The organism is Streptomyces sp. NPDC059003, from assembly GCF_042740445.1.
In the GTDB taxonomy this organism is placed as follows: Bacteria; Actinomycetota; Actinomycetes; order Streptomycetales; family Streptomycetaceae; genus Streptomyces.
The window spans coordinates 1-56,995 of record NZ_JBHYJH010000032.1 but is presented as its reverse complement, the minus strand read 5'-3'; the positions used below and the strand labels follow the sequence as shown (position 1 = coordinate 56,995).

The following is a 56,995-nucleotide window of genomic DNA, read 5'->3' as shown; positions in this document are numbered from 1 at the left end:
CGTTGAACTCGCGCAGGAAGTCGGCGGAGCTGCGGACGGCGGCCGCGGATCCGTCCGCGTGGACCTGGTAGAGGTCACCGGTGGCGGGCGGGTTGGCGAAGGCCGCGAAGGAGAAGCGGTCCGCCGCACCCGGTGCCGGGGTGCACTGTCTGACCCGGTGCAGGATCGCCTTCACGGGGTGGGGCAGGGCGGCGGTGAGCAGCTCGAAGGCGCCGCCGAAGTTCACGACGAAGTGGCCGGGCAGGGGGTCGACGGGCACCCAGGCGCCGTCGACAAAGGCCTCAAGGCCGGGTTCCTCGTTGTAGAGGACGGTGACGAACCCGGTGTCCTTGTGCGGGGCGCAGCCCAGTTGGGCGCGCTCGGACCGGTAGTGGTTGGCCGCGAACCAGTGGGTGCCGTGGCCGTCGACAGCGCCGCCGGTGATCTCGCTCCACCGCTCCGGCGCGATGCCGAGCTCGGTCATGGCGCAGCGCAGCACCAGGAGCGTCAGGGCGCTCATCTTCTCGCTCATGGTGAGCAGTTCGGGCGGGAAGTGGCGGGCGCGGCCGGGGCCGTCGATGAGCAGGTGCTCGGTCTGGAAGTGCTCGCGGTCGAAGTAGATGCCGTCGAGCGCGCTGAATCCGCGGTAGGCGCGGGTCACCCCGGGGCCGTCATCGGGTGCGCGGTAGAACTCGCGGCACAGGGTGATGCCGGGGCCCGGGTCGAATCCGGCGGGGATGCCGAGCAGGAAGCAGCCGTCACGGAGCGCGCGGGGCAGACCGTCGGGGGCGTCGAAGGCCAGCCGGTCGTCGTCGACGACCGCGCGCTGGAGGGTCAGGGGCGGGGCGGTCATCGGCGGTCGCCTTCCGGCGGGGCGGACGGTCCGGGGGTGCCTCGCGAGGGGGCGGAGGCCTCGGGCTGGCCGCCGGGTTGGGACGCGTCGGATTCAGGCGCGTCAGGCTCGGGCACATGGGGTTCGGGCGTGCCGGGTTCGGGCGCGTCGGTGCCCGCGTAGATCTCGTAGTCGTTCTCGTCGATGAGCTCACGCGAGCCGCAGACCCGCTCGAGGCCGCTGCCGTGTACGTAGCGGTAGATGCCCTCGTCCTCGCCGGGCAGGCAGCCGCTGGAGCTGAAGTGCCCGAAGCTGGAGCGGTCGTCCTGCTGGCGCGCGACCCGGTGCATGATCGCGGCGACGGGCATGCGGCTGCTCGCGGTGAGGATCTCCATGGACAGGCCGAAGTTGACGATGAAGCAGCCGGGATCGGCCGGGACGGTCTCCCAGTGGTCCTCGCGGCTGACTTCGAGCCCGGGGGCGGTCGTCCGCAGGATGGTGAGGAAACCGTCGTCCTTGTGGGAGCTGAGCCCGATCTCCTCACGCGCGGGCCGGTAGTGATTGAACGTCAGGTGGTACGAGCCCTCGGCCCGCGAGCAGCCTCCGGTCGCCCGGCGCCAGTCGCGCTCGGGGATGCCCACGTGAGTGAGCACGGAGCACAGCACGGCCCGGGCGAGCCGGGTGAGCGCCTCGCCGAGCGCGGCGATCTCCGCCGGATAGCCGGCGCTCCAGAAGCGCCGCTCCAGGAGGAACTGCTCGATCTGGTTGACGCGTTGGTGGAAGCCGAGGAGCGGGTCGCCGAACTGGTCGCTGCCGATGTCACGGAACCGGCCGTAGGGCGTGGCGGCCGGACCCTCGTAGAACTGCCGGGCGAAGGCGTCGCCCGCGGCCACGTCGATCCCGCCGGGGATCTCCAGGAGAAAAACGCCGTCACGGAATGCGCGATTACGGGTCGCGGAATCACCGAAGTCAAGGACTCCGTCGACGACGCGGGCCCTTTCGAGTTGCGCAGCGCCGAGTGCGGGCCGACCTGGTGAGCGCTTCGCGTAGACGTCTTTGTATATCTTGCCGCGTCGTATCTCGGGGACGAGGCCATGGGCTCGGGGTGCCGCGCTCACCATTCACCGGCCTTTCAGATGGAGGGAAACCACGATGAGTTCACGCAGCTCATCGAGCGCACCGGGATGCGCTCCCTGCGCTATCTCGGACAGCGTGCTGAACGAGCCCGGGTAGACCATGACGGGAAGCCCCCGCCCGGTGAGGCAGGCGAAGACGGCGAACTCCTCCAGGAAGTAGTCACTGGACATGCGGATGCGCCTGTCCCACTCGGCCTCGCTGATCCCGCAGGCCCGCTTCCGGTGATAGGCGTGCCCGAACGACTCCACCGACGTGCGAAACGTGTCGTTCTCCTCGAAGAACGCCCGCAGTTTGTTGTGGAAGTCGCCGTACTCCGCCCAGGTCTGCACCTCACCGCAGGTCAGCAGGGTGAAGTCGGTGCTCTCCCGGTACTCGTCGAAGATCTCCCCCGAGGTCTGCTCGAAACAGCGACCGAGTTCCAGCGCCCTGCTCCGGGCCGCGTCGGGGGCCATGCCCTGGGTCGATTCCAGGGTGAGCCGGTGAATGCTGTCACCGACGAGCACGGTGCAGCGGTCGAACCTCCGCGATATCCACTTGACCATGCTCGCGAGTTTCGGTGTGGTGAAGTTGCTGTTCTCAAGGCTGACTCCGAGAAAACAGGTGTCGTGCTGCTCGAAGGTACCCCTGCTCGATTCCGGGGAGACGGCTGCTATTTCGGCCTTGTAGCGCGTCCTGCGGGTCCGCGCCACCTGCCTCACCGGCGTAACGATCTCCTGCGCGTCTAACGACATCACATCCGCCTGAGTCCGTGGGGAGAAGTGCAGGAATTGCTTGCGTCGAGACTCACCACAGCATTTTCGGGCAGCCCGGAACGCCCTGGGGAGGCGTGGAGACAAACATCCCGCGACTGCCGTTCATTGCCGCATGAAAGTACTAACAGGAGGTTGAAGCGGCAGCCAACACCCCGGGGTCGGATTCAGGCCGCGCTGTCAAGGATCCGCACGTTTCCGGCTTTTCGCGGCAGCGCCCCAGGCCGCGCATGCGCAGACGAGGTGAAGGTCATCGCGAAGGCGGCCGGGTGCCACGTTTGGTGACACACCTGTCGCGCGGCGTACCGCCCGTGGTCGGAGTGAGGGCGCGCGGCGAGCCGTTCGCGCGCCACTGACCTGGTGCTTCGCCCATGCCACGACGGGCCGAACAGCTGCGCGCCGACGGGCTGTCGCCCGCCGCGCACCACCGCACCGAACGGACGTCCACGTTCCCGCCCTTGATGGCTGAATACGGCCCTCGCGGCGCCGAATTGCGGAGCTTCCTCCCTCTCTACGGCACATAGGCAATGGCAGAACCAGGCCCGCCGGGACGGCGCGACCGGGCGCGCCGGACGGGGTTGGCAAGCGCATCGGCCTCAGTTACGGTGATGTTGCTTCAGCCGCTCGTCGGGCTGTCGAGCCGTGGACCTGAGCAGGGGCGACCCGCTCGCACGGCCCCAACGACGAGGCGCCTCAAGCCCTTTCGCGGACAGCCCGCCCCCCCCTTCCGGCTTCCGCTTCTTCCCTCCCTCCACGCTTTCGAGCAGCGACGCCCCCTGCCCCGGGGCCTTCTCCGGCTGCGCCAATCCCCCACCGCCAGCACCTCAACCGCCGTACGGCCGTGCGGCGACGACCATGACGCGCGCTGCCCGGACGCCACGGAAGACAGCACCGACAGCAGCGCGCCAGCGGAGTCCAAAGCCGTGAGCACCAGGACCAAGAGGAGGCCAGGGCCGTGATGACGAGGAACACAAGAGCGTGGAGGAACACAAGAGCGTGGAGGAGCGCACGAGCGTGGAGCACACGAGCGTGGAGCACGCGAGCATGGAGGGGCGCACGAGCGTGAAGACCACGCACGCGAAGGCCGACAGTGCCGTTTCCCCACCGCACGCCACCCGCCGATGGGCGCTGTTCGCCATGTCCATCGGGGTGTTCTGCATCCAGCTCGACTCGTTCGGGCTGAACCTCGCACTCCCGCAGATCGGCCGCGACCTCCACGCCGGCGGGGACGGTCTGCAGTGGGTGATCAGCGCATATCTGCTGTCCACCGGCACCCTGATGCTGGGCGCGGGCCGCCTGGGCGATCTCTTCGGCCGCCGACGGCTGCTCGTCGCCGGGCTCGCCCTGTTCGGTCTGTCGTCGCTCGTCTGTGCGCTCGCCTCGACGCTGCCCGTCCTCGTCGGCGCCCGGGTGGCGCAGGGCGCGGGCGCCGCCATGATCATGCCGGTGGGTCTGTCGCTGCTGACCAACGTCTACCCGGCCGAGCTGCGCGGCCGCGCCACCGGCCTGGCCCTCGGCATCGGCGGCATCGCCACGGCCTGCGGACCCTTCATCGGCGGCCTCCTCACCGAGGCGGTGTCCTGGCGGGCGATCTTCTGGATCAACGTGCCCCTCGCCGCCCTCGGCGCGCTCTGCGCCGCCCGCACGGCCGAGAGCTACGACACCAGCGCACCCCGCACCGTCGACTGGAGCGGCCTGCTCACCGCCACCGCCGCGCTCGCGGCACTGAGCGTCCTCATCGACCGCGGCCGCGACTGGCGGTGGCCCCTCGTCCTGTGCGGCACGGTGGTCCTCCTGGTCCTGCTCGCCCTGTTCGTGCGCCGTGAACGCGCCGTCGCCCACCCACTCGTGGAACTGAGCCTCTTCCGCAACGGCCCCTTCATGGCGCTCACCCTCACCGGCGCGGCGGCCAACACCGCGACCGTGATGTTCCTGTTCGTCGTCCCCCTGACCCTCCAGGGGCAGTGGGACCTGTCCGTTGCCGTGGCGGGTGCCGCGTTCCTCGCGCCGGCGCTGGCGATGGCGCTCGCGGGGCCGCTCGCCGGTCGGGTGCCGTCGCGGGCGGCGGCGCGGCTGATGCTGGGGTGCCTGAGCGCGGGGGCGCTCGTCCTCGGGTGTCTGTCCTGGGCGTCCTCCCTCGCGGTGTACCTGGCCGTCGCCGTCGCGGGCGGCGCGGTCCTCGGCGTGGCCAACTCGCTGACCCTGATCGCCACGCAGGCGGTGATCCGCCCCGAGCGGGCCGGCGAGGCGTCCGGGGTCACCAAGACCGTCATCACTGTGGCGGCCGGTCTCGGGGTGGGCCTTGCCGGGGCCGTCACGAGTCAGGACGGCGGCGTGGGCTCCGAGGCGGCCGCCGACACGGCCCTGCGGATCACCGCACTCGGGTGCCTCACCGCGTGCCTGGTCCTGGCGGTGTGGATCAGGACGAGAGAGCGGGCGAGCCGACGGGCCGGGGACCCGGCGAGCGAGCGCTCCCCTGACTACCGGTGAGCCGTGGTACGCCGCTCGCGGCGATGACGGCCGACTGGCACCAGGGCGCTCACCGCGCCGGCAGAGACGGCACACCCCCGCCACCTCACCGCCCCATCGGAGACGGCACGGCCCCAGCACCAGGAGCAGCCCCAGAAGCAAGGACAGACACAGGAGCAGAGTCAGGGACTGGGACAGGGACCGAGACGGCGACGGCGACGGCGACGGCCTCAGATGAAGCGACGGCCTCAGATGAAGTTGAGCGCGGCCGCGCCGCCCACTCCCCCGAGCAGCATGAACACCGGCATCAGCACCTTCAGCTCGACCCAGCTCCCGGCCCGGAACCGCAGCGCCCGCGGCGGCCCCACCGGATACCAGCGCTTCCGCCCGATCGGGATGGGCCAGAGGATCGGGCAGCCGGACACGGTCAGCGCGTCCCCGATGTCGTGCACCAGCGCCCCCAGGACGACCGGCAGACCCAGCCACAGGTACTCCTGGCCCGACCCCGTGAACAGCCAGTCCGAACCGTTGCCCGGTTTGTCCAGCACACCGGCCATGATCCACGCGCTGGTCGCCGCGAGCAGCCACACCAGCACGTCGCTGCTCGACCCGCGGGCCGCCCGCCACAGCAGACCTTCGATGGCGAGCACCATATGCACGAAGAGCAGCGCGAGCACCGCCCAGCGTCCACCGACGACCGCGAGCACCGACGAGCCCGCGCCGATCAGCACCGCCCACACCCACGTGTGCGTGAGCGTGCGGTGCCCACCGGAGCGCCGCGGGTCGCCGGCCTTGCGGGTCGACCGGTAGACGGCGTACGAGAGCTTGTCGACGATCTCGCACAGGCCCCGGGAGACCGGGCCGAAGGCGCGCGAGATGGTCGCCGACCTGTGGTCGAGGTCGGGTGCGAGTGCCGCCCCGGCGCAGATCAAGGCGCCGACGAGCAGCACCGGCCAGGGCATCGCATGCCCGGCGGCCGCCGTGGCCGCGCCCACCCCCAACCAGGCCGCCGCCCCCGACAGAGAGTGTGCCGGTCCCATCATCGCTGCTGCCCGCCCCATTTCTGTAGTTCTGACGCCCCGTTGGCGAGACAGCGTAGCGTTCGTGATCTTCGTACGGGCGTCCGGTTCCCGGATCGGGTCGAAAGGGAGGCAAGATGGGGGTGTGACCCTTATCGATCAGCTGCCGCCGGACGCCGACCCCGATGCCCTTTACGAAGCCTTCGAAGGCTGGGCTCAGGAGCGCGGCATCACCCTCTATCCGCACCAGGAGGAGGCGCTGATCGAGGTGGTCTCCGGCGCGAACGTGATCGTGTCGACACCCACCGGCTCCGGCAAGAGCATGATCGCCGCGGGCGCGCACTTCGCGGCGCTCGCCCGTGACGAGGTCACCTTCTACACCGCTCCGATCAAGGCGCTGGTGTCGGAGAAGTTCTTCGAGCTGTGCAAGGTCTTCGGCACGGAGAACGTCGGCATGCTCACCGGCGACGCCTCCGTCAACGCCGACGCCCCGGTGATCTGCTGCACCGCCGAGGTGCTCGCCTCGATCGCGCTGCGCGACGGCAAGGACGCCGACATCGGCCAGGTCGTGATGGACGAGTTCCACTTCTACGCGGAGGCGGACCGCGGCTGGGCCTGGCAGATCCCGCTGCTCGAACTTCCGCAGGCGCAGTTCATCCTCATGTCGGCCACGCTCGGCGACGTCTCGATGTTCGAGAAGGACCTCACCCGTCGCACGGGCCGCCCCACCTCGGTCGTCCGCTCCGCGACCCGCCCGGTCCCGCTGTCGTACGAGTACCGCCTGACGCCCATCACCGAGACGCTCACCGAGCTCCTCGACACCAAGCAGGCCCCGGTCTACATCGTGCACTTCACACAGGCGCAGGCCGTGGAGCGGGCGCAGTCGCTGATGAGCATCAACATGTGCACGCGCGCGGAGAAGGACCAGATCGCCGAGCTGATCGGCAATTTCCGCTTCACCACCAAGTTCGGCCGCAACCTCTCGCGGTACGTACGGCACGGCATCGGCGTCCACCACGCCGGCATGCTGCCCAAGTACCGGCGGCTCGTGGAGAAGCTCGCCCAGGCCGGGCTCCTCAAGGTCATCTGCGGTACGGACACCCTCGGCGTCGGGGTGAACGTCCCGATCCGCACCGTCCTGTTCACCGCGCTCACCAAGTACGACGGCAACCGCGTGCGCACGCTCCGGGCGCGCGAGTTCCACCAGATCGCGGGCCGTGCCGGGCGCGCGGGCTTCGACACGGCCGGCTTCGTCGTGGCGCAGGCGCCCGAGCACGTCATCGAGAACGAGAAGGCCCTGGCCAAGGCGGGCGACGACGCGAAGAAGCGCCGCAAGGTGGTGCGCAAGAAGGCGCCCGAGGGCTTCGTGGGGTGGACCGAGAGCACCTTCGAGAAGCTCATCGCCTCCGAGCCTGAGCCGCTGACCTCGCGCTTCCGTGTGACCCACACCATGCTCCTCTCGGTGATCGCTCGTCCCGGCAACGCCTTCGAGGCGATGCGTCGTCTTCTGGAGGACAACCACGAGCCGCGCAAGCAGCAGCTGCGCCACATCCGCCGCGCCATCGCCATCTACCGCTCGCTGCTCGACGGCGGCGTGGTCGAGAAGCTGGACGAGCCGGACGCCACCGGCCGCATCGTGCGTCTGACCGTCGATCTGCAGCAGGACTTCGCGCTCAACCAGCCGCTGTCGACCTTCGCCCTCGCCGCGTTCGAACTGCTCGACCCCGAGTCGCCCTCGTACGCCCTCGACATGGTCTCCGTCGTGGAGTCCACCCTCGACGACCCCCGTCAGATCCTCGCCGCCCAGCAGAACAAGGCGCGCGGGGAAGCCGTGGCACAGATGAAGGCCGACGGCGTCGAGTACGAGGAGCGGATGGAGCGACTGCAGGACATCTCCTACCCCAAGCCGCAGGAGGAGCTCCTCTTCCACGCGTACAACACGTACCGCACCAGCCACCCCTGGGTCGGCGACCATCCCCTGTCCCCGAAGTCCGTCATCCGGGACATGTACGAGCGGGCGCTGTCCTTCACCGAGTTCACCTCGTTCTACGAGCTCGCCCGCACCGAGGGCATCGTGCTTCGCTACCTCGCGAGCGCGTACAAGACCCTGGAGCACACCATCCCGGACGATCTGAAGTCCGAGGACCTGGAGGACCTGATCGCCTGGCTCGGCGAGATGGTCCGCCAGGTCGACTCCAGCCTCCTCGACGAGTGGGAGCAGCTCGCCAATCCGGAGGAGATGACGGCCGAGGAGGCCCAGGAGAAAGCCGACCAGGTCAAGCCGGTCACAGCCAACGCCCGCGCCTTCCGCGTCCTCGTGCGCAACGCGCTCTTCCGCCGGGTCGAGCTCGCCGCCCTCGACCATGTGGAGGAGCTGGGCGAGCTGGACGAGGAGTCCGGCTGGGACGCGGACGCCTGGGGCGAGGCCATGGACAAGTACTGGGACGAGTACGACGACCTCGGCACCGGCCCCGACGCGCGCGGCCCCAAGCTGCTGCGCATCGAGGAGGACTCCGAGCACGGTCTCTGGCGCGTCCGCCAGACGTTCGCCGACCCCAACGGCGACCATGACTGGGGCATCAGCGCGGAAGTCGATCTCGCGGCTTCCGACGCGGAGGGCCGCGCCGTCGTCCGGATCACGGACGTCGGCCAGCTCTGACCGCACCCCGTTCCCGGACAGGAGTCGAGGACCCGCCATGAACAATCCCGCCGACCGCCTGGTCGATCTGCTGGACCTGGAGCAGATCGAGCTCAACATCTTCCGCGGCCGAAGCCCGCAGGAGTCGCTGCAGCGCGTGTTCGGCGGGCAGGTCGCCGGGCAGGCGCTGGTCGCCGCGGGCCGCACCACCGAGGGCGACCGCCCGGTGCACTCGCTGCACGCGTACTTCCTGCGGCCCGGCCGCCCGGGCGTGCCGATCGTGTACCAGGTGGAGCGGGTGCGGGACGGCCGTTCCTTCACCACGCGCCGCGTCACGGCGGTCCAGCAGGGTCGCACCATCTTCAATCTCACCGCCTCCTTCCATCAGCCCGAGCAGGGCGCCTTCGAACACCAGCTCCCGCCGCGTCTCACCGCTCCCGACCCGGAGTCGCTCCCGACGGTCGCCGAGGAGATCAAGGAGCACCTGGGCGCGCTCCCCGAACAGCTGGAGCGCATGGCCCGGCGGCAGCCCTTCGACATCCGCTATGTGGACCGGCTGCGCTGGACCGCAGAGGAGGTCAAGGACGCCGAGCCGCGCAGCGCGGTGTGGATGCGTGCCGTCGGCCCGCTGGGCGACGACCCGCTCGTGCACACCTGCGCGCTCACCTACGCCAGCGACATGACCCTCCTCGACGCCGTCCGCATCCCGGTCGAGCCGCTGTGGGGCCCGCGTGGATTCGACATGGCGTCGCTCGACCACGCCATGTGGTTCCACCGTCCCTTCCGCGCCGACGAGTGGTTCCTGTACGACCAGGAGTCGCCGATCGCGACGGGGGGCCGCGGACTGGCCCGCGGCCGCATCTACGACCGCGAGGGGAAGCTTCTCGTCTCGGTCGTCCAGGAGGGTCTTTTCCGCCCGCACACTCCCCGCCACATGGGCACCTCATCGGGCTCGGAGGCCTGATCCATAGACTGGGCCCGGACCTCGGTGGGACGGATGGGGAAGCTCGGTTGACGGAACATGGTTCCTCCTGACGTGGGGGGCCAGGGCTCTGCCTCAACAGGCGGGCCCACCGAGGGGCAGGGACAGGGAGGTCGGCTCCCCCATACCGAGGGGGCCGACGTGGGGACAGGAGCAGCGCGTGAACGACAGCACCACCGTGGGCGAAGGCACCGGCGCGGAGGGTCAGTCGGGCGACAGCCGTGACCAGGTTCTGGCGCAGGCCGTTCGACTCCGCGAGAGCGGCCGCCGCGAGGAGGCCCGCGACCTCCTGCTCGCCCTGAGCGAGCGTCACCCCGACGACGCGGACGTGGCGTACCAGACGGCTTGGGTGCACGACACGCTCGGCCTCGAAGCCGAAGCGCTGCCGCACTACCTCCGCGCGATCCAGCAACCGGGTCTCTCGGACGCCGACCGCCGAGGGGCGCTGGTTGGCCTCGGCAGCACGTACCGGATCCTCGGCAAGTATCCGGAGGCCGTCGCCACGCTTCGTGACGCGTCCGCGGAGTTCCCCGACGACGGAGCGCTCAAGACCTTCCTGGCCATGGCGCTGTACAACACCGGCGACAGCCACGACGCGGTGGCGATCCTGCTGAAGCTGCTCGCCGCCACAAGCCAGGACCCGGAGATCATCGGATACCGCCCGGCGATCGAGCACTACGCCGAGGACCTCGACGCGACGGTCTAGCTCCTACCGCCCGGCTCTCTCCGCCCAGGTCACCGTGAACAGCTCGCCGTTCCCGGTGCTCCTCGCCGCTCCCCGCGCTCTGCGCTACGCCATCTGACCACCACGGTTAAACGCGCCTGCGTCGAAGCCACTTGAGCAACCCTCGCGGCTCCACGCTCGGCTCGGTGCCTGCGGGTCGGCTCACTCGCGGGTCCACTGCCTCCGATCCGTCACGCAGGGGGACGGGGCTCAGCGGCGGCAGCGGAGGCGCCGGGTGCGGTACGAGGTGCGGGTGCGGGTGCGGTACAGGATGCAGGTTCGACACTGGGTGTGTGTGAGAGCTGGTGGACCCGGTGGGTGGCCGATCAGGCCGCGGAGCGGGGCGCTGCCGCCGGGCCTCCATCAGGCCCAGGGTCAGGCTTGCCCGCAGCCAGCTGATCTCGTCCGGGTCGTCCCCTGTCGTGATCCGCTCGACGACGCGTGCCGTCGGCGAGTCGGGGGCGGCCCTGGTGAGCGGATCCGGCCTGAGGCGGTTCAGGTAGGAGCGTTCGTACGGGTCCCTGGCCACTCCCGCGAGCCGCATCGGGTCGAGGAACGAGGCGGTGACGGCGGCGCGCTCCCATGGGTCTTCCAACTGCCGGAGCAGGAGGCCGACCTGGCGGCGTCGCCAGGTGCGGCCCCGCAGGTCCGCCCCGCTCGCCACACGGGCGCGCACCGTGTCCGGCGCGCGACCGCTGAGCAGCGGGGCATTGATCTCGGCGGCGGCGAACTGCCGTAGCTCTTCGGCGAGATAGAGCCAGACGACGGCACGGTAGCGATTGACGTAGAATTTTACCGGCGTGAGCACGCCCGCACGGGCGAGGCGGGTGAATCGGTCCCGCGTGATATCCATCAGAGCCGCGCCGTCCGCGGTCCCGACGGTCTCGATCTGCTCCCGCAAGGACTCCGGGAAACCAGGAGTGGCGCGCACCCGGCCGATCTCCTCGCGTGACACGCGGCGGCGTCCGCCCGCCGGGTCGGCTACCGTGCGGATATGGCCGAGCAGGACGGCCAGTTCGAACTCTCCGCGTTTCAGCTCCAGTTCGCGTGCCGCGCTGCTGCGCGCGAGCGAGGATGGCTGCGCGTCCGGGGTGGTCGGCTCCGCAACGGTGTCGGCGGGTGCAGCGAAGGAGCCGGGCGCGGTGGATGTGCCGAGCTCGGTTGGTGGGGCGGGCGCGCCTGGTGGAGCGGGCGCGGCGGATGCAGCGGATCGAGGCTGTGGAATGGTGTGCGTGTCGCCAGTCATGGCGGTTCTCCCCCGTGCTTGGTCATTGCTCGTGAAAAAACCGTAGCTCGCGAGGCACACATCCCGCTCGGCCTGTGGATAACTCTGAAATCGCTAATGTCTTTGCAGGTCAGAGATCTACGACTGGTGTCCGCTCCGGATGGCGCGCGCCTACGCCGAGATGCTCCCCGACGCGGTTCACCAGCAGTGTCATCTCATACGCGACCTGACCGATGTCGGCCTGCGCCGAGCTGAGGACACACAGACAGCTACCCTCGCCCGCGGCGGTCACGAACAGCACCGCGTCGTCGAACTCGATCATCGTCTGGCGTACGTTGCCCGCGTGGAAGTGGCGACCCGAGCCCTTGGCCAGGCTGTGCAGGCCGGACGAGACGGCCGCCAGATGTTCGGCGTCCTCGCGCTGCAGGTCCGAACTCGCCCCGGTCACGAGCCCGTCGTTGGACAGCACCAGCGCGTGCCGGACATGTTCCACTCGCTTCGTCAGGTCGTCGAGGAGCCAGCCGAGCCCCGTGTTCTGCGCCATGATCCCTTCTCCCCCTGCGTCCCTCCCCCTGGCTGGAGGATCTGACCTGTCAGCCTTCCCCACCTCCGGCATCCCGGCAAGCATGAAGGGGACATGGCACAGAAGATGACCGATGGCCGGTGGCGGGCCCTCGTCCCGCACGGCGTCCCGCACCGGCAAGTTGTCGATCACCAGGACCGGCGGCAGCCCTGGCTTCGCACCGGTCCGGCTCCTTCGCGAAGGGGATGACCTGGTGTTCAACACCGTGTAGGGCAGTGTCAAGGGGCGTCATCTCGCACGTGACGGGCGTGTGGCGTCGTGCGTGGACGGCATTCAGCCTCGATGCGCCTTCAAGGTGCTCGCGCACGCCGACGTGTCCGCCTCACCACGGGCACAGCCGCCCGGTTGTCCCGCCCCCGCGTCACCCCACCGAGTCGAGCAGCCGGGCGGCATGCTGGCGCCCGGCGTACTCGACCAGTCGGATCAGCACCTCCTTTCCTGAGTCGCGGTCCCGTGCGTCGCACAGCACCACGGGGGTGCCACGGTCGAGGTCGAGGGCTCGTGACACTTCGCGTGCGCCGTACGTCCGTGCGTCGGCGAAGCAGTTGACGGCCACCACGAACGGGATGTGCCGGTGCTCGAAAACGGGATGTGCCGGTGCTCGAAGAAGTCCACGGCGGGGAAGCAGTCCTCGAGGCGTCGGGTGTCCGCGAGGACGACGGCGCCGAGGGCTCCTTGTGACAGCTCGTCCCAGAGGAACCAGAAGCGGTCCTGGCCGGGTGTTCCGAAGAGGTACAGCGACAGGCCGGATCTGATGGTGATGCGGCCGAAGTCCATCGCGACCGTCGTCGTGACCTTCCGGTCCACTCCTTCCGTGTCGTCCACGGACTGGCCCGCCTCGCTGAGGAGTTCCTCGGTGCGCAGCGGTCGGATCTCGCTGACCGCGCCGACCAGCGTGGTCTTGCCCACGCCGAAGCCGCCGGCGACCAGGATCTTCAACGCCAGGGCGGTGCTCTCGCCGGTTTCGCCTGCCGTGGCGTCAGAGTGCTCGGAGCCCATCGATCACCTCTCGAAGGATCTTCTCGTCGGGTAGTTGGGCGGGCGGCACGGGCCGGTGCACCTGGACGAGGCCCGCCTCCAGGAGGTCGCCGAGCAGTACGCGGACCACGCCCACGGGCAGGTCCGCCCCGGCGGCGAGTTCCGCGACGGACTGGGTCTCGGCGCGGCACAGTTCGATCAGCGCCCGGTGTTCGGGACCAAGTGCCGTGTCGGCCGGTCCGGGTGCGTTCTCGTCGAGGGTGACGAGTGCGATCAGGTCGAAGCGCACCCCGCTGGGCGCCGGTCTGGTCCGTCCGCCCGTCATCGCGTAGGGGCGGACGAGGGGCCCGGCCTCGTTGTCGTACCACTGGCTGCCGTGCTCGCGTGCGCTGCCGGTCCTGTCGTCGGTCATGGCTGGCTGCCGCCTCGGTCATCCGGAGCTCGGCGGCGTCTCGGGGAAGCGCGCCGGGGTGTGCAGGTGCTCGCCGACGCGCTTGACCATCCGTGCCATCTCGTACGCGACCAGGCCGATGTCGGCTGTGACCGTGCTCAGGACGGCGAGACAGGAACCGTCTCCGGCCGCGGCCACGAACAGGAAGGCGTCGTCCATCTCGACCATCGTCTGACGCACGCCGCCCGCTCCGAAGTGGCGCCCCGCGCCCTTGGCGAGGCTGTGGAACCCCGAGGCGACGGCGGCCAGGTGCTCGGCGTCCTCGCGGGTGAGGCGTGTCGAAGCACCCACCGCGAGCCCGTCGTTGGACAGCACCACTGCGTGCCGCACATCGCCGACGCGCACCACCAAGTCGTCGAGCAGCCAGTCGAGTTCGCCGGTTCCCCCGGCGGTGAGGCTCGATTCCTGGATCATGCGGGGTCTCCTTCACTGCTGTCACTTCCCATGGCCGACCCATGGGCGTCCGGGACGGCGCCGATGACGCCGGGCAGGTGCCCGCCGCCACGGGCCCACCCCTCCCGGTAGGCGGCCATCCGGTCGCGTACGTGCTCCGGAGTGCGCTCGTCGTCCTCGTGGACGTCCGCCGTCGCGGGTTCCGGGGCGATCGGGCGCTCGCGCAGTTGCGGGGCCAGGCTCGCCTGGCGCACCCGGCGCGGGAGTTCGTCCGAGGGGGCTTCGGTCCGGGCTCCGGTGTCCGGGGGCTTGCGCAGGCGGAGTGCGGTGACCCCTGGGGGTGCGGAGTCCGGTGGGTCGTTGGTGGAGCCGAGCGCGGGGCGACCGGCTGACGCCGCCAGGGAGGTGCCGTGTGCGGCGACTTCCGGTACACGCGCGTACGTGGCCTTCTCATGCTCCCGGGAGCCCTCTGGGACGTGTTCCGCTGGTGCGGTGAGGGTGGCGGTGCTGTGCAGGAGTGCGGTGGGCAGCAGGACGACGGCGGTGGTGCCGCCGTAGGGCGAGGTCCGCAGGTGCACCTTGATTGCGTGCCGAGCGGCGAGCCTGCTCACTACGAAGAGGCCCAGTCGGTCGCTGTCGAACAGGTCGAGCGCCTCGGACTGCTCGATCCGTCGGTTGGCCGCGGTGAGCGCGTCCGCTCCCATGCCGAGGCCGCGGTCCTCGATCTCCAGGGCGTAGCCGTTGCCCACGGGTTCCCCGGTCACCCGCACCTTGGTGTGGGGTGGCGAGAACTGGGCGGCGTTCTCGACGAGTTCGGCCAGGAGGTGGGTGACATCCGCGACCGCGGCGCCGACGACCGCGGCGGCGGGCAGTTGGCGCACTTCCACGCGCGCGTAGTCCTCGACTTCGGAGACGGCGGCGCGGACGACGTTGGTGAGCGGGACCGGAATCCGCCAGGCTCGGCCCGGTGCGGCTCCGGAGAGGATGATCAGGCTCTCCGCGTGTCGCCGCATGCGGGTCGTGAGGTGGTCGAGCCGGAACAGGTCGCTGAGCTCGTTCGGATCCTCGACCCTTCGCTCCATGGTGTCCAGGAGGGTGAGCTGCCGGTGCACGAGGACCTGGCTGCGGCGGGCGAGGTTGACGAAGACCCCGGAGATGCCGCTGGCGAGCTCGGCTCGTTCGACGGCGGCGCGCAGGGCGGCCCGGTGCACGGTGCCGAGAGCTTCGGCGACCTGGCCCGTCTCGTCCTCGGCAGGTGGTCCTTGCGGCGCTTCCGCAGGGATGTCGACCTCCTCCCCCGCACGTAGTTTCCGCATGGCTCCGGGGAGTTGGCGGCGCGCGATCTCCAGGGCACGGTTGCGCAGGCCGACGAGTTCGACGACCAGGCCGCGTCCGATGCTCACGGAGATCACGAGCGAGGCCACGACTGCGGCGAGCCCCAGCAGCACCGCCGCCCCGGCCGCGGTGAACACGCCGCGCTTCCATGGGTCGGCGCGGTCGGCGGCGTCGCGTGCGGCCCGCTCCGCGAGGGCGCGCTGGCCGTCGCGCACGGTCGCGTGGGCGGTGTCCCAGGTGCGGGCGGGAGCCGCTTCCAGGGCTTGCTTGCCCGGCTGCGCGACGAGCACCTTGTCCTCGACCGCGCGTACGTCGGCGTGCGCGCTCCCCTGGGCGAGGCGCTGCCACGCGTCGCGTTCGGGTCCGCGCAGGTCCGTCACGGCCGCTTCGACAAGGGTCTGCCGGGTGTCCGCGGCGCCGGTGAAACGGCGCAGCCGCTCTCCGTCGAGCGTGCCCATCAGGCGCGCGCTGGTCAGCAGCACGTCCTCCCGCGCGAGCATTTCACCCGCCCGGGAGAATTCCAGCAGCACGCGCGCGTGGGTGCCCTGTTCGGCACTCTGGAGGCCCGACAGCGCTCCTCCGACTCCGAAGGCCGCGGAGATGGTTTTCGTGTACTGCCCGTAGGCGTTGTCCCATCCGGTGCGGCGGTCGAGCAGGGCGGCACGCACCGTGCGCAGCCGTTCGGCGCCGCTGACAAACTGTTCAAGGCGGCGTCCCACGGGTGCGGGCAGGCCTGTGCCGTCGGCGACGGTGTCGTCCTTGCCGAGGCGGAGCTTCGCCACGGCCCGGTCGGTGCGGGCGGCCTGGCGTGTCAGGGCTGTCTCCCGGTCCGCGGTGGGCTTGGTGGCGTATCGCACGGCTGCGGCGCGTTCGGCCTGGAGCTCGGTGACGGCTGCGGCGACCGGGGCCCGCACGGTGGCGTCGGCGCGCTGGGTCTGCCGCAGCGCGGCGACGTCCTGGGCGGTGCTCACGGTCGCGTACGCCCACAGGGCGAGCAGCGAGACGACCGGCACCATCAACAGGCATACGACCTTCGCGCGTATGGTGCGCGGGCGCAGCCGCCAGTGTCCCGCGCGTGGGTGCGTGTTCGGCGGTGTGGTCCCGGTGTGCTCCTTTGTTGCGGGGGGTTCCTCGGCGGGCGGACCCGCGTGTGCTCTGCGGCCGCGGGTCGGCGGCACTGGTGGGGGCGGTGTGCCGGTGTCGGGGGTGCTCCGGGGTATGCGCATGGCCTCCTCGCTCGGATGGGTTGCGGGACGCGTGCCGCCTGGTCGTCGCCGGATCGCATCCGCCGCTACGGAGTGGCACTCTCGACGGGCCGCTGGGCCGACGCGGAAGCCGCGCGTTCGCCCGCGCTCGGGGACAACGCGACGAACGCCGAGGTCAGGAACAAGTAGGAGCCGAGGCCGACGGCGAGCGGGAAGATGAACTGCATCGTCGTGGCTCCGGGCAGTGCCGCGCCGGAGGCGGTGACGCGTACGCTCACGGCGAGCATCCCGGTGTAGTGCATGCTGCTCACGGCCCCGCCCATGACGAGCGAGGCGACGGTCACCGCGAGCGGTGACTTGATGTTCAGTGCGGCCCACAGTGCGGCGGTGGCCGCGACCACGGCGATCAGGACGGACAGGGCGACCAGCACCGGGGCGTAGCGCACGTCTCCGTGCAGCCGGAGGGCGGCCATGCCGAGGTAGTGCATGCTCGCGACCCCGAGTCCGGTGGTGAGCCCGCCGAGTGCGAGCGCCCGTCCACGCTCGCGTCCGTAGCCGACGGCGAAGACACCGGCGCCGACGACGGCCATCGCGACGAGGAGGCTCAGGAGCGTCAGCGGCACGTCGTAGCGGATCTGGGTGCCGCTGACACCGAAGCCGAGCATCGCGACGAAGTGCATCGTCCAGATGCCGGTGCCGATGGCGGAGGCCGCGGTAATGAGCCAGTTGCGGCGTGAGCGGCCCGTGGTGCCCAGGGCGCGCACGGTGCACTGCAGGCCGAGGGCGGCGCCGACGCAGGCCATCGCGTACGACAGCACGGGCGTCAGCCAGCCGAAGGTGGCGTGGTCCAGGTGTCCCATGGCCCAGGGACGCTAGACCCGACGGGGGCGCACAACGGGGGCGCATTTCGAAAGCTGCCGGGTTGTGGCGTCAACCTGTTCTGGAACGATCGCCGCGCGCTCGAACGTGTGCGCCCTGGGTCCCCCGATGACGTGCGAGATCATGCGTGCATGAGCGACGACCACACACACGTCCAAGAGTTCTTCACGGCGCGCGCCGCCGACTGGGACAGCCGATTCCCGGACGACGGCCCCGCGTACGCTGCCGCGGTGGCCGAGATCGGCCTGCGGCCGGGCGACCGGGTCCTGGACGCCGGTTGCGGCACCGGACGCGCCCTGCCGGCGCTCAGGGGCGCCGTGGGGCCCATGGGATGCGTCCTCGGCGCCGATCTCACTCCGGCCATGTTGGAGGCCGCGATGCAGGCGGGCAGGCACGCCCACGGGCAGCTCCTGCTCACCGACGTGGCACAACTTCCCCTGCGCGCGGAGTCGCTCGACGCCGTGTTCGGGGCGGGTCTCATCTCGCATCTGCCCGATCCCCTCGCGAACCTGCGGGAGTTGGCGCGCGTGGTGCGCCCCGGCGGCCGACTGGCGCTGTTCCACCCCATCGGGCGGGCGGCACTGGCGGCCCGGCAGGGTCGCCAGATCACGCCGGACGACCTGCGCGCCGAGGCCAACCTCCGTCCGCTGCTGGCCGCTTCGGGTTGGCGCATGACGTCGTACGTCGACGAGGACACCCGCTTCCTCGCACTGGCCGTACGTCAGGGCTGAAGCGTGTGCGCGGGCAGCGCCTGCAGCCCCGGAGGCACGTTCTGAGCGCGGCCCTGCCTCTTGCCGCCCTTCAGCTCTGCCCCGCGACGAGCGCGGCGAAGGCGGCCGGGTTGTCCATCATGACGTTGTGCCCGGCGTCCGGGACGGCCACGACCCGGACCCCGGCCGCCACCAGCTCGTCGCTTCCCGGGAGTTCGCCGCTCAGCGCCCCTTGTACGTACACGCGCTCCGTGGCGAGGTCCATCAGCACGGTGCGCAGGGTGGGGGTCCTGCCGCGCACGAGCCCGGTCGCGCTGCGGTGTAGAGCGCGCGGGTCGGCCAGCCGCATGGTCGCGGCCCATCCGGATCCCACCTTCTCCAGCACGCGCGCGTGTCCGGTGGCGACGAAGTCCTCCTCTCCATAGGCGGCGATTCCGCTGCTGCCCGCCGTCTCTGGAGGGTGCGGGTCGAGGTTGGCCTCCGTGAGGACGAGGCGGGACACCAGGTCGGCCCTTCGGTGGGCCAGGACGATGGCCACAGAGCCGCCCATGCTGTGGGCGACGACCTCCGCCCGGCGCACTCCGGCCTCATCCAGTGCCGCCGCCAAGGCGTCCGCATGGTCCTCCAGGGTGTAGCCGAAGTCCGCCGGGCGGTCACTCAGGCCATGGCCGGGAAGATCGACGAACAGCGATCTGCGTCCGGCCAGTTCGGGCCGAGCGGCGATGTGTGCGTGGTACGCAGCCGATGCCGCCCCGAGCCCGTGGACGTACACCCGAGCCGGTCCGCTGCCGTCGCTCTCCGTCCATCGGATCCGGCTGCCGTCCGCGGCGAACCGCGCGTCCCGCATCGCCATGTTCCTGCCCCCACCCCTGAGTGATCGTTTGTCTACGCCGGCGACTATACATCGGTCACGTAGTACTACGGAAGCGATGTACCCCGGATGTGCGGCAGAATGCTGGCATGCTGGAGCTCGCCATCCTCGGATTCCTCTACGACTGCTCGCTGCACGGTTACGAGCTGCGCAAGCGCATCACGGCCCTGACCGGGCACGTGCGACCGGTCGCGGAGAGCACGCTGTACCCGGCCATCAAGAGACTCGAGAAGGCGGGGCTGCTGGCCCGCGAGACGCAGCCCGGCGCTGTGGCCGCCCCCCGCCACGTCCTGAGCCTCACCACGGAGGGCAGGCACGAGCTGCGCCGCCGCCTCGCGGAGCCCGCGCGCACGGACATCACCGACGAGAACCGCTGGTTCACGGTGCTCGCCTTCCTGCGCCATCTGGAGGACGCGGACGCGCAGGCGGCCGTGCTGCGCCGCCGCCTGGACTTCCTGCAGGAACCGGCCAGCTTCTTCTACGACGGCGACCGGCCGCTGCGCGCCGAGGAGCTGGACGATCCCTTCCGGCAGGGCATCCTCACCGTCGCCCGCGCCACGAGCCGGGCCGAGCTCGCCTGGCTGCGCAAGACGCTGGCGTCACTCGGCTGACGTCACCGCGGAAGGGGCCACCCCACGCACCGGACAGCCGCGCACGCCGGGCACGGGATGCGTGCCGAGCTCCCCGACCTCATAGCCGTCCGGGTAGTTCTTGATCCGCCAGTTGTTCCGGGCATAGTGCGGCGCCGTGCGCGGTGGCAGCAGGCGCACGGCGCGACCGCGCAGCCGTACCCCACGCCGGACCAGTGCACGAGTGAGGGCACCGGGCGGTTCGTAGCGGAAGGCGCGCAGGAGCGACTCGTCGAGCAAGGAGAGGGTCGCCGTGCGCATCACGCCGCTCAAGGGACGTGGATACCAGGAGCCCATCAGGGTGAGCGTCGCGTCGGAGACCTTGCGCGCTCCTTCGTCCCAGCCGAAATGGGCCTCTTCGTAGGAGTCCAGGCACTCGGCGAACTCTTCGTAGGAGCCCGGGATCTCCTTGATGCCCATGCGCTGCCCCAGGGTGCGGTAGTGCACGACCGACGCGGCGACCTCGTGGCCGGACAGCCTGCGCCACCCGTAGGCGTCGATCCACCGCCGGGGCGTCACCACGAACGTGCACAGTACGTAGCGCATGTCGTCGTTGCTGATGTCGTAGCTGCGGTGCATCTGGTTGATGCGGCGGATCGCCGTGCGCCCTTTGTCGTCGTCGAAGCCGTGCTCGACCACCGCGTCAAGGAGCAGCGACGTGTCGTCGTACCGCCGCTGCGTGCGGTCGGTCAGCTCTGCGGTCCGCGCCAGGAGCCTGCCGATGCTGGGCACCGCATAGGTGCGGTACAGCGCCAGTTCCAGCGCACGGGTGTAGTCCCAGGGGAATTCGTACGCCGCCGAGAGCCGGTAGATCGTCAGGGAGTCCTTCTCCGGGTCCAGACGCCTGATCTGCCGCAGTCGCTCGTAGCGCTTCACCGCGCGGCCCCCTTCTGTCGCCGGACCTCCAACTCTACGTTGGGGAAAGACGGATGAACGCTCAGCAATCGGCCCCACTTGAGGGAAGCACGGGGCCCACTCGGGGGAAGGCGGCCCACATGTTCGACAGAATCCGCAACCTGTGGCAGGCGGACAAGGAGGCAGGCGAGGAGAAGCGTGCGCACAACCTCTTCGAGGCGGCCGCGGTCTATGTGGCGGCTTGCGCCGAGGACGATCAGGAGCGCGTCGACGAGGCCGCCGGCTGGGTGTCGCCCGAGGCCCTGTCCTTCGGAGTGAGCGAGCTGGCCTGCCGGGCGGTCATCGCCCTGGCCCGGGAGCAGGACGAGTCGCCGCGCGACGTGGCCCGTACGCTCCTCGGCCTGCCCGCCGCCTGACGTCGGTGTGGGTGGGGTCGGGGCAGACGAGCGCGAAACGGGCGGGGACGGCCATCTCGGCGGCGTGTGCGAGGCGTTCGCGGACCTCTCGAGGGGTGCGGGGCCGGTATCCGGGACCCCAGCCGCAGCAGTCCTGACGGAAGCGCACGCCGGCCGTCAGCACAGCAGCCAGGGCGCGCCACGCGGCGGTGTCCCGGCACTTGGGCACGGCGAGCGCCGAGCCCGCGTCCAGGAGCTCGCCACCGCACTGGGGGCAGATGTCGCGGCGCACGCGCGCGTAGTCGGATGCTTTCTTGAACGACGCGCGGCACGGCAGACAGACGAAGTGCGAACTGGCCCTAGGCATGACAAGCAGCGTAAAGGTCCATCCCTGCGGCGTACGAGTGGATTTTCCTGCTCATCCACCTCTCGACGGTGCCCGGGGCCAGTGGTTAAGGTGCGCCGTCGGAGAAAGAAGTGGGCCGTGATGGGGAGGCGGGCATGGCCGGAACGGACGACGCTGTCGCCGCCGATGACGAGGCGCTGTACGTGCTGACGGCGGTGCTGCTGACGCCCGCGAAGTTCCCCAGTGTGCTCGGCGATGACTATCCCGAAGCCTGCGCGGCGCTGGGTCTGCCCCCGCTGGCCGCCGGGTACGGCCTGGTCCTCGGACAGGACAGCTCGGGTGCGCGGTGGACGGTCGTCACCGACGACGTGTCGCTCGTGGCCGTCGCGATCGCCTCCTGGGACTGCGGCATGGAGTACGACCTGTCGCCCGACGAGCGCACGGTGGTCGCCGCGCTGCCGGGCTGGCCGCTCGCGGTCGCGGTGGCCGCCCCGGGCGTACCCGCCCCGCACGACCCCGTGCCCGACCCCGATCAGCCCGACCGTGTGCCGCTCTCCCCGCCGGAGTCGGCCTCTTGGGGGCCCGCGCAACGGCGGCTCGGTGCCGATGAGATCGCCCTGCAGTGGGCTGTCTGGCGCGAGCAGATCGACGACGCCGACTTCGCCACGGACAGCGGCGTCGGGGCGGGCGGGGCGTCCGGGAGCGCCGGGCCGGAAGGCTCCGGCGGCGTCGACGGCGGGGTCGTACGGACCGAGCCGCTGACCGGCGTGCGGCGCGTCCTGGCGGAAGCCCGGGCGTACGTGGACACGCCGCCGCCCCTGGGGCGGGTGCGTTCCTCGTTCGCCTCCGGAGATGCCCGCACGCTGCGCGCCGACGGCCCCGGCTGGTCCATGGTCGCCAGGACCGACGACATCGCGCTCGTGCTGCTCGACGAGGAACCCGGCGAGGTGCTTCCGGTGGGGCGCGGACCCGAACTCCCCGGCCTCCTCGCGGCGCTCGACAAGCTGGCGGTACGCCCGTCCTGAGAACGCCGTCTCCCGGGGGACCTGCGGCCGTGGCGGCTCAGCGGCCGAGCTCCTTGCGGGTGACACGGCGCAGCTTGCGCCGCTGGCTGGGGTCGAGTGCCAGATAGGCCGCGGCCGGGACGCCGATCACGATCAGGAAGGCGACCCACCAGGGCAGCCAGATCAGCAGGATGATCCCGGCTGCCACGCCTCCCGCGGCGATCTTCGCGTTCTTCGACATGTCCGTCGCCTCCTTCGCGGCTGGCGCCGCTCTCTGTCTTGAGAAACGGGATCGGCCCGTGCCCAGTTCCAGGACAGGACCCTGACCGATCCCTGAGGTGCGACCCCTATTCGACCCTGAGCGGCTCGCCCACCTCGTACATGTGGCGCAGTACCTGCCGGTAGGAATCGATCAGCCCGGTCTCCGCGTAGGGCATACCCACAGCATGGCAGTGCGCGCGGACCAGTGGCTGGACGAGCCGCAGATGCGGGCGGGGCAGGCTCGGAAACAGGTGGTGCTCGATCTGGTAGTTGAGCCCGCCGAGGAACCAGTCGGTCAGTGCACCGCCGCGGATGTTCCGTGACGTGAGGACCTGGCGCTGGAGGTGGCCCCAGCGGTCCCCGTTCGGGTCGGGCATCTCCATGCCCTTGTGGTTGGGCGCGAAGGCCATGCCCAGGTGAAGGCCGAACAGCGCCTGGTGGAGGGCGGCGAACGCGATCGCGTGCCCCAGGGGCATGGCGGCGAGCAGCAGCGTCACGTAGCCCACGAGGTGGGCCACCAGGAGGGTTCCTTCGACCGCGCGCCGGCGCGGGGCCTGGCGGCGCAGGGCCTGGAATCCGTAGACCTTCATGGCGATGCCCTGCAGCAGCGTCAGGGGGAAGAACAGCCAGGCCTGGTTGCGGGTGAGCCAGCGCCGGAAGCCCACGCGGACCCTGGCCTGCTTGCTGGTGAACACCAGCACGTCGGCAGCGACGTCGGGGTCCTTCTCGATGTGGTTGGGGTTGGCGTGGTGGCGGTTGTGCTTGTCGTTCCACCAGCTCACGCTCATGCCGAGCAGGAGGTTGCCGTGGAAGAGGCCGATGAGGTCCGCCATCGTGCGGTTGCCGGTGATCTGGGAGTGCCCGGCGTCGTGACCGAAGAACGCGGTTCGGACGCACAGTACGGAGAGCACGGGGGCGAGGAGCAGGACCCACCAGGTGTGTCCAAGAGCGAACAGGCCCGCCCCTACGGCCACCAGTGCCGCGGCGTTGACCGCGATGCTGCGCGCGTACCAGCCGCTGCGCCGCTCCAGGAAGCCCTGTGCTCTGACCGTGCGCAGGAGCGGCGCGAAGTCGCTTCCGGCGGTCTGTGGAACGCCGCCTGTGGGTCGGTCCGCAACGGCAGCGATGGCCTGGGGCATGGCAAGGTCTCCGGTCTCCGTGTCGACAGGCTGACCTGAGGAAACGTACGGATCTGTGACCTTTCGCAGCCATGGCGCCACCACCCGTGTTGCACGGGGGGCCACCACCGGTCCCCGCGGGGGCCCACCACCTGTGCACAGGGGTGCTGGATACACCCCCCGCCGAGTGATGGGGATCACGACTGCAGAAGCCGCGCGAGGCCTTGGGTGTGCTGTACTCTCGGCCGCTCCCGGTCTCATTAGTCAAATTTGAGGAATGCGCCATCGCTGTGCACAGGCTCCCCACTGTCACTCCCTCCGAGATCTCTGAACTGTCCCGCTGCTCCGTAGTGTTCGTGCCGGGCGACCCCGGCCGCTCCGGCCGCATCGCCTTCTGGCATCCGGAGGGCGACGCTCCGCCCACCACAGCCGCAGGCGCCCTTGAGGAACTCACCGTCGCCGTGCCCGGTGACGACGCCGTCCAGATGAGCTCCGTGGCGGCGACGCTGCTTCCGGTGCGCGCCGCGCTGCCGGTCCTCACTCGCGCCCGGACCGCCCCCGGCGCCCACCCGACGGCGGCCTTCTGGGGCACGGCGGCCGTACTGGCGCTGCAGCTGGCCGCCCGCGGCCTGTTGCTGCCCGGCCTGACCGAGAGCGACCACGACGCCTGGCGGACCGGTCCGCTCGGCACCGCGGATCTGCAGCGGCTGCGTGAGCTCGCTGCCGCGATGCCGCCCGCCGCGCACGCGGTCCCGCTCGACGCCACCGCGGCGCCGCGGCTGCCCGCACCCGAGCGGCTGCTGCGCCAGTTCCTGGACGCGGTCGCCGACACGCTGCCGCGCTCCCCTGCCGCCGTGGCGGCCGCCGGGCAGCCCGCCTTCGCGGCGCCGGAACCCCAGCACGTGCCGGAGCAGCGCCCTTGGGCCATGGACGTCGCGGCCGGGCACGACGCGGGCGTGCGGATCTCGCTGCGCGTCGAGGTGCCGGGTCTGCTCGCGGAGGTTTCCGAGGAGACACGGCTGCCGTTCCGAGCCGTGCTGCAGATCCACAGCGTCAGCGACCCGTCCCTCGTCGCCGACGCCGCTGAGGTGTGGGCCGGATCGGGCGCCGCGGCGCGGGGCTTCGGGCCGCGCGCACGGATGGACGCCTTGCTCGCACTGCGCCGCGCCACGCGCGCGTGGGCGCCGCTGGGACCGCTGCTCTCGGCGAGCGTGCCCGATGCGGTCGAGCTGGCCGACGAGGAGGTCACCGAGCTCCTGGGCGAGGGCGCGTGCATGCTCGCCGTGGCGGGCGTCGACGTGCACTGGCCCAGGGAGCTGGCGCGCAGCCTCACGGCCCGTGCGGTGATCGGCCCGGAAGCCCCGGCGGACGCGGACGGCGACGGTCAGGGTCCGGACAAGCTGTCGTCGGACACGCCGTCGTACCTCTCGGCCGACGCGCTGCTGGCCTTCAACTGGCGTTTCGCGCTCGGCGACGAGCAGCTGAGCCGCGCGGATCTCGACCGCCTCGCGGAGGCGAACCGCCCCGTGGTGCGCCTGCGCGACCAGTGGGTGCTCATCGACCCCGAGGAGACGCGGCGCGCCCTGGCGCAGCAGGACCGCAAGGTCACCCCGATCGACGCCCTGAGTGCCGCTCTGACGGGCGCCACAGAGGTGGACGGCCACCGTGTCGACGTACAGCCCACGGGGTGGCTGGCGACGCTGCGCGAGCGCCTTGCGGACCCGGAGGGCATGGAGCCCGTCGGGCAGCCGGCGGCGCTCGCCGCCGAGCTGCGCGACTATCAGCTGCGGGGGCTCAACTGGCTGGCCCGGATGACGTCGTTGGGGCTCGGCGGGTGTCTGGCCGACGACATGGGCCTCGGCAAGACCATCACGCTGATCTCGCTGCATCTGCACCGTCAGGGCGACGTGACGACGGCGGGCCCGACGCTCGTCGTGTGCCCGACGTCGTTGATGGGCAACTGGCAGCGCGAGATCGAGAAGTTCGCCCCCGGTACGGCGGTACGCCGCTTCCACGGCGCTCAGCGCGGCCTGGAGGACCTGGCCGACGGCGAGTTCGTGCTCACCACCTACGGAACGATGCGGCTCGACTCGGAACGGCTTGCCGAGGTCCCCTGGGGTCTGGTCGTCGCCGACGAGGCGCAGCACGTCAAGAACCCGTACTCCGCAACGGCCAAGCAGCTGCGGACCATCGGGGCACGCGCGCGTGTGGCGCTCACCGGCACTCCCGTGGAGAACAACCTCTCCGAGCTGTGGGCGATCCTCGACTGGACGACCCCGGGGCTGCTCGGCAAGCTCGGCGCCTTCCGCACGCGGTACGCCCAGGCCGTGGAGAGCGGCACCGACCCTGCCGCGGCCGAACGGCTCGCCAAGCTGGTGCGCCCGTTCCTGCTGCGCCGCCGCAAGTCGGACCCGGGTATCGCCCCCGAGCTGCCACCCAAGACGGAGACCGATCGTGCGGTTTCCCTCACCACCGAGCAGACGGGTCTCTACGAAGCGGTGGTGCGCGAGGCGCTCGCGGAGATCTCCGGCGCCGACGCCTTCGCCCGCCGTGGTCTGATCGTCAAGCTGCTCACGGGCCTGAAGCAGATCTGCAACCACCCCGCGCAGTACCTCAAGGAGGACGAGCCCCGGCTGATCGGCCGCTCGGGGAAGCTGGAACTCCTGGACGAGCTGCTCGACACGATCCTCGCCGAGGACGCGAGCGTGCTCGTGTTCACCCAGTACGTGCAGATGGCGCGGCTCATCGAGCGGCATCTGGCGGCCCGCGGCGTCCCCTCGCAGTTCCTGCACGGTGGTACCCCGGTGGCCGAGCGTGAGGCCATGGTGCGCCGCTTCCAGGACGCCGAGGTACCCGTCTTCCTGCTGTCGCTGAAGGCCGCAGGCACGGGCCTCAACCTCACCCGTGCCGAGCACGTCGTGCACTACGACCGGTGGTGGAACCCCGCCGTGGAGGCCCAGGCCACCGACCGCGCCTACCGCATCGGGCAGACGCAGCCCGTGCAGGTGCACCGGCTCATCGCGGAAGGCACGATCGAGGACCGCATCGCCGAGATGCTGCTGCGCAAGCGCGAACTGGCCGACGCCGTGCTCGGCTCCGGTGAGTCCGCGCTCACCGAGCTGACCGACGCCGAACTGGCCGACCTGGTGGAGCTGCGAGGGGGCACACGATGAGCGACAGTCACGACGCCGCGTACAGCGATCCGTACACGGACGACGCAGGAGGCAGGGACGCCCTGGGTGGCATCAGCGGTATCGGCGGCAACAAAGGGAGCGACGAGGTGGCGGCGTACGACCATGAGCGGATCTTCGCCGCGCTGCCCCCCGCGCGCGGGCGGGGGTTCGCGGAGACCTGGTGGGGACAGGCGTGGCTCAAGGCGCTGGAGGACACGGCGCTCGACAACGCACAGCTCAAGACCGGCCGCAGGCTGGCGCGAGCGGGGTCCGTCGGCGCGGTATCGGTGCGCCCCGGGCGCATCACAGCGGTCGTCCAGGGCAAGGACGGCGCGGCTCAGCGCTCGGACGTGCTGCTGCAGCAGCTGAGCGAGGAGGAGTGGGACCGCTTCCTCGGCATGGCGGTCGAGCGGGCGGGCCACATCGCCGCGCTGCTCGACCGGGAGATGCCGCCGCACCTGGTGGAGGACGCGGCGGCGGCCGGTGTCGAACTCCTGCCGGGCATCGGCGATCTGGAGCCGGAGTGCGACTGCGAGGCCTGGGACCACTGCGGGCACACGGCGGCGCTGTGCTACCAGATGGCGCGGCTGCTCGACCAGGATCCGTTCGTCCTGCTCCTCATGCGCGGGCGCGGCGAGCGAGAGCTCCTCGACGAGTTGCAGGTACGCAGCGTGGCGCAGCGGACCGTGCCGGACGCCCCGGAGCAGGAGGCAGGGGACGGCGCTCAGGAGGGCGTGGACGCCGCTGAGGCGTACGCGGAGGGGATCATCCTCCCGCCGCTGCCCGCGCCGCCTCCGCTGCCTTCAGAGCCCGGCCTGCCGCCTTCGCTGGACACGGAGGCGGAGCCCGCGCCGGGTGTCGATGTGGCGGCGCTCGAGTTCCTGGCGGCACGCGCGGCGGCAGAGGCGCACCGGCTGCTCGTCGAAGCCCTGTCACCGGGCCATGAACAGCAGCCGGTCGAAGCGGGGTTGACGCTCGGCGAGGACGCGGTACGCCTCGCCGCGGCGGCGGCGCCAGGCTCCGTGATCGCGGCGCGCCTGGCGGACGGCTCGGGCCGGGACCGTGACGGGCTCGCTCGGGCCGTGCGGGCATGGGAGTACGGAGGACGGGCCGCGCTCTCCGTCCTCGAGGAGGACTGGGCTCCGGAAGGTGACGCCCTGGCACGTGCGCGTGCCGCGCTCGCAGCGGCGTGGGACGAGAGCGAGCGGCCGACGCTGCGTGCCGCGCGCAACTGCTGGACAGTGGTGGGCGGCGACACTCAGCTGCGTCACGGGCGCGACGGGCGCTGGTGGCCCTACCGCAAGGAGCGCGGCCGCTGGGCGCCCGCGGGACCGGCGGCGCACGACCCTGCGACAGCCTTGGCGGTGGCGGCCGGCGGCGAGTGACCAGGCCGCGGTCCATGGCTGAAACGTGTACGTCGGCCACCGGCGTACCCGCGCGGGGTGATCGTGCGCCGGGAACACCGGCACGCGCACTCGCTCCGGCCAGCGATTGAGCAAGGTCATGACATCAAGGACCGTGGAGCGCACCGGTTCAGTTGTGCGGAGCTAGCTGAAGGGGGGATGACACTCGGGGAACGCGCCCCCACCGCTGCTGATCGCCCCCGGTGACGGCCGACGGTGCCTCTCGCCCCTCGCGGAGGCGCCGTCGGCCTCCGTACGCTCCGGAGGCCGTCGCACCCACCGCCGTCGCACCCCACCCGGGGCCCGCGGCATCCGGGGAACGGGCGGTTCACTCAGGGGACTCCTGCGGATTCACCCGCACGACACCTGGTGTTCGCAAGGGCCGCGAAAGGTGACCTCGTCACCGATCCCGTGCCTCAGGAGGCCCCATGTCCGCGCGCGCCGCCGGCCAGCGCCCCGTCCGCCGATCCGTCGCTGTCGGCGTGCCGCTCGCCCTGCTCACCGCGCTGGCGGTCACCGGCACCGCGATCGGTGCCACGGCCGAGGCGCCGCGCTCGGGCAGGGGCGACGCGCCCCGTGTCATCTCCACCGCGACGCTCGGCGACCTCCCTCTGGGGACGTTCAGCAACCGGCTGCTGCCCGGTACCGTGCGTGACGACCGCGGCGTCGATCTCGGCGGGATCGGCAGCGACATCTATCCGGCGGGCCGCAAGGGCGAGTTCTGGACGGTCACGGACCGGGGGCCCAACGGCCAGATCAAGGTGGACGGCACCAAGCGCCGTACGTTTCCGGTGCCCGGCTTCGATCCGGCGATCGTCAAGGTCCGGGTGTCCGGCCGCGCCGTGAAGGTCATCGACGCGCTGCCGATCACCACGCGCTCCGGAAGGCCCGTCACCGGGTTGCCCAACCAGAAGGGACGCGACGAGGCACCGTACACGTATGACGCCAAGAAGCCCCTCTCCTACGATCCGAACGGCCTGGACACCGAAGGCATCGTTCGGGCCGGCGACGGCAGCTTCTGGCTGGTCGACGAGTACGGCCCCTCCCTGGTGCATGTCTCCGCACGCGGGAAGGTCATCAAGCGCTACGTCCCCAAGGGGCTGAAGCTGCGCGGTGCGGACTATCCCGTCGCCGAGGCACTGCCCGGGGTACTGCTGCACCGCAAGGTCAACCGCGGTTTCGAAGGACTCGCCCAACTCCCGGGCGGTGACTTGGTGCTGGCGGTGCAGAGTCCGCTGTCCCTGCCGGACGAGGACGCCGGTGAGGGGTCCCGCACGGCACGGCTGCTGCGGTTCTCTCCGGCGAAGCAGGCGGTGACCGCCGAGTACGCGTATCGCTTCGACCCGGTGGGCGTCGTCGACCCGGGCGAGGACGACACCTCCGAGCTGAAGATCTCTTCCGTCGTCGCCGTCGGCCGTGACCGTCTGCTGGTCGAGGAGCGCACCGACAAGGCGGCCCGGCTGCAGCTGGTGCGGCTCGACCGGCGGGCCGACATCCTGGGCGAGCGCTGGGACGACGCGGCAACCCGCCCTTCCCTGGAGGAGCTGGACGATCCCGCGGCCTCCGGTGTGCCGGTGCTGCGCAAGCGCCTGGCCGTCGACCTGAACACCGTCGACGGCGTGCCCGGCAAGATCGAGGGCGTCGCCCGGGTCGACCACCGCACGCTGGCGCTGATCAATGACAACGACTTCGGGATGACGGACGGCCCGGGGGCCTTCGACAAGGACGGTCGGCTCGTGGACAGCGGCGTGGAGACCACCGTGACGTACGTCCGGCTCCCCAGGGGGCTGTGAAGGGTTCGCGGCGGGGGATCCGGGAGGCGTGCGGGCGTCTCCGTAGCGCACGCTTTCCCACCGGGCCGCTCAGCGCACCGCACCGCCGCACGGGCACAGTCGCAGTCAACAGCCCCGTCTACGGCACTTCGTTGCCCGCGGGTGTCGGGAGCAGCGACTCCAGGTCGGTCGGCAGACCCGTGGGCAGCGGAAGGTCGCTGGGCAGCCCGGTGGGAAGGTCGCTGGGGAGATCGCTCGGCAGGTCGCTCGGCAACCTCGTGGGGATTTCCGACGGGAGGCTCAGCGAGGGCGTGGGGCGGCGCTCGCTGCTCCTGCTGCTCTCGGAGGGGCTCTTCTTGTCCGAGGAGTCGTCACCTCCGGTGGCGAGCAGGACCACCGCGGCGACGGCACCGACGGCCACAAGTGCCGTCAGCAGGATGAACAGCATGGTGCGCCTGCCGGGCGGCCGCCCGCCGGACGGTGGGGGCTGCCATCCGCCGTCCCCGGAGGGCGGACCGTATCCGCCGGGCGGGCCGTACCCACCGGGTGGCGATCCGTACCCTCCAGGAGGCGGACCGAAGTCACCGCCCCCGGGAGGGGGAAGGTCACCGGGCGGGCGCGGAGGCTGCGGCGGAACGGGCGGCATGGCCATACCGTCAAGAGTTACCTTGAACCGGTCATGGCGCGAGCCTCGTGCGGAAGTTGATACGCGCCATGACCATGGACCGGACCGTTCCGGCACACGTCGAACGGCACCGCCGGGGCGCGTGGGGAGTCAGCCCCGCGCCCCCAGGAGATGGTCCATGGCCAGTTGGTCGAGCCGTTCGAAGGCCATCCCGCGCGCGGCAGCCGCGTCCAGATCGAACTCTTCGTAGGCGCTGGGGTCGGCCAGCAGGCCCGCGAGCCCGTCCTCGGCGGTGGGCTGCGCCAGTTCGTGCAGGCGGGCGTCCCGCAGCGCCGCACGCACCTCCGGATCCGCGCGGAAGGACGCCGAACGCTCCCGCAGAATCAGGTAGTTGCGCATGCACCCGGCAGCGGACGACCACACCCCGTCGTCGTCCTCGGTGCGGGGCGGCTTGAAGTCGAAGTGGCGCGGCCCGTCGTAACCGCCCCTCTCCAAGAGGTCGACCAGCCAGAAGGCGCTGCGCAGGTCGCCCGCTCCGAAGCGCAGGTCCTGGTCGTACTTGATGCCGCTCTGGCCGTTGAGGTCGATGTGGAAGAGCTTGCCCGCCCACAGGGCCTGCGCGATGCCGTGCGGGAAGTTGAGGCCCGCCATCTGCTCGTGGCCCACTTCGGGGTTCACTCCGTAGAGCTCGGGCCGCTCCAGGCGCTCGATGAACGCCAGGGCGTGCCCGACGGTGGGCAGCAGGATGTCGCCGCGCGGCTCGTTCGGCTTCGGCTCGATCGCGAAGCGCAGGTCGTACCCCTGCTCGGTCACATGGGCGCCGAGGAGGTCGAAGGCCTCCTTCATGCGCTCCAGTGCGTCGCGTACGTCCTTGGCCGCTCCGGACTCCGCGCCCTCCCTGCCGCCCCAGGCGACGTAGACGCGCGCGCCGAGTTCGGCGGCGAGGTCAATGTTGCGGATCGTCTTCCGCAGTGCGTAGCGGCGGACGTCACGGTCGTTGGCGGTGAACGCGCCGTCCTTGAAGACGGGGTGCGTGAACAGGTTCGTCGTAGCCATGGGGACCACGAGCCCCGTCGCGTCGAGGGCCTCGCGGAAGCGCTTGACGTGAGCGGCACGGTCGGCGTCCGAGGAGCCGAACGGGATGAGGTCGTCGTCGTGGAAGGTCACTCCGTAGGCACCCAGGTCGGCCAGGCGGCGTACCGAGACTGCCGGGTCCAGCGGCGCCCTGGTGGCGTCGCCGAAGGGGTCCCTGCCCTGCCATCCGACAGTCCACAGGCCGAAGCTGAACTTGTCCTCCGGAGTGGGCTGGTAGTTCATGTGCGGCTCCTCGACTGCTCCTCGACTATTTCGTCATGGCGATTGACAAATTAGTATCCGCGGACACTCTTGGGAAGACCGAAGGCGAGTACGGGGCTCGCCTCAATGGGCAGCCTCCTGGTCCCAGTACGCAGCTCCCTGGGTGCCGGGACACTGTCCGGACAGTGAACAGCCGTCGGAACGGAGACGCCGATGTCATCAGCCCCAGCAGCCGAGGGCCCCCTCGTCGTCGGCGTGGACAGTTCCACCCAGTCGACCAAGGTCCTGGTCGTCGACGCGGCCACCGGGCAGGTCGTCGCCAGCGGCCAGGCGCCGCACACGGTCAGCTCCGGGGCCCTCCGGGAGAGCGACCCCGAGCAGTGGTGGAGCGCCCTCCGCGAGGCACTGCACCAGTGCGGCACCGCCGCGCGCGAGGCCGCCGCCGTATCGGTGGCCGGTCAGCAGCACGGGCTCGTCACCTTGGACGCCCAGGGGAGGCCGGTGCGTCCGGCGATGCTGTGGAACGACGTACGGTCCGCACCGCAGGCCCGTCGGCTGGTGGAGCAGTTGGGCGGCGCGAAGGGCTGGGCGGAACGGGTCGGCAGCGTTCCCGGTCCCTCCTTCACCGTGACCAAGTGGGTCTGGCTCACCGAGCACGAGCCCGCCTCGGCCCGCGCCACCGCCGCGGTGCGCCTCCCCCACGACTACCTCACGCAGCGCCTCACCGGTGCCGGAACGACCGACCGCAGCGATGTCTCCGGCACCGGATGGTGGGCGTCCGCCACCGGGGCGTACGACGACGAAATCCTGCAGCTGGTGGGCCTGGACGCCACCCTGTTGCCGCGCGTGGCCGCACCCGGAGAGGTCGTCGGCACCGTGCGCGACGGTGAACTGCCCTTCTCCAAGGGCACGCTGGTGGCGCCCGGCGCCGGTGACAACGCGGCGGCCGCGATCGGACTGGGCCTGCACCCTGGTGCACCGGTGCTGAGCCTCGGCACGTCCGGCACGGTGTACGCGGTCTCCGAGCGCCGTCCCACGGATCCGACCGGCACGGTCGCCGGGTTCGCCGACGCGCGCGGCGCCTGGCTGCCGCTCGCCTGCACGCTCAACTGCACCCTGGCCGTCGACCGCGTGGCCGCGCTGTTCGGCCTGGACCGGGAGGCGGTACAGCCCGGCGGGGACGTCACGCTGCTGCCGTACCTGGACGGCGAGCGCACCCCCGACCTGCCGCACGCCTCGGGGCTCCTGCACGGGCTGCGTCACGACACGACTCCGGGACAGGTGCTGCAAGCCGCGTACGACGGCGCGGTGCACGCGCTCCTGGGCGCGCTGGATGCCGTCCTCGATGCGGACGCGGACCGTTCCGAACCGCTGCTCCTCATCGGCGGCGGGGCGCGCGGCGTCGCGTGGCAGGAGACGGTACGGCGGCTGTCCGGAAGGCCCGTGCGGATTCCCGAGGCCGGTGAGCTGGTCGCGCTCGGCGCCGCCGCACAGGCAGCGGGCCTGCTGACCGGAGAGGACCCGGCGGCCGTCGCCCGTCGCTGGGACACAGCGCGCGGGCCTGTCCTCGACGCCGTGGAGCGGGACGAGGAGACGCTGTCGCGGATCACGGAGGTAGTCTGCGACGCGGCCGCCTTGCTGAACGGCGGTGCTGGGCGTGAACGCTGCTGACAGGGAGGGCGTTGCGTGGGCGCGGAGCGCGCGCACCGACGCGGGGAGACAGGTGGTCGCTTGTACAGGAAGGCCGGGTTGACGTCGGCATGACCGCACCGCCGCACGGGGCACACCCTGGAGCGTCCGGCGCGCGGCCTGCCGGGCCGCGGCAAGGGGCGCCGGGGGCCCCGCAGGGCCTTCCCAACACCCAGCAGGGCATGCGCCGCCGCAACCTTTCCCGCGTGATGCACGCCGTCGCGGCGCAGGGCCCGCTGTCGCGCGCCGCCGTGGCGTCACGGATCGGTCTGACCCGTGCCGCGGTGTCCACCCTGGTGGACGAGCTGATCAGGTCCGGGCTCCTGGAGGAGTTGGGGCCGGAGCGCCCCGGCCGAGTGGGCCGCCCGGGTTCCGCACTCGCGGTCAGCGCCCACGGGCCCGCCGGGATCGGAGCGGAGGTGGGCGTCGACCACCTCGCGGTGTGCGCGGTCGACCTGCGCGGCGAAGTACGCGCGCGTGCACGACGGGAGACCGCCAACCGGGGCCGCTCGCCGGAGCCCGTGCTCACGGAACTCGCCGCACTGGTACGGCAGGTGAGCCGCGAGATGGAACGGGAGGGCCTGCGCCCGGCCGGTCTGGCCGTCGCCGTGCCCGGACTGGTCGCACGCGGCACCCACACTGTCGTGAGCGCCCCCAACCTCGACTGGCACGGCGTCGATCTCGAAGCCCTGTCGCTGGCGGGCACGCCGCTGACCGTGGACAACGAAGCGAACCTCGGAGCCCTGGCAGAGCTGTGGCTCGGCGACGGGGCGCCGGAGAACTTTCTGCACGTCTCGGCGGAGATCGGCATCGGTGCGGCGCTGGTGGTCGACGGGCAGCTGCTGCGCGGCAGCCGAGGGTTCGCGGGCGAGTTGGGCCACGTACCCATCCACCCGGAAGGACCCGCGTGTCCGTGCGGCGGCCGGGGGTGCCTGGAGCAGTACGCGGGCGAGGAAGCGGTACTGCGTGCGGCGGGACTGCCCCCCGGGCCGGATCGTGTCGGGCTCCTCGCCGACCGCGCCGCCGAGGGGGACGACGACGTCCGGCGAGCCCTGCACGGCGCCGGGACCGCGCTGGGGATCGCGCTCACCGGCGCGGTGAACCTGCTGGATCCACAGGCGGTCGTGCTGGGCGGCGCGCTGTCACGGCTGGCACCCTGGCTGCTGCCCTGTCTGGAGCGGGAGCTGGGACGGCGCGCCGCCGGCCCCGCCTGTGACGTGACCGTCTCCGGCATCGGCTCCGAAGGTCCCCTGCTGGGCGCGGCGCACTCCGTCGTACGGGCGGTGCTCGACGACCCGGCAGGGGTGGACGGAGTGACGTAGACGCTCGCCCGCTGCGGAGTGCTCAGCGACGCGTCAACCGGGCATACGTGGCGGCCGCGGAGCTGACCTGCTCCACGACCTCGTACGCGTCGACGGCGTCGCCCAGGTTGTCGAGCAGCCGCTCACCGCTGCCGACGAGCATCGGGACGACGGCCAGGTGCAGCTCGTCGACCAGACCGGCACGGACATACTGCTGAATGGTGGCCGCTCCTCCCCCGAGGCGTACGTCCTTGCCCCCGGCCGCCTCGAACGCGCGCCGCAGCACCGTCTCGATGGGCTCGTCCGTGAAGTGGAAGGTGGTCCCGCCCTCCATGTCCAGTGAGGGTCGCGTTGTGTACGCGCAGTTTGGCCATGGCGTTCTCCTCGGTACGGGTTCAGTCGGGATCGCTACGGGCTCGTCAGGGAGCTGAAGGACCGCCCTCACTTCCGCGTCGAACAGGAGACGGCCTGATCGACACGTCCGGCGGGATTTCTCGCGGAATTTCTCCCGGACGCGGCGCGGAAGCCACCGGCCTGGCCCAAGCTCCTGCATGCGCATCCCCCACACGAGTGGCTGGGTTTTCCACAGTCACACGCCCGTGCACAGATGCGCAGCGGGCCCTTCCGCCTCAACCCGCAAGGCCCGTACGGTAATTCGCGTGAGCCGCTCTCCGCGCTGGTGACAGGGGTGCGGGGCTCACGGATCGGGGGAATCACATGTCGGAGAATCCGGAGTTGCGCGCCTGCGGCGTGGCCGTCGAGTGCGCTATGAACACCGTTGTGATCGTCGATGTCGGGCAACGGCTCGTGAGGGATTTCGGCTTCAACAATCTGGACGCGTGTCAGTTCGCCGCCCACACTGTGCAGGCACCGCTCGCGCCCGTCGGTGACACGGACGCACCGCTCTGCCCTGCACCGCCCCACCACGCACCGCCTCATTGCGCACCGCCTCGTTCCGCACCGCTGCGCTCCGCACCGCCCCACTGCGCACCACATCTGACCGCGCCCCACGAGATATGAAGCTCTCCCTGCCAGGTCCAGACACGCACACGCCGTGACATCCGCCCGGTACGCCCGGTGCTCCCGGTACGCCCCACCGTGCCGTCCGCGGAACCGCCACGCGCTGTGACGTCCAGCTGCTCCCCCCACCGAGAGGCACACCAGCCATGGATCAAGCACGAGACCGAGCGACGTACGAGACGCAGGACACCTCGCGCACAAGACTCCCGAGCAGGCGCCGACTGCTCCAGGGCGCGGCCCTCGCGGCCGTCCCCTCCGTGCTCCTGACCTCCCACCGCGCCGCGGCAGGGACTCGAACGGACGACTATCCCCCGGCCGAATGGGTGCCGGCCAGCACCTCCAACTACACCGCTTCCAACCGCCCCAGCAGCTATCCGGTCAAGTACGTGGTCATTCACGTCACGCAGGAGACGTACGCCGACACGCTGGCCATCTTCCAGAACCCGGCGAAGAAGGTGTCCGCGCACTACGTGGTCCGCTCTAGGGACGGACACATCGCCCAGTGCGTCCGCGAGCGCAACGTCGCCTGGCACGCGGGTAACTGGACCTACAACACACAGAGCATCGGCATCGAGCACGAAGGATGGGTGGACAAACCGGAATACTTCACCGACGCGATGTACGAGCAGTCCGCCGCCCTGACAGCGGCGATCTGCAAGAAGTACGGCATTCCCAAGGACCGCGAGCGCATCATCGGCCATGTCGAGGTCCCGGGCACCGACCACACCGACCCCGGACGGTACTGGGACTGGACGCGCTACATCCGCATCGTCAACTCCTTCTGATCCTTCCGAACCGCCCACCGGTCCGGCACGCGCTCCGCGTCGGCGGGCAGTCGACAGGCAGTCGACAGGGACTTGGCAGGCAGGCGGCAGGCCACTGATGAAGATCGGCCAGCGACCGCGCGCGAGCGCTTGTCGGGTTCTGTTCCCGGGGTGACGATGGCAGCACCGCGCCGCTGTCGTCGCCATCCCGGGAGGCCGAGTTGACCGATCCATGGGTGGCCCTGGAGCCGGGCGCCGACCCCGACGAGCGGGTGCGGGAGGTGCGCCGGGCCCATGAGCGGTTCACCGCGGCGGGGGCCGTCGCCCGCCCGGTGCGCTCCGTGGTGGCCGACTCGTGGCGGCGTTCGCAGCGGGCCCGGGTGAGCCCCGAGGGCAGCGGGGCATCGGTCGAGCTGACGGCAGGGGATCTGGGCGCCTATCGGGCCGAGCATCCGCTGTCGCGGGTGATGCCGCTGTTCCGGGAGTTGATGGGAGGGTTCGCCAAGGACGGGGAGCATCTGCTCGCGGTGTGCGACGCGCACGGCAGGCTGCTGTGGGTCGAGGGCCACCCCACGACCCGAACGCGGGCCGGGCGGATGAACTTCGTGCCGGGGGCGCGGTGGGCGGAGTCGGCGATGGGGACGAACGCGCCGGGGACGGCCGTCGCCGTGGACCGGCCGGTGCAGGTGTTCGCGACGGAGCACTTCGTCCGGAGGGTCCAGCCGTGGACGTGTGCGGCGGCGCCGGTACACGATCCGCGTACCGGGCAGTTGCTCGGGGCCGTCGACGTCACCGGCGGGGACGGCCTCGCGCATCCGCACAGCCTGGCCTTCGTGCAGGCCGTGGCGCGCGCGGCGGAGTCGCACCTGGCGCTCCTGGCCCCGGCGGCCGGGGTGGAGGACACGCTGGAGTTGGCGGCGCTCGGGCGGGACGAGGCGCTGTTGCTCATGGGCGGCCGCAAACAGCGCCTGAGCCGACGGCACAGCGAGATCGTGCTACTGCTCGCTCGGCACCCCGAGGGGCTCAGCGGGGATGAGCTGTTGTGCGCGCTGTACGAGGACGAGTCGGTGACGCCGGTGACGTTGCGGGCGGAGCTGGCACGGTTGCGGCAGGTGCTCGGGGCGGAGGTGCTGCGGTCCCGGCCGTATCGACTCGCGGTGCCGGTCGCGTCCGACGTGGACGTGGTGGAGCGGCGCTTGGGGTGCGGGGCGGTGACGGCGGCCGTCTCCGTGTACGCGGGACCGTTGCTGCCGGGGTCGCAGGCGCCGGCGGTGGTGCGGTTGCGGCGGAGGCTCGCCGATCAGGTGCGGGCGGCGCTCATCGCCCGCGGTGATCCGGACCTCCTGTCGGACTGGGTGCACGCGCCGTGGGGTGAGGACGACGTGGAGGTGTGGCGGGCGTTGGCGGCGGTACGGCCGACGGCGCCGGTGGTGACGCGGCTGCGCGCGCTCGACGCCGAGCTGGCGGCCCCGTCGCCCGTCCGGTCACCACGTCCGTAACCACGGGCGGACCCGAGCTCCCAACCCGGCGCCCTCACCGCACCCCCAGTCCCGGCCCCGAGACTCACGACCTCCGCTCCCAGCCCCAGCCCCAGCCCCAGTCCCAGCCCCAGTACTCAGCTTGCGGCCCCGACCCCACCCCTCTGCTCCCCGCTTCAGCCATAGCCCCCATCTTTATCCCCATCACCATCGCCATCCCCAGCTTCCGGCCCCGCGTCCAGCCGTAAGCCTCCGGCCCCCGTTCCTGCTCCCAGCCTCGGTCCCGTCCCAGCTCCAGCCCTCGCCGTCAGTCCCTGCCCCAGCCCTTCAGCTTCCGACCCTCGCTCCCGGTCCCTGCTCCCCACCTCAGCCTCTGCCCTCTGCCCTCTGCCCCCGCCCTCGCTCCCAACCCTCAGCCCTCAGCCCTCACTTCCGACCCCTGACCCCCGGCCCCCGGCCCCCGACCCCCGACCCCCGGCCAGCGCAACGTACTTGCAACCTCGCCCTCCCTAGCCTCCCCGCCGAGAGCTGCCCGATGGTGGGTGGCGTTTGTGGGGAGGCAGTCAAGATGGCCCGTTACGCGGCGCCCGGTAGCGAGGGCGCGGTCGTCTCCTATCAGGACCGGTACGACCACTTCATCGGGGGCGAGTACGTGCCGCCGGTGCGTGGGCAGTACTTCGAGAACCCGAGTCCGGTCAACGGGCAGCCGTTCACCGAGGTCGCGCGGGGCACGGCCGAGGACGTGGAGCGGGCGCTCGACGCGGCGCACGCAGCCGCGCCCGCGTGGGGCCGTACGTCGGTGGGTGAGCGGGCGGCGGTGCTCCGGCAGATCGCGGATCGCATGGAGGCCAATCTCGAGGCGCTCGCGGTGGCCGAGAGCTGGGAGAACGGCAAGCCGGTGCGGGAGACGCTGGCCGCCGACATCCCGCTCGCCATCGACCACTTCCGCTACTTCGCGGGAGTGATCCGTGCGCAGGAGGGGTCGCTCAGCGAGGTCGACGAGGACACCATCGCGTACCACTTCCATGAGCCGCTGGGTGTGGTGGCGCAGATCATTCCGTGGAACTTCCCGATCCTGATGGCGACATGGAAGCTGGCGCCCGCGCTCGCCGCCGGGAACGCGGTCGTCCTCAAGCCCGCCGAGCAGACCCCCGCCTCGATCCACGTCTGGCTGAGCCTGGTGAGTGACCTGCTGCCGCCGGGGGTCGTGAACGTGGTCAACGGTTTCGGTGTCGAGGCGGGCAAGCCGTTGGCGTCGAGTCCGCGGGTCGCGAAGGTGGCGTTCACCGGGGAGACCACGACCGGGCGGTTGATCATGCAGTACGCCTCGGAGAACATCAAGCCGGTCACGCTGGAGCTCGGCGGCAAGAGCCCGAACATCTTCTTCGACGACGTGTGGGACGCGGACGACGACTTCCGCGACAAGGCGCTCGAAGGCTTCACGATGTTCGCGCTCAACCAGGGCGAGGTCTGCACGTGCCCGTCGCGGGCGCTCGTCCAGCGCGGTCACTACAACGAGTTCCTGGAGGCGACGATCGCCCGCACCGAGCTCATCAAGCCGGGCCACCCGCTCGACACGGACACGATGATCGGCGCCCAGGCCTCCAACGACCAGTTGGAGAAGATCCTTTCGTACCTCGACATCGGCCAGCAGGAGGGCGCCAAGGTCCTCACGGGCGGCCAGCGCGTCGAGTACGACGGGGAGTTGGCGGGCGGCTGGTACGTGCAGCCCACGATCTTCGAGGGTGACAACCGGATGCGGATCTTCCAGGAGGAGATCTTCGGTCCGGTCGTCTCGGTCGCGTCGTTCAACGACTTCGACGACGCCATCAAGATCGCCAACGACACGCTGTACGGCCTGGGCGCCGGGGTGTGGACGCGGGACATCAACACCGCGTATCGCGCGGGCCGTTCGATCCAGGCGGGCCGCGTCTGGACGAACTGCTACCACGCGTACCCGGCGCACGCGGCGTTCGGCGGCTACAAGCAGTCCGGCATCGGCCGCGAGACCCACAAGATGATGCTGGAGCACTACCAGCAGACGAAGAACCTGCTCGTGTCGTACTCGCCGAAGAAGCTCGGCTTCTTCTAGGCGCAGGCGTTCAAGAAAGGCGCCTGACCTGGGCCTGTGGCCCGGCAGGCGCCTTTTGCGGGCGCCGCGCCGTCGGGCCGTACGGCGAACTCGCCCGGGGCGGGCGCCCGCCTTGGCCACTCCCTGCGGGTGCGGCGAGGCATTCCGATCTCGACAGATCGATTGCCCCACGGAGCCATTGCCCCACGGAGCCATTGCCCCACGGAGCCATTGCCCCACGGAGCCATTGCTCCACGGCGCCATTGCTCGAAGGATTCATTGTTCGCAGCATCGATTGTTTTCAGAAGAAATGGCCGATTCCAAGGAGCCGCATCGCCGCCACATACCCATACGGAATATTTCATTCAGATCTCCCCATGAGGCTGACCGTGATGTACGCTCGCTACGAGCCCGACGTCGGGCCGAGGGGTGACACCCAGTACGCGAAGGAGATGCTCGCGCACCTGGCCGGTTTTCCCCATCGGCCATAGTGAAGCCGGAACGGCCCACATGACGGGATACCAGGACAAAGTCTAAGATCGGTGAGGGCAACGAGTCGGACAACCCGCGCTCAAGCCTTCGTCATAGCGATCCGGAACCCACTCCTCACCGGTTCCGGATCGCACTGGTTCGCCTTGATGTCGTAAAGAACTGCGCTATGCCGACGGTCCAGAATTGTGGCCCTCTTTGCTGCGTCTCCAACTGGTCAGCAGTGCATGCAGCTCATGGGCGGGCCAGCACGTTCTGACCTTATTCGACGTTGTGGTCGCCCCTGCTGCCCGACCTCCACAGAGGCCGGCAGACGGCCACACGGGGGAAAAGGACGCCGCATATGGCTCAGATACAGCTGCTGATCGCCGACGATCAGGTCGTGACCCGATCCGGTCTCGTGGCGATGAGCAGGGAAGCTCCCGGACTGCATGTGGTCGGCGTGGCGCAGGACGTGCCCGGCGTCCTGACCGCCGTCGACTGCGGGAATCCCGATATCGTCCTGCTCAACCTGCGGAAACTGACGGGGGACAGCCTCTGTCGCCTCGTCCAGCTGATCGGCGCGCACATTTCGGTCATCGTCCTGTGGTGCCACGACTCCGTCGTCACGATCCAGGATGCGATTCGGGCCAAGGTGGCCGGGTTCATGGCCCTCGATATCCTGCAGGAGGAATTCGCCAGCGTGATCTCCCTGGTCAGCCGGGGCTGTGCCGCATACCTCCTGCCGCGGGAGCGAATATGCGACATCGGCGACACCTGCCCCACGTTTTCGGCCCCGGGACCGATGTCGAGCCTCACCTCACGGGAGAACGACGTGCTGCGGCTCCTCGCCGACGGCATGACGAACAAACAGATCGGCTCCGCCCTGCATATCGCCGAGAACACCGTCAAGAAGCATGTACATCGCGCCATGATCAAGTTATCGGCCTCCAGCCGAGTGGAAGCGGCGCTGCTCGTGTCCCGCCTCTGTCCGACCGACTGATCGGCCGACTGATCGGCCGACCGATCGCCCAGCAGAGAGGCGGATCAGCACAGGAGCGAGGTGAGCAGCACTTCGTAGGTCCGGCCTGCGCTGACGGCCGCCTCAGGGCCTCGCATCGCGACCTCGTGCCCGAGATAGGTCAGCGCGCCAAGGAGGGCGAGCGCAAGCTGCCGGGGCCCCTCGGCGCCGAAGTCCGCACCGCACGCCGCGGGGCGGGCCCGCTCCACGAGGCGGATCGTCGTCGACAGCCACCATCGCTCGTCGATCTCACGCCACCGCTCGTAGCCGAGCACCGCGGGCGCGTCGAGCAGCAGCAACCGAGCGACGGCGGGATCGGCGCAGAAGGCGAGGAACTCCTGCCCCGAACGCAGGAGTTGCGGCAGCGGCTCGCCCTCGACGTCGAGCGCCCGGACCCGCCGGGCGAGCTCGCGGTGGATGTCGTGCACGACGTCCACGAGGAGCGCCTCCTTCCCGGCCCAGTGGTGGTACAGCGCACCGGTCGTGAGCCCGGAACGCTGGGCGATCTCCGCGATGGTCGTCGAGGAGTAGCCACGCTCACTGAACAACTGCCGTGCGGTGCGCGTCAGTTGGGTGCGTGTGGTCTCGGTCCGTTCCGCGTTGGATCTGCGCTGCGACATACCTAACGATGCTATGTTTCTTCGATGATGGATGTCGACGCAGCCCAGGCCGTCCTCGATAACAGTCCCTTCGGCCCCTGGTGGGGATTCAGAGTGGAATCCGTCAAGGAGGGGCATGCCAGGGTCTCGCTGCCCCAGCGTCCGGAACTCTTCCGCCCCGGCGGCGTCCTCCAGGGCGGCTGCGCCATGACGCTCGCCGACGTGACCTGCTGGATCGCGATCATGTCGCTGTTCGGCGAGGACGATCCTTCCGTCACCCAGCAGATGACGACGAGCTTCCTCGGCCCGGCACGCACCGACCTGGTCTGCGAGTCGACGATTCTCAGGCCCGGCCGCCTGATCGTCTACGGCACCGCCGAAACGACCGACACCGCCGGCAAGCTCGTCTCCCACCACACGCTCACGTATATCCGACCGCCGCAGCGGAAGGGGGCCTGAAGAACGCGGCTGTTCCCGGTCGGAGATCCGGGACGGCGGCGACGCCCCCGGCGAGCAACAGCACCGGGTGACAACTCCCCCGCCCCATAGGCCCATCCGCACACCAGCACACCCGCACCATCAATAACCCCCCACACCACGCGACTTCCGCGTGCGACGTGGGGGGTCAGTTGCGTTACGGCACTTTCGAAGTACCTCGGAAGGTACTTTCGAAGTACCCCCAAAGAGCCACCGGGTTACCTCCATCGTTCCCGGAGGATATGGCTCCATCGTGGCCTGTCGACGCCGCGAGTCGGCCGGATAGTCTCCATTTCTCGGCTACCCGGAGGAGATTCGTATGGCGGACGTCTTTTCGGAGACTGTGGACCTCGAGAGTGTCGGTGAACTCCCCGAGGAATACCGCGAGGTCCTGACCCATCAGATGCTCGCCAATGGCGAAGGCGAGCTGAGTGCCGGCGACACCTACGTCGACTCGTTCTATCCGCTCGCCCCCAATGCCGACGAACGCTACATCTGCCTCAAGTTCGGCATGGAGGAGGTGGACCACTTCCGCCGCTTCGCCAAGCTGCTCACGCCGCTCGGCATCGACACCTCACACATGGTGAATCAGGCCGTGAAGGACCGGCGCTACTTCCCCGCGGAGAGCATGACCACGCAATTCACCGTCTGGGAGGAGCGCGCCGCGTTCAGCTTCCTCTGCGAGCTCGAAGGGCATTTCCAGATCAAGGAGATGACCACGAGCACCTACGGGCCGTTGCGCGTCGAGGCCGACGCGATCCTCAAGGAGGAGGCCCGGCACTTCGGTTACGGCAAGCGACTGATGCAGCAGGCGTACGACGCCGGCGGCGAGTCCCGCGACCGCGCCCAGAAGTCGCTCGACCGATTCTACCCGATGGCCCTCGACATGTTCGGGCGGCCCGACTCCCGCCGCGGACGCCTCGCCGTCCGGTGGGGCCTGCGCAAGCACGACAACGGTGAGCTGCGCGAGCTCTACAAGGAAGCGATCGCGGAGCACATCGAGAAGATCGGCTTCTCCGTCCCCAAGATCGACCCCTCGCAGCTCCAGTTCGCCTGAGCGGCTCGGCTCAGGAGTTCGCCTGAGCGGCTCGGCTCAAGCGTTCGCCCGAGCGGCTCGGCTCAAGAGTTCGTCCGACCCATCCGCCCCCGTCCACCCCACCGGAGAAGGAATCGATGACGACGACCGACACGCTGATCGACCGGATCAAGACGCACCGCGTCTTCTCCCACCCCCTCTACGACCACTGGGCCGCGCGGCCCCCGACCGCCGAGGTCTCGGGCGCGCTCTTCCACCAGGTGCAGTCGTTCTGCGCCTCCACCCGCCCCGGCGGCGAGTTCCCGACCGCGCTGCGCAGCCTCGGCTGGGACCAGCAGGCGGTCCTCATCGAGGAGATCGTCGACAGCGAGTCCGGACACGGCCCCGAACTCGCGACCATGGCGGGCCACATCGTCAACCGCACCGGTTCCCAGGTCTTCGACGACGTCTACGACACCGAGCGGGTCGAGGCCTGGCTCAAGGAGTCGTCGGACCGGCTGCTCGCCGGGCTGCCGGGCTATGACAGCGAGACCGGCCTGACGGCCCAGGCACAGGCCGCCATCGACGTGTTCAAGCGCCGGTTCACCTCCGACGCCGAGACCACCGTCCGCAACCTCGGCACGGCGCTCGCGCTCGAGATCATCTCCAACCAGTCGCTGATCCCCGGCGAGAAGCGCGCGCTCATCGACTCCGGCCACTACAAGACGGACCTCGACGAGCCCGAGATGCACTACATGGCGGAGCACTGGGGTGACGACGGTGCCGAGCAGCAGCACGAAGCGAACGTGATCAGGGCTGTCTCGACCGTCATGGACTCGTCGAACAGCGAGCAAATAGCGCAGGGAGTGGAGGACTTCCTCAATTCGCTGTGCGCGCTGTGGGACGTCCTGGACGCGGCACTGCTCACGTCCGGACTTCAGCCGGCCGAATAGTTCTCAGCCGGACGGGCCGGCGGTTCACGCCTGGGCGGTGCGCGCCCGTGGGCGGGGCCGCCGGTCCGGCTTTCACTGGACGGGATTCTGGGGTGGGTTATGAGTGTGTTCGACGAAATGGACGGCCACGAGCAAGTTCTGTTCAGCTCAGGCCCTGGCGGGCTGCGCTGCGTCATCGCCATTCATTCGACGCTGCTGGGCCCCGCGCTCGGCGGCGTCCGCTTCCTTCCGTACCGCAGTGACGACCAGGCGATCAGCGACGCACTGCGGCTCTCCCGCGCCATGACGTACAAGGCGGCCTGCGCGGGCCTCGACATCGGCGGCGCGAAGGCGGTCATCTTCGGCGGCGCGGGCGTGGAGAAGTCGGAGACGCTGCTCCGCGCGTTCGGGCAGGCGGTCGAGAGCCTGTCGGGGCGGTTCATCGCCGCCTGCGACATGGGCATCACCACGGCCGACCTGCGGGTCATGCGCAAGGAGTCCCAGTGGATACGCGGCCTCGACGTCGAGGAGGGCGGGTCCGGCGAGTCGGGCGCCATGACCGCGTACGGCGTGAGCCTCGGCATCCGGGCGTGCCTGCAGCACCTCGACAGCAACGACAGCCTGGCGAACCGCCATGTCGCCATCGACGGCGTCGGCAAGGTGGGCGCCCGCCTCGCGGCGTACCTGGCGGACGCGGGCGCGCAGCTGACCGTGGCCGACATCGACCAGGAGAAGGCCGAGCGCGTCGCGGAGGAGTGCGGGGCGGAGGTCGTCAGCAGGGAGAAGCTCTATCTGCTCGACGTGGACGTCCTCAGCCCGAACGCGATCGGCAACGTCATCGACGCCGAGCTCGTGGACAAGCTGCGCTGCCGGATCGTCGCGGGCGGGGCCAACAACCAGCTCTCGGGCCCGTCGATCGCGGAACGGCTCGCGGCGCGCGGCATCCTGTACGCACCGGACTTCGTGATCAACGCGCTCGGCCTGATCCAGGTGGTCGACGAACTGCACCCCGCGGGCCACGACATGAACCGGGTCAAGCAGCGCGCCGAACTGATCCCCGAACGGCTCGTCGAGATCTTCACCAGGGCCGGCCGCATGAACATCAGCACCGCCGCCGCCGCGATCAGCATGGCGCGGGACCGGCTCGCGGCGGTACGGGGCGTGCGGTCGTTCTGGCTGCCGCCGCGGTGCGGGTGAGGGGCACGGCACGGGCGGCTGACGGTGCGGTACGGGCGGGTGACGGTGCGGCACGGACGTGTGTGACGGGTGCGGTACGGGTGAAGGGACGCCGAGCCACGATGAGGAGCGACTGCTGATGGAGTTGGAAGCGGCCATTCGTACCCGCCGCAGTGAGCACCGTCTGATCGAACCCGCCCCGAGCGACGAGGAGTTCATCGATCTCCTCGGCTGGGCGGCGACCGCGCCCGATCACGGCCACCTCCGCCCCTGGCGGTGGATCCTGGTGCGCGGCGACAGCCGGGAGGCGCTCGGCGCTGCCTTCGCGTCCGGCGCCACCGACGAGGAGGCCGTCCGGCGCGAGGCGCGCAAGCCGCTGCGCGCCCCGCTCCTCGCGACGCTGGTCTTCGTCCCCCGGCGCAACCACCGCGTACCGGACTGGGAGCAGCTCGCCGCAAGCAGCGCGATGGTCAACTCGCTGATGCTCCTCCTGCACGACCGGGGGTTCGGCAGCATCTGGCGGACCGGCTCGTCCGTCGACTCCGCCGCGACCCGCGTGCTGCTCGGTCTGGCGCCGCACGAACGCCTCATCGGCTGGCTGTACGTCGGCAGCAAGGACCCCACCCGGCGGTCCGTGCCGCGCTCGCCGGTGTCGGTCGGCCACCGGGTGTCCCTGTTCACTCCCGCGCCCGTCTCCCAGCCCGCCCCCGCGCCCGTGCCCGCGCGGAACGACTCGCTCCAGCCCGCCGGTCATCAGCTGGTGGGCGACACGATCTGACAGCGCACCGGCCGCGCCCCGAGGGGCGCGGCCGGTCAGTGCCAGGTGATCGTCGACAACACCGTCACCACGTGCCGGTGCTCCCCGTCGCGGAGCACGCTGCGGAACGTGACGCGATGGCGGTCCGCCACCGTGTCCAGCCTGTCGATGACGGACTCGGTCCACAGCCGGTCGCCCGCGTAGACGGGGCGGTCGAAGCTGAGCTGGACCGCGGTCTGGATGGCGCCCTCCGGGTCGAAGCCGAAGTCCGGATCGGTGAGGAAGGTCCAGTAGACCCGGCTGGCGAGCACGGCGGCGAGGGTGGGCGGGGCCTGGAGGTCCGGGTGGCCCGCGGCCCGCGCGGCCGCCGGGTCGTCGTACAGCGGATGCGGGTCACCGACGGCGTGGGCGAAGACCCGGATCAAGTGCCGGGTGACTTCGTGGGGTTCGTCCGCGGTGATCGACCGGCCGCGGTAGGCGGGGTTCAGCGGCATGCGTCACCTCGCCGTCCGCGTCAGCCGCCGACGGCGTGCGCGCCGCCGTCGACGTGGACGATCTCCCCGCTGGTCGCGGGGAACCAGTCGGAGAGCAGCGCGGCGCACGCCCTGGCCGTCGGCTCGAAGTCGTCGCCGCGCCAGCCCAGGGGCGCCGTACGGGCGAAGTCCTCCTCGTCGAAACCGGGGACGCTCGTGGCGGCCGTGGTGCGCAGCGGCCCGGCCGCAACGAGGTTGACGCGGATGCCCTGCGGGCCGAGCTCCCTGGCGAGATAGCGGGAGCAGGACTCGAGCCCGGCTTTGGCGACGCCCATCCAGTCGTAGCCGGTCCAGGTCCGAGAGGCGTCGTAGTCGAGGCCGACGAACGCGCCCCCGGACTTCATCAGGGGCAGCGTCGCGGCGGCCAGTGCCTGGTACGAGTACGTGGAGACCCGCAGGCACGTGGCGACGTCGTCCCACGGCGTGCGGAGGAAGTTGCCGCCGAGCGCGCCCTGCGGGGCGAACGCGATGGAGTGCATGACCCCGTCGAGCCCGTCGACGTGCTCGCGCACCCGGTCGGCGAGCGAGTCGAGCTGGCCGGGGTCCGTGACGTCGAGTTCGAGGACGGGCGGGGGGTCGGGGAGGCGCTGGGCGGTGCGCCGGACGAGGCTGAGCCGTCCGTGCCCGGTGAGGACGACCCGCGCGCCCTGCTCCTGGGCGACCCGTGCCGTGTGGAAGGCGATGGACCGGGGCGTGAGCACACCGGTGATGAGAAGGCGCTTGCCCTCGAGAAGCCGCATGGTCAGTGTCCCATCGAAGAGCCGCCGTCGACCGGCACCACAGCGCCGGTGATGTATCCCGCGTCCTCGGCCGCCAGGAAGCGTACGAGGGCCGCGACCTCCGGTGCCGAGCCGCTGCGCCGCAGCGGGATCTGGGCGAGGTACTGCTCGCGCATCCCGGCGGAGAAGTCGGCGGTCATGTCCGTGTCGATGTAGCCGGGGGTGACGATGTTGACGGTGATGCCGCGCGGGCCGAGCTCGCCGGCGAGGCTGCGTCCGAACCCGATCAACCCGGCTTTGGACGCCGCGTAGTTCGCCTGGCCGGCGCTGCCCTGCAGCGCCACCACGGAGGAGATGAGCACGATGCGCCCTCTGCGCAGGCGCAGCATGCCCCGGACGGCCTTCTTCACGACGCGGTAGGCACCGGTGAGGTTGGTGTCGATGACGTCGGTGAAGGCCTTCTCGGCCATGTTGACGAGCAGTTTGTCCTGGACGATCCCGGCGTTCACCACCAGGACCTCGACCGGGCCTTGTGCCGCCTCCACCTCGCGGAACGCGGCGTCGACCTGCTCGGCCGAGCGCACGTCGCACCGCACTCCGAGCAGGCCCTCGGGGGGCTCGCCCGTGCGCAGCGTGACGGCGACCCGCTCCTTGTCCGCCTCCAGGGCACGCGCGACGGCCAGGCCGATGCCGCGGTTGCCGCCCACGATGAGACACGACCGATTCATTCTCAGTGCCTTCCGGATCTGTTGCCTAGCGGATGAGCGTGCCGCCCGCCGCGAGCGCCGCGGTGATGTGGGCGTTCAGCCGGTACCGCCGCAGGATGTCGACGGGTACGTGCCGGGCCCCGATGACCGTTCCCAGGCAGGAGGCCGAGCCGCACAGGCAGTCGAAGGGGCCGACCATCTCCCACTCCGTCGAGGGGTAGAAGAACGTCAGCTCCTCGCCCTCGGCGACGGCGCGCAGCGTGACGATGCGCAGGCGGGCGCAGTCGACGTACAGGTTGGGCTCGCAGGAGTGGTTGAGGTAGCGGACCTCCGGCCCGTCGACGTGGCGTCCGCCGCCGACGTCGATGGTGTGGATGGAGGGGTCGGCGGCGACCTCGCAGTCCGCGAGGCCGGCCACGGTCTCGCCTTCGGTGAGGGGCCGGGTGGCCGTGACTCCCGCTCCGTAGGGGCGGTCCTGGACTATGTCAAACGCCGTCAGCGGCATGAGCTCTCTCTTTCATCATGTGGAACACAACTTCGGCGAGGGCGGAGACCGTGGGGTTGTCCCGGAACACGGCCGGGGAGAACCCCGGCGCCATGGCACGCAGGCGCCGCACGAGGGTCATCGTCATGAGCGAGTCCAGGCCGTACGTGTAGAGCGACGTCGCCGGATCCACGGCTTCGGGGCCCGGCAGACTCAGGACGAGGGCGATCTGTGCGCGGATGTGGCTCTCCAGGGCCGCGCGGTCGGCGGGGGGTGCGCCGGGGCCGTCGGCGGGGGCGGCCGTGGTGGGGGCGGCCCCGTCCGCGAGGGATGCGGGGTCCGTGAGGTCCGTGAGGTCCGTGAGGTCCGCGAGCAGGGGCACGGGGGTGCGCGCCGCGTAGGTGTCGGCGAGGGTGGGCCAGTCGACGTCGGCGACCACGAGCTGGCCCTCCGAGGGGCCGGGCGTACGGTCCACGAGCCGGTCGAGCGCCAGGACGGCCTGGCGGCCGGGCATCAGACGCATCCCGGTGGCGACGATGGCCTCCCGCGCGGCCGGATCGTCCAGACCGTCGTGCCAGGCACCCCAGTTGACGACGCTGCCCGCGAGCCCGGCCAGGCGGCGGGCGTGGACGAGCGCGTCCTGGTAGCAGCTGGCCGCCGCGTAGTGGGCGAGCCCCTGCGAGCCGAGGAGTCCGGTCGTCGACGAACAGCAGGCGAAGACCTCCACGCCGTGCTCGGACGCGAGTCCGTGCAGCAGCGCCGTGCCGGTGACCTTCGGATCGAGCACGGCACGCAGCCGTTCCTCGGTCATGCCGGCCAGCGGGGTCACGTCCTCGGTGAACGCGGCCTGGTAGACGCCGCGCAGGGGCGGCAGTTCGGTGCCGAACCGCGCGAACAGCTCCCGCATGGCGGCCTGGTCCGTCACGGACGCGGCGACGTCGGTGACGGTCGCGCCCCGCTCCCGGAGCCGCTCGACGGTGCGTGCCGCATCGCCGCCGGCGCCTCGGCGGCTGACCAGGACGAGGTGCCGGGCGCCGAGCCGGACGAGGCGGTCGAGGAGCAGCGGGCCGAGCCGTCCCGTACCGCCGACGACCAGGTGGCAGCCGTCGCCGGAGACGGAAGCGGAAGTGGAGACGGAAGCGGAAGTGGAGGCAGAGGCGGAGGCGGTGCCCGTGCCGGTGGCTGCGGGGGACGGCTGCCGGTCGGCGACGAGGCGGGGCACCCAGCGGCGCCCGTCCCGGTAGGCGCTCTGCCGGCCGGTGAGGCCGGACGACAGCTCCGCCACGAGGTGTTCCGCCGCGGCGACGACGGACGGCGAGTCCGCGCTCCACTCCGGGGCGGTACCGGCGGAACCCTCAGCTCCGAGGCCTACGTCAGCTTCGAGCTCTACGCCAGCTCCGAGGTCCACGTCGATCAGCCCGCCCCACCGGTCCGGGTGTTCGAGCGCGACGCAGCGGCCGATGCCCCACAGAACGCTCTGCGCCGGGTGCAGCGTCCGCTCGTCCACCACGGGGGCCTGCGCGACAACCGCCTGCGCCCGGTCCGTGACGAACCAGAGCCGCGGCCCCGCAGCGGCGTCCGCGCCCGCCTGCCCGGCCTGCGCGAGGCCCACGGCCCATCCCACCGCCGCGAGGGCGAGCTCGGTGGCGGCGTCGGGCGCCTGTGCCTGCGGGCCTCCGATGTCCAGCGCGGCGCAGTGGACCACGTGCCGGACAGCGGCCTTGTCCACCTCTGCCGGACGGTCGGCCGGGCTCACGACATCGACGTCGGCTCCGGCCGCGCGCAGCGCTCCCGCCAGCGCCTCGCCCGCGCCGCCACGGTCGGCCACGACCAGCACCGGCCCGATGTCCTGGGCCCGCGCGGCACCGCCCACGGGCGTGTCCGAGGCCGCCGGGTCCAGGGCTTCGGGCCGCCAGCGCAGCCGCCGCACCCAGGCGTCGGGCAGGGCCGCGTCCGACGGACCGGACGGCCGCAGCCGCACCCCGCGGGCAAGGCCGACGAGCCTGCCGGAGCGGTACCACTCCAGGGTGGCGAGCGCGCCCGAGCCCGTCTCCTCCGCGCTGACCCACACGTGCAGGGGGCCGTCACCCGTGTCCGCGAGGCGGCTGACGCTGTCGACCCGGTCGACGATCAGGTCGCCGGTCGGTGCCGTCAGGCACGCGGGGAGGGCTTGGAAGGGGGCGTCGAGTACGCGTACCGCGTCGTCGGTCGGCAGGGCGCGGGCCTCGGCCCACACCGCGCCGTCCCCGAGCCGCAGCCGATCCAGGGCGCGCAGGGCTGTCCCGTACGAGAGTCCGGCTCCGGCCAGTGCCTCGTAGTGCGCGTCGGCCGCCAGGGGAAAGCCCTGCTCCCCCGCCCGTTCCTCACGCCCCGACGGCAGTCCGTACGGGTCCTGGTGGAGCCGGGCGGAGGCGGCGCAGGTCCACGCTGCTGCGCCGTCCTCCCTGCTGTGGAACTCCAGTTCGGCGGCGCTCAGAGCCGTGTCGGTGCGGAGCAGCACCTGAAGGCGTACTCCGGGCCGCTCGACCCAGACGGGCCTGTGCACGGTGAGGTCCCGCAGCACGGGCGCGGTGAGGCCGGCCGCGTCGGCGGCGGCAAGGCCGAGCGTCACGTAGGCGGACAGCGGCAGCAGGGGCCTGCCCCCGATGCGGTGCTCGCGCAGCGCGCGCAACTCCGCCGATTCCAGGTCGGGTTCCCACAGGCGGACGTCCGGGAGCGCGGCGATCTCGGTGCCCGCTCCCAGCAGCGGTGATGCGAGAGCGCCGACGTCACCGCGTCGTGCCGTGGCGGTCCGGGGCCGGGCGGCGGTCCAGTGGTGGCCGCGCTCCCAGGTCTGCGTGGGCAGCGCGACCAGATGTCCGGCGGCCTCCGTGGGGCGGGGCAGCGCGCGGCCGTGCTGGTAGGCCTGCGCGAGCGCCGTCAGGAGCCCTTCGCGCGCCTTCTGGTCGCGTACCAGGGTGGGTTGGACGAGGGCCCGTGGCAGGCCGCCGGACGCCAGGGTCGCCCGGACGTCACGCGCCAGGACCGGGTGCGGGCTGATCTCGACGAACCAGGTGTGCCCCGCCTGCGCGGCGGCGAGGACCGCGTCGGCCAGGAGGACGGGCCGACGGAGGTTGTCCGCCCAGTAGGCGGCGTCGAAGGTCGGCGGTCGCGCTGCGCGGTCGCCGACCGTGGAGAAGAAGGGCAGTTCCGGGCTGCGCGGTGCGAGGTCGGCGAGTGCGTCGCCCAGGGCGGGGAGCAGCGGGTCCACCTGGGGTGAGTGGGAGGCCACGTCCACCCGGACGAGCCGGGCGGTCACGTCCTCGGCCTCGTACTCGGTGACCAGGCGGGCCACGTCGTCGGCGGCTCCGGAGACGACGGTCGTGTGCGGGCTGGGGATGACGGCGACGCTCACGGTGGTGTCGAGGGCCGCGGCGGCGAGGCGTGCGGCAACGTCGTCCGCGGGCTGCTCGACGAGGGCCATGGCGCCGCCGCCGGAGACCCGCCGCATCAGGCGCGACCTGCGGCAGATCACGCGGGCCCCGTCCTCCGCGCTCAGCGCGCCGCACACGACGGCGGCCGCCACCTCGCCCATCGAGTGCCCGATGACGGCCGCGGGCCGCGTGCCGAGGTCGCGCCAGAGCTCCGCGAGGCCCACCTGGACGCAGTACAGCAGCGGCTGCACCTCATCGATGCCGGAGGGCAGTTCGCCGGACTCCAGCTGGGCGCGCAGCGAGAAGCCGTTCTCCTCCTTGACGACCGGTTCGAGCCGGTCCACCACGCGGCCGAACGCCGCGCCACCGGCGAGGAGTTCGGGCCCCATGCCCGCCCACTGGGACCCCTGCCCGGAGAAGACCCACACCGGTCCCCGCGCCGCTGCCTCCTCCTCGGCTCCCGGCGCCGCGTCCTCGGCCGGGGCGTCGGCGTACGCCCGCAGTTGCGCGCGCAGGTCGTCGCGGTCCGCGGCCACAACGGCGAGGCGGTGGCGTAGGTGGGACCGGTGACGGGTGAGGGTGTGCGCGATGTCGTACAGCGGCACGTCCCGGCCCGCGTCGGCGAGCCAGTCCGCGATCCGGCCCGCGTGGCGGCGCAGCGCCACGGGCGAACCGGCCGACAGCGGGACGAGATGCGGCCCGGACTCCGCGTCCGGCGTACGGCCGGAAGGCATCGCTGTCGTACGGCCGAGGGGCCCGCCTGTCGCACGGTCGGTGCGCGGCGCCTCTTCCACCACGATGTGGGCATTGGTGCCGCCGAAGCCGAAGCTGGACACTCCGGCGCGCCGCGGTCGTTCCGTCGCCTTCCACGGGGTCGGCCGGGTGACCACGCGCAGCGGTTCGCGGTCGAAGGGGATGAGTGGGTTGGGCGCGGTGAAGTGCAGGTTCGGCGGCAGTTCCTCGTGGTGGAGGCTGAGGACGACCTTGCTGAGCCCGGCGATGCCCGCCGCCGCTTCCAGGTGGCCGATGTTGGTCTTCACGGATCCGAGCAGCAGGTCCCGCTCCCGCTCGCCGTCGCGCAGCAGTGCGGCGGCCAGCGCCTCGACCTCGATGGGGTCGCCGAGGGCGGTCCCGGTGCCGTGGGCCTCGACGAAGTCGATGTCGTCCGGAGCCAGCGCGGCGTCGCGCAGGGCGGTCCGGATCAGCTCCTTCTGGGCGACCGGGTTGGGTGCCATGAGCCCGTTGGACAGGCCGTCCTGGTTCACGGCGCTGCCCCGCAGGACGGCGAGGACCGGGTCGCCGTCCCGCCGGGCGTCCGCGAGGCGCTTGAGTACGACGACACCGCAGCCCTCTCCGCGGACATAGCCGTCCGCGTCGGCCGCGAAGGTCTTGCAGCGGCCGTCGGCGGCCATCACGCCGGCTTCCTCGAAGTTGACGGTGACGGCGTGCGACAGGAGCAGCGACACGCCACCGGCCAGGGCGAGCCCGCACTCGCCGGAGCGCAGGCTGCGCATGGCCTGGTGCACGGCGACGAGCGACGACGAGCAGGCGGTGTCGACGACCAGGCTGGGGCCGCGCAGGCCGAGGAAGTACGAGATCCGGTTGGCGATGACGCTGAGGGCGGAACCGGTGCCGCTCCAGGCGTCGATGGTGGCGAGGTCGTTCATCTGGAGCGAGCCGTAGTCCGACGCGGAGGCCCCGACGAAGACGCCCGTGTCCGAGCCGAGCAGGGAGCGCGGCGGAATGCCCGCGCGTTCGAGCGCCTCCCAGCTGGTCTCCAGCATCAGGCGCTGCTGCGGGTCCGTCGCCGCGGCCTCCCGCTCGGAGAGCCCGAAGAAACCGGCGTCGAACGCGGCCAGGTCCTCCGCCAGATAGCCGCCGCGCCGTGCCGCGGAGCCGTCGGCCGACAGCGGGCCCGACAGGTCCGGCAGCGGGTCCGACAGCTGGTCCGCAAGGTCCGGCAGCAGGTCGCGGCGCGCGGCGGGCAGCGGCGCGACCGCGTCCCGTCCGTGGTGCAGCAGGTCCCAGAACGCCTCGGGTGTGGACGCCTGGCCGGGGAGGCGCAGGCCGAGGCCGACGACGGCGATCGCCTCGCGCTCGTGCCCGTCGACTCGGGCTTGCTCGTGCCCGTCGACTCGGGCTTGTTCATGACCGTCGGCTCCGGCTTGCGGCTCCCCCGCAGTCGTCGTGTCCGGCGGGCCCGCCGTCTCGCCGCTCAGCTCGGCCGCGAGCGCGTTGAGCGTGGGTGCCCCGTAGACGGTGACGGGCGGGACGGAGCGGTCGAGGATCTCCTCCAGCTCGCCGGAGAGTTCGATGAAGTCCAGGGAGCGCAGGCCGAGCCCGGCGAGCGGCTTGTCGCCCCCGATCTGCTCCTCGCCGACGCGCAGCCGCTCGGCGAGCCAGGTGCTCAGCAGGCCGCGCAGCTCGGCGGCGGTCCAGGTCCGGCTCACCAGCTGATCTCCAGTTCGTTCAGGGATCCGTCGGCGTAGCGCTGGGCGCTCGCCTTGCGGCGGACCTTGCCGCTGCTGGTCTTGGGCAGGGCGCCCCCGCGCAGCAGCAGCACGTCGTGCGGTTCGAGCCCGTGCCGCGCGCCGATCTCCCTGCGCAGCCGGGTGGTCCACTCGTGGCTGGTCAGGGGCCTGTTCCCGTGCGGCTGCTGGCGCAGTTCGGCCGCCACGACGAGGCGTTCGCCGTCGTCGCGTACGAGGGGGAAGGCGGCGAGCGAGACCGGGTTGAGCTCGTGCAGCGCCTGCTCGGCGGTGGCTTCGATGTCGGCCGGGTAGTGGTTGCGGCCGTCGACGACGATCGTCTCCTTGAGCCGGCCCATGATGACGAGCTCGCCGTCGTGCCGGAAGCCGAGGTCACCGGTGCGCAGCCAGTGCGGTCCCGTGCGCTCACCGGTGCGCAGGGTGAGGCGGGCCTCGAAGGTGGCGGCCGACTCCTCGGGCCTGCCGAAGTAGCCCCGCGCGACGTTGGGGCCGCTGACCCAGACCTCTCCGGCCCGGTCGGGCGGCAGTTCGGCGCCGGTCTCCGGGTCGGCGATGCGGACGGTGAGGCCGCGGAACGGCGTGCCGCAGCTGACGATCCGCCACGCGTCGGCCGCGTCAGCCGCGTCAGCCGCGTCGGCGGGGCGGGGGCGCACCTCGCCCCGGTTCAGCGCAGCGCGGTCGTAGGTGTGGGTGACGGCGCCACCGATGGCGGTGGCGACGCCGAGGGTGGCCTCCGCGAGGCCGTAGCCCGGCGCGTGCCCCTGGAGTTCGAAGCCGCACTCCGCGAACGCCTCCTCGAAGGCGTGCACGCTGTCGGGGTTGACCTGTTCGCTGCCGTTGCACAGGACGCGCAGCGAGTCGAGGCGCAGCGCCCGCTTGTGGTCGCCGGTGACGCGGCGCACGCACAGGTCGAGGGCGAAGTTGGGGGCGGCGGACCAGGTCCCGCGGTAGGAACTGATGAGCTCCAGCCAGCGCCCGGGCCGCTGGACGAACGCCATGGGTGAGAGGTGCACGGCGTGCGCACCGGCGCTGAGCGGCATGGCGACGCCCAGGATGAGGCCCATGTCGTGGAAGTAGGGCAGCCACGACACGATCACGTCGGCGTCGGTGAGGTCCGACTGCTCGGCCGCCTGCCACGCGGCGGCAGCGAGGTTCGTACGGGAGATGAGCACACCGCGCGGAGCGCTGGTGGAGCCGGAGGTGTACTGGAGGTAGGCGATGTGGTCCCGGTCGACGGTGGCGGTCGGGCCGGGGTCGCCGGCGGGGGCCGGGTCGAGGTCGTCGACGCACACCAGGCGGCAGTCCCCGGGCGCGGCGTCGTTCACGATCTCCTTGACGGGCCCGAGCTGGTCGCGCACCGTCAGGACGCAGCGCGGCGCGGAGTCCGCGAGGACGGCCTTGAGCCGGTCGTTGGGGCGGAAGGGCTCCGGCGCGTGCAGCGGCACGCAGGCGGTTCCGGCGTACAGACAGCCCAGGAATCCCACCAGGAAGTCGAGGCCCTGCGGGGCGAGCAGGGCGACCCGGTCGTCGGGGCCGGTCAGGCGGGTGAGCTCGGCGGCCACGGACCGGGCCCGGCGGTCGAGTTCGCCGTAGCTCAGCGTCTCGGCCGTGCCGGTGCGGTCGACGGAGTAGTCGACGTAGGTGAAGGCGGGCGCCCCGCTGTCCGCCCGGGCCTTGTGCCGCACCGCTTCCGGGAGGTCGGTCAGCGGGATGCCGTCTGCGAGCGGCACAGCGTCGGCGGGAAACATGGCGTGGCCTTTCTCCTGAGTTCCGTATCGGGTCGGTCGAGGCTCCGGGCGGCGGCGCGCCGCGGCTCTCGGCCGCCGCGCGCCGCACCGTTCAGGAG

At 71.3% G+C, this 56,995-nt stretch carries 46 protein-coding genes and 1 pseudogene (1 of these 47 cut by a window edge); 22 read left to right on the top strand and 25 right to left on the bottom strand.

From position 1 onward, the window contains the following. The 3 genes in view from ACFWZ5_RS14920 to ACFWZ5_RS14910 are tightly spaced (each overlapping or abutting the next) and all read right to left on the bottom strand, a layout consistent with a single transcriptional unit that may run on beyond the window. Positions 1–832 carry the 5' portion of a 2OG-Fe(II) oxygenase family protein gene (locus ACFWZ5_RS14920; protein WP_384790535.1) on the bottom strand. The gene continues 83 nt to the left of window position 1, outside the view, so only the first 832 of its 915 coding nucleotides appear in the window; it begins with the start codon at positions 830–832; its stop codon lies off the left edge, out of view. Then, the gene (locus ACFWZ5_RS14915; protein ID WP_384890751.1) at positions 829–1,932 is read right to left on the bottom strand and encodes a 2OG-Fe(II) oxygenase family protein; all 1,104 of its coding nucleotides are present in this window, start codon (positions 1,930–1,932) and stop codon (positions 829–831) included. The genes ACFWZ5_RS14920 and ACFWZ5_RS14915 overlap by 4 nt, the downstream gene beginning before the upstream one ends. Further along, positions 1,933–2,637, bottom strand: coding sequence for a tRNA-dependent cyclodipeptide synthase (locus tag ACFWZ5_RS14910; protein ID WP_384890748.1), 705 nt, complete (start codon positions 2,635–2,637; stop codon positions 1,933–1,935). Positions 2,638–3,675: 1,038 nt separating this feature from the next. On the opposite strand from ACFWZ5_RS14910, the gene ACFWZ5_RS14905 reads away from it, so the two are divergent. Next, the gene (locus tag ACFWZ5_RS14905) at positions 3,676–5,187 is read left to right on the top strand and encodes an MFS transporter (protein ID WP_384790545.1); all 1,512 of its coding nucleotides are present in this window, start codon (positions 3,676–3,678) and stop codon (positions 5,185–5,187) included. Between the two features lie 227 nt (positions 5,188–5,414). Here the strand turns inward: ACFWZ5_RS14905 and ACFWZ5_RS14900 are convergent, their stop codons facing one another. Beyond that, positions 5,415–6,209 carry a metal-dependent hydrolase gene (locus ACFWZ5_RS14900; RefSeq protein ID WP_384790664.1) on the bottom strand — a complete coding sequence of 265 codons (795 nt, stop codon included), beginning with the start codon at positions 6,207–6,209 and terminating at the stop codon, positions 5,415–5,417. 121 nt (positions 6,210–6,330) lie between these two features. Here ACFWZ5_RS14900 and ACFWZ5_RS14895 point away from each other — a divergent pair, with 121 nt between their 5' ends. From ACFWZ5_RS14895 to ACFWZ5_RS14885, 3 genes are all read left to right on the top strand, one after another. Continuing rightward, complete coding sequence (locus ACFWZ5_RS14895) at positions 6,331–8,844, top strand: DEAD/DEAH box helicase (protein WP_384790548.1); 2,514 nt, start codon at positions 6,331–6,333, stop codon at positions 8,842–8,844. 37 nt (positions 8,845–8,881) lie between these two features. Beyond that, the gene (locus ACFWZ5_RS14890) at positions 8,882–9,787 is read left to right on the top strand and encodes an acyl-CoA thioesterase (RefSeq protein ID WP_384790550.1); all 906 of its coding nucleotides are present in this window, start codon (positions 8,882–8,884) and stop codon (positions 9,785–9,787) included. A gap of 178 nt (positions 9,788–9,965) precedes the next feature. Continuing rightward, entirely contained in the window at positions 9,966–10,511 is a 546-nt protein-coding gene (locus ACFWZ5_RS14885; RefSeq protein WP_384790553.1) for a tetratricopeptide repeat protein, read from the top strand. 106 nt (positions 10,512–10,617) lie between these two features. On the opposite strand, the gene ACFWZ5_RS14880 is transcribed toward ACFWZ5_RS14885, so the two are convergent. The 7 genes and pseudogenes from ACFWZ5_RS14880 to ACFWZ5_RS14850 all read right to left on the bottom strand — a co-directional run bounded on the left by ACFWZ5_RS14880 (position 10,618) and on the right by ACFWZ5_RS14850 (position 17,559). After that, positions 10,618–11,775: a DUF6397 family protein gene (locus tag ACFWZ5_RS14880; protein WP_384790556.1), complete on the bottom strand. Its 1,158-nt coding sequence runs from the start codon at positions 11,773–11,775 to the stop codon at positions 10,618–10,620. Positions 11,776–11,884: 109 nt separating this feature from the next. Next, positions 11,885–12,298 carry a roadblock/LC7 domain-containing protein gene (locus ACFWZ5_RS14875; RefSeq protein ID WP_384790559.1) on the bottom strand — a complete coding sequence of 138 codons (414 nt, stop codon included), beginning with the start codon at positions 12,296–12,298 and terminating at the stop codon, positions 11,885–11,887. A gap of 400 nt (positions 12,299–12,698) precedes the next feature. Then, positions 12,699–13,336, bottom strand: a pseudogene (locus ACFWZ5_RS14870) (ATP/GTP-binding protein). Next, the gene (locus tag ACFWZ5_RS14865; protein ID WP_384790562.1) at positions 13,317–13,727 is read right to left on the bottom strand and encodes a DUF742 domain-containing protein; all 411 of its coding nucleotides are present in this window, start codon (positions 13,725–13,727) and stop codon (positions 13,317–13,319) included. Before ACFWZ5_RS14865 ends, ACFWZ5_RS14870 begins: the two are co-directional and overlap by 20 nt. A gap of 18 nt (positions 13,728–13,745) precedes the next feature. Continuing rightward, the gene (locus tag ACFWZ5_RS14860; protein ID WP_384790565.1) at positions 13,746–14,180 is read right to left on the bottom strand and encodes a roadblock/LC7 domain-containing protein; all 435 of its coding nucleotides are present in this window, start codon (positions 14,178–14,180) and stop codon (positions 13,746–13,748) included. Then, complete coding sequence (locus tag ACFWZ5_RS14855; RefSeq protein WP_384790568.1) at positions 14,177–16,720, bottom strand: nitrate- and nitrite sensing domain-containing protein; 2,544 nt, start codon at positions 16,718–16,720, stop codon at positions 14,177–14,179. Before ACFWZ5_RS14855 ends, ACFWZ5_RS14860 begins: the two co-directional genes overlap by 4 nt. Positions 16,721–16,785: 65 nt before the next feature. Further along, positions 16,786–17,559, bottom strand: a complete 774-nt coding sequence (locus tag ACFWZ5_RS14850; protein ID WP_384790571.1) for an MHYT domain-containing protein — start codon at positions 17,557–17,559, stop codon at positions 16,786–16,788. Positions 17,560–17,709: 150 nt separating this feature from the next. Between ACFWZ5_RS14850 and ACFWZ5_RS14845 the strand changes: the two genes are divergently transcribed. Beyond that, positions 17,710–18,309 (top strand): class I SAM-dependent methyltransferase, encoded by a 600-nt coding sequence (locus tag ACFWZ5_RS14845; protein ID WP_384790574.1) that lies wholly within the window; start codon positions 17,710–17,712, stop codon positions 18,307–18,309. Positions 18,310–18,379: 70 nt separating this feature from the next. On the opposite strand, the gene ACFWZ5_RS14840 is transcribed toward ACFWZ5_RS14845, so the two are convergent. Further along, positions 18,380–19,135, bottom strand: coding sequence for an alpha/beta fold hydrolase (locus ACFWZ5_RS14840; protein ID WP_384790667.1), 756 nt, complete (start codon positions 19,133–19,135; stop codon positions 18,380–18,382). A gap of 113 nt (positions 19,136–19,248) precedes the next feature. On the opposite strand from ACFWZ5_RS14840, the gene ACFWZ5_RS14835 reads away from it, so the two are divergent. Continuing rightward, positions 19,249–19,770: a PadR family transcriptional regulator gene (locus ACFWZ5_RS14835; protein WP_384790576.1), complete on the top strand. Its 522-nt coding sequence runs from the start codon at positions 19,249–19,251 to the stop codon at positions 19,768–19,770. On the opposite strand, the gene ACFWZ5_RS14830 is transcribed toward ACFWZ5_RS14835, so the two are convergent. Next, a complete protein-coding gene (locus tag ACFWZ5_RS14830; RefSeq protein WP_384790579.1) occupies positions 19,759–20,664 on the bottom strand; it encodes an oxygenase MpaB family protein in 906 nt (301 codons plus the stop codon). The genes ACFWZ5_RS14835 and ACFWZ5_RS14830 overlap by 12 nt on opposite strands. 119 nt (positions 20,665–20,783) lie before the next feature. On the opposite strand from ACFWZ5_RS14830, the gene ACFWZ5_RS14825 reads away from it, so the two are divergent. Both ACFWZ5_RS14825 and ACFWZ5_RS14820 read left to right on the top strand, forming a co-directional pair. Further along, complete coding sequence (locus ACFWZ5_RS14825) at positions 20,784–21,059, top strand: hypothetical protein (protein ID WP_384790582.1); 276 nt, start codon at positions 20,784–20,786, stop codon at positions 21,057–21,059. A gap of 480 nt (positions 21,060–21,539) precedes the next feature. Next, the gene (locus ACFWZ5_RS14820) at positions 21,540–22,409 is read left to right on the top strand and encodes a hypothetical protein (protein WP_384790585.1); all 870 of its coding nucleotides are present in this window, start codon (positions 21,540–21,542) and stop codon (positions 22,407–22,409) included. Between the two features lie 37 nt (positions 22,410–22,446). Here the strand turns inward: ACFWZ5_RS14820 and ACFWZ5_RS14815 are convergent, their stop codons facing one another. Further along, positions 22,447–22,629 carry a hypothetical protein gene (locus ACFWZ5_RS14815; protein ID WP_384790588.1) on the bottom strand — a complete coding sequence of 61 codons (183 nt, stop codon included), beginning with the start codon at positions 22,627–22,629 and terminating at the stop codon, positions 22,447–22,449. Positions 22,630–22,735: 106 nt separating this feature from the next. Next, positions 22,736–23,788: an acyl-CoA desaturase gene (locus ACFWZ5_RS14810; RefSeq protein WP_384790591.1), complete on the bottom strand. Its 1,053-nt coding sequence runs from the start codon at positions 23,786–23,788 to the stop codon at positions 22,736–22,738. 269 nt (positions 23,789–24,057) lie between these two features. Here ACFWZ5_RS14810 and ACFWZ5_RS14805 point away from each other — a divergent pair, with 269 nt between their 5' ends. From ACFWZ5_RS14805 to ACFWZ5_RS14795, 3 genes are all read left to right on the top strand, one after another. Then, positions 24,058–26,940, top strand: coding sequence for a DEAD/DEAH box helicase (locus ACFWZ5_RS14805; protein ID WP_384790594.1), 2,883 nt, complete (start codon positions 24,058–24,060; stop codon positions 26,938–26,940). Next, on the top strand, positions 26,937–28,325 hold the full coding sequence (locus tag ACFWZ5_RS14800; protein WP_384790597.1) for an SWF or SNF family helicase: 1,389 nt from the start codon (positions 26,937–26,939) through the stop codon (positions 28,323–28,325). Before ACFWZ5_RS14805 ends, ACFWZ5_RS14800 begins: the two co-directional genes overlap by 4 nt. 446 nt (positions 28,326–28,771) lie before the next feature. Continuing rightward, positions 28,772–30,136: an esterase-like activity of phytase family protein gene (locus ACFWZ5_RS14795; RefSeq protein WP_384790600.1), complete on the top strand. Its 1,365-nt coding sequence runs from the start codon at positions 28,772–28,774 to the stop codon at positions 30,134–30,136. 118 nt (positions 30,137–30,254) lie between these two features. Here ACFWZ5_RS14795 and ACFWZ5_RS14790 read toward each other — a convergent pair whose 3' ends face one another. Continuing rightward, complete coding sequence (locus tag ACFWZ5_RS14790; protein WP_384790603.1) at positions 30,255–30,563, bottom strand: hypothetical protein; 309 nt, start codon at positions 30,561–30,563, stop codon at positions 30,255–30,257. A 327-nt stretch (positions 30,564–30,890) separates the two neighbouring features. Then, positions 30,891–32,057 (bottom strand): xylose isomerase, encoded by a 1,167-nt coding sequence (xylA, locus tag ACFWZ5_RS14785; RefSeq protein WP_384790606.1) that lies wholly within the window; start codon positions 32,055–32,057, stop codon positions 30,891–30,893. A 192-nt stretch (positions 32,058–32,249) separates the two neighbouring features. On the opposite strand from xylA, the gene xylB reads away from it, so the two are divergent. Both xylB and ACFWZ5_RS14775 read left to right on the top strand, forming a co-directional pair. Further along, positions 32,250–33,707, top strand: coding sequence for a xylulokinase (xylB, locus tag ACFWZ5_RS14780; protein WP_384790609.1), 1,458 nt, complete (start codon positions 32,250–32,252; stop codon positions 33,705–33,707). Positions 33,708–33,796: 89 nt separating this feature from the next. Next, the gene (locus ACFWZ5_RS14775) at positions 33,797–35,047 is read left to right on the top strand and encodes an ROK family protein (RefSeq protein WP_384790612.1); all 1,251 of its coding nucleotides are present in this window, start codon (positions 33,797–33,799) and stop codon (positions 35,045–35,047) included. Between the two features lie 22 nt (positions 35,048–35,069). On the opposite strand, the gene ACFWZ5_RS14770 is transcribed toward ACFWZ5_RS14775, so the two are convergent. Then, positions 35,070–35,360 carry a dihydrofolate reductase family protein gene (locus ACFWZ5_RS14770; RefSeq protein WP_384790614.1) on the bottom strand — a complete coding sequence of 97 codons (291 nt, stop codon included), beginning with the start codon at positions 35,358–35,360 and terminating at the stop codon, positions 35,070–35,072. Positions 35,361–36,192: 832 nt separating this feature from the next. On the opposite strand from ACFWZ5_RS14770, the gene ACFWZ5_RS14765 reads away from it, so the two are divergent. The 4 genes from ACFWZ5_RS14765 to ACFWZ5_RS14750 all read left to right on the top strand — a co-directional run bounded on the left by ACFWZ5_RS14765 (position 36,193) and on the right by ACFWZ5_RS14750 (position 41,830). Then, entirely contained in the window at positions 36,193–36,831 is a 639-nt protein-coding gene (locus ACFWZ5_RS14765; protein WP_384790616.1) for an N-acetylmuramoyl-L-alanine amidase, read from the top strand. Positions 36,832–37,031: 200 nt separating this feature from the next. Beyond that, the gene (locus ACFWZ5_RS14760; RefSeq protein ID WP_384790619.1) at positions 37,032–38,309 is read left to right on the top strand and encodes a GAF domain-containing protein; all 1,278 of its coding nucleotides are present in this window, start codon (positions 37,032–37,034) and stop codon (positions 38,307–38,309) included. A gap of 547 nt (positions 38,310–38,856) precedes the next feature. Further along, the gene (locus ACFWZ5_RS14755; RefSeq protein WP_384790622.1) at positions 38,857–40,380 is read left to right on the top strand and encodes an aldehyde dehydrogenase family protein; all 1,524 of its coding nucleotides are present in this window, start codon (positions 38,857–38,859) and stop codon (positions 40,378–40,380) included. A gap of 811 nt (positions 40,381–41,191) precedes the next feature. After that, a complete protein-coding gene (locus ACFWZ5_RS14750) occupies positions 41,192–41,830 on the top strand; it encodes a response regulator transcription factor (RefSeq protein ID WP_384790625.1) in 639 nt (212 codons plus the stop codon). A 44-nt stretch (positions 41,831–41,874) separates the two neighbouring features. On the opposite strand, the gene ACFWZ5_RS14745 is transcribed toward ACFWZ5_RS14750, so the two are convergent. Beyond that, positions 41,875–42,468 carry a TetR/AcrR family transcriptional regulator gene (locus ACFWZ5_RS14745; protein ID WP_384790628.1) on the bottom strand — a complete coding sequence of 198 codons (594 nt, stop codon included), beginning with the start codon at positions 42,466–42,468 and terminating at the stop codon, positions 41,875–41,877. A 24-nt stretch (positions 42,469–42,492) separates the two neighbouring features. On the opposite strand from ACFWZ5_RS14745, the gene ACFWZ5_RS14740 reads away from it, so the two are divergent. The 5 genes from ACFWZ5_RS14740 (at position 42,493) to ACFWZ5_RS14720 (ending at position 46,825) form a co-directional block, all read left to right on the top strand. Further along, the gene (locus tag ACFWZ5_RS14740; protein ID WP_384790631.1) at positions 42,493–42,906 is read left to right on the top strand and encodes a PaaI family thioesterase; all 414 of its coding nucleotides are present in this window, start codon (positions 42,493–42,495) and stop codon (positions 42,904–42,906) included. A 337-nt stretch (positions 42,907–43,243) separates the two neighbouring features. Then, positions 43,244–43,981 carry a Phenylacetic acid catabolic protein gene (locus tag ACFWZ5_RS14735; protein ID WP_384790635.1) on the top strand — a complete coding sequence of 246 codons (738 nt, stop codon included), beginning with the start codon at positions 43,244–43,246 and terminating at the stop codon, positions 43,979–43,981. A gap of 116 nt (positions 43,982–44,097) precedes the next feature. Further along, positions 44,098–44,892, top strand: coding sequence for a hypothetical protein (locus ACFWZ5_RS14730; protein ID WP_384790637.1), 795 nt, complete (start codon positions 44,098–44,100; stop codon positions 44,890–44,892). A gap of 99 nt (positions 44,893–44,991) precedes the next feature. Then, positions 44,992–46,068: a Leu/Phe/Val dehydrogenase gene (locus ACFWZ5_RS14725; protein ID WP_384790640.1), complete on the top strand. Its 1,077-nt coding sequence runs from the start codon at positions 44,992–44,994 to the stop codon at positions 46,066–46,068. Positions 46,069–46,186: 118 nt separating this feature from the next. Continuing rightward, positions 46,187–46,825 (top strand): nitroreductase, encoded by a 639-nt coding sequence (locus tag ACFWZ5_RS14720; RefSeq protein ID WP_384790643.1) that lies wholly within the window; start codon positions 46,187–46,189, stop codon positions 46,823–46,825. Between the two features lie 35 nt (positions 46,826–46,860). Here the strand turns inward: ACFWZ5_RS14720 and ACFWZ5_RS14715 are convergent, their stop codons facing one another. The 6 genes from ACFWZ5_RS14715 to ACFWZ5_RS14690 are packed head-to-tail and all read right to left on the bottom strand — an operon-like array spanning position 46,861 to position 56,897. Beyond that, the gene (locus ACFWZ5_RS14715) at positions 46,861–47,298 is read right to left on the bottom strand and encodes a MaoC family dehydratase N-terminal domain-containing protein (RefSeq protein ID WP_384790646.1); all 438 of its coding nucleotides are present in this window, start codon (positions 47,296–47,298) and stop codon (positions 46,861–46,863) included. A gap of 20 nt (positions 47,299–47,318) precedes the next feature. Continuing rightward, on the bottom strand, positions 47,319–48,077 hold the full coding sequence (fabI, locus tag ACFWZ5_RS14710; RefSeq protein WP_384790650.1) for an enoyl-ACP reductase FabI: 759 nt from the start codon (positions 48,075–48,077) through the stop codon (positions 47,319–47,321). Between the two features lie 2 nt (positions 48,078–48,079). Beyond that, complete coding sequence (gene fabG, locus ACFWZ5_RS14705; protein WP_384790653.1) at positions 48,080–48,784, bottom strand: 3-oxoacyl-ACP reductase FabG; 705 nt, start codon at positions 48,782–48,784, stop codon at positions 48,080–48,082. 25 nt (positions 48,785–48,809) lie between these two features. Continuing rightward, on the bottom strand, positions 48,810–49,268 hold the full coding sequence (locus ACFWZ5_RS14700) for an SET domain-containing protein-lysine N-methyltransferase (protein WP_384790656.1): 459 nt from the start codon (positions 49,266–49,268) through the stop codon (positions 48,810–48,812). Beyond that, complete coding sequence (locus tag ACFWZ5_RS14695; RefSeq protein ID WP_384790659.1) at positions 49,249–55,110, bottom strand: SDR family NAD(P)-dependent oxidoreductase; 5,862 nt, start codon at positions 55,108–55,110, stop codon at positions 49,249–49,251. The genes ACFWZ5_RS14700 and ACFWZ5_RS14695 overlap by 20 nt, the downstream gene beginning before the upstream one ends. Further along, entirely contained in the window at positions 55,107–56,897 is a 1,791-nt protein-coding gene (locus ACFWZ5_RS14690; RefSeq protein ID WP_384790662.1) for a fatty acyl-AMP ligase, read from the bottom strand. Before ACFWZ5_RS14690 ends, ACFWZ5_RS14695 begins: the two co-directional genes overlap by 4 nt. Positions 56,898–56,995 lie beyond the last annotated feature (98 nt).

Coding starts and splice junctions, on each gene's coding strand:
- ACFWZ5_RS14865 (WP_384790562.1), bottom strand. CDS start 13,727: ATGACCGACGACAGGACCGGCAGCGCACGCGAGCACGGCAGCCAGTGG.
- ACFWZ5_RS14850 (WP_384790571.1), bottom strand. CDS start 17,559: ATGGGACACCTGGACCACGCCACCTTCGGCTGGCTGACGCCCGTGCTG.
- ACFWZ5_RS14880 (WP_384790556.1), bottom strand. CDS start 11,775: ATGACTGGCGACACGCACACCATTCCACAGCCTCGATCCGCTGCATCC.
- ACFWZ5_RS14745 (WP_384790628.1), bottom strand. CDS start 42,468: ATGTCGCAGCGCAGATCCAACGCGGAACGGACCGAGACCACACGCACC.
- ACFWZ5_RS14900 (WP_384790664.1), bottom strand. CDS start 6,209: ATGATGGGACCGGCACACTCTCTGTCGGGGGCGGCGGCCTGGTTGGGG.
- ACFWZ5_RS14825 (WP_384790582.1), top strand. CDS start 20,784: ATGTTCGACAGAATCCGCAACCTGTGGCAGGCGGACAAGGAGGCAGGC.
- ACFWZ5_RS14795 (WP_384790600.1), top strand. CDS start 28,772: ATGTCCGCGCGCGCCGCCGGCCAGCGCCCCGTCCGCCGATCCGTCGCT.
- ACFWZ5_RS14775 (WP_384790612.1), top strand. CDS start 33,797: ATGACCGCACCGCCGCACGGGGCACACCCTGGAGCGTCCGGCGCGCGG.
- ACFWZ5_RS14810 (WP_384790591.1), bottom strand. CDS start 23,788: ATGCCCCAGGCCATCGCTGCCGTTGCGGACCGACCCACAGGCGGCGTT.
- ACFWZ5_RS14790 (WP_384790603.1), bottom strand. CDS start 30,563: ATGCTGTTCATCCTGCTGACGGCACTTGTGGCCGTCGGTGCCGTCGCC.
- ACFWZ5_RS14915 (WP_384890751.1), bottom strand. CDS start 1,932: ATGGTGAGCGCGGCACCCCGAGCCCATGGCCTCGTCCCCGAGATACGA.
- ACFWZ5_RS14770 (WP_384790614.1), bottom strand. CDS start 35,360: ATGGAGGGCGGGACCACCTTCCACTTCACGGACGAGCCCATCGAGACG.
- ACFWZ5_RS14840 (WP_384790667.1), bottom strand. CDS start 19,135: ATGCGGGACGCGCGGTTCGCCGCGGACGGCAGCCGGATCCGATGGACG.
- ACFWZ5_RS14855 (WP_384790568.1), bottom strand. CDS start 16,720: ATGCGCATACCCCGGAGCACCCCCGACACCGGCACACCGCCCCCACCA.
- ACFWZ5_RS14725 (WP_384790640.1), top strand. CDS start 44,992: ATGAGTGTGTTCGACGAAATGGACGGCCACGAGCAAGTTCTGTTCAGC.
- ACFWZ5_RS14765 (WP_384790616.1), top strand. CDS start 36,193: ATGGATCAAGCACGAGACCGAGCGACGTACGAGACGCAGGACACCTCG.
- fabG (WP_384790653.1), bottom strand. CDS start 48,784: ATGAATCGGTCGTGTCTCATCGTGGGCGGCAACCGCGGCATCGGCCTG.
- ACFWZ5_RS14890 (WP_384790550.1), top strand. CDS start 8,882: ATGAACAATCCCGCCGACCGCCTGGTCGATCTGCTGGACCTGGAGCAG.
- ACFWZ5_RS14730 (WP_384790637.1), top strand. CDS start 44,098: ATGACGACGACCGACACGCTGATCGACCGGATCAAGACGCACCGCGTC.
- ACFWZ5_RS14820 (WP_384790585.1), top strand. CDS start 21,540: ATGGCCGGAACGGACGACGCTGTCGCCGCCGATGACGAGGCGCTGTAC.
- ACFWZ5_RS14860 (WP_384790565.1), bottom strand. CDS start 14,180: ATGATCCAGGAATCGAGCCTCACCGCCGGGGGAACCGGCGAACTCGAC.
- ACFWZ5_RS14740 (WP_384790631.1), top strand. CDS start 42,493: ATGATGGATGTCGACGCAGCCCAGGCCGTCCTCGATAACAGTCCCTTC.
- ACFWZ5_RS14815 (WP_384790588.1), bottom strand. CDS start 22,629: ATGTCGAAGAACGCGAAGATCGCCGCGGGAGGCGTGGCAGCCGGGATC.
- ACFWZ5_RS14800 (WP_384790597.1), top strand. CDS start 26,937: ATGAGCGACAGTCACGACGCCGCGTACAGCGATCCGTACACGGACGAC.
- ACFWZ5_RS14735 (WP_384790635.1), top strand. CDS start 43,244: ATGGCGGACGTCTTTTCGGAGACTGTGGACCTCGAGAGTGTCGGTGAA.
- ACFWZ5_RS14845 (WP_384790574.1), top strand. CDS start 17,710: ATGAGCGACGACCACACACACGTCCAAGAGTTCTTCACGGCGCGCGCC.
- ACFWZ5_RS14700 (WP_384790656.1), bottom strand. CDS start 49,268: ATGCCGCTGACGGCGTTTGACATAGTCCAGGACCGCCCCTACGGAGCG.
- ACFWZ5_RS14875 (WP_384790559.1), bottom strand. CDS start 12,298: ATGGCGCAGAACACGGGGCTCGGCTGGCTCCTCGACGACCTGACGAAG.
- xylA (WP_384790606.1), bottom strand. CDS start 32,057: ATGAACTACCAGCCCACTCCGGAGGACAAGTTCAGCTTCGGCCTGTGG.
- fabI (WP_384790650.1), bottom strand. CDS start 48,077: ATGCGGCTTCTCGAGGGCAAGCGCCTTCTCATCACCGGTGTGCTCACG.
- ACFWZ5_RS14690 (WP_384790662.1), bottom strand. CDS start 56,897: ATGTTTCCCGCCGACGCTGTGCCGCTCGCAGACGGCATCCCGCTGACC.
- ACFWZ5_RS14755 (WP_384790622.1), top strand. CDS start 38,857: ATGGCCCGTTACGCGGCGCCCGGTAGCGAGGGCGCGGTCGTCTCCTAT.
- ACFWZ5_RS14750 (WP_384790625.1), top strand. CDS start 41,192: ATGGCTCAGATACAGCTGCTGATCGCCGACGATCAGGTCGTGACCCGA.
- ACFWZ5_RS14715 (WP_384790646.1), bottom strand. CDS start 47,298: ATGCCGCTGAACCCCGCCTACCGCGGCCGGTCGATCACCGCGGACGAA.
- ACFWZ5_RS14835 (WP_384790576.1), top strand. CDS start 19,249: ATGCTGGAGCTCGCCATCCTCGGATTCCTCTACGACTGCTCGCTGCAC.
- ACFWZ5_RS14720 (WP_384790643.1), top strand. CDS start 46,187: ATGGAGTTGGAAGCGGCCATTCGTACCCGCCGCAGTGAGCACCGTCTG.
- xylB (WP_384790609.1), top strand. CDS start 32,250: ATGTCATCAGCCCCAGCAGCCGAGGGCCCCCTCGTCGTCGGCGTGGAC.